Source organism: Paraglaciecola sp. L3A3, from assembly GCF_009796765.1.
Taxonomy (GTDB): domain Bacteria; phylum Pseudomonadota; class Gammaproteobacteria; order Enterobacterales; family Alteromonadaceae; genus Paraglaciecola.
In genome coordinates this window covers 634388-692058 of record NZ_CP047023.1, presented here as the reverse complement: position 1 = coordinate 692058, position 57671 = coordinate 634388, and the positions used below count along the sequence as shown (strand labels likewise).

39 protein-coding genes (1 of these 39 cut by a window edge) are annotated in these 57671 nt (G+C 37.9%); 23 read left to right on the top strand and 16 right to left on the bottom strand.

Going from position 1 to position 57671, the window contains the following annotated elements; all coding sequences use genetic code 11:
* The first annotated feature begins 456 nt into the window (after window positions 1-456).
* The 6 genes from ccoG to GQR87_RS02860 all read left to right on the top strand — a co-directional run bounded on the left by ccoG (window position 457) and on the right by GQR87_RS02860 (window position 7640).
* Complete coding sequence (ccoG, locus tag GQR87_RS02885; protein ID WP_158966376.1) at window positions 457-1896, top strand: cytochrome c oxidase accessory protein CcoG; 1440 nt, start codon at window positions 457-459, stop codon at window positions 1894-1896.
* Window positions 1893-2858, top strand: a complete 966-nt coding sequence (locus GQR87_RS02880; RefSeq protein ID WP_158966374.1) for a serine/threonine protein kinase — start codon at window positions 1893-1895, stop codon at window positions 2856-2858. The genes ccoG and GQR87_RS02880 overlap by 4 nt, the downstream gene beginning before the upstream one ends.
* Before the next feature lie 217 nt (window positions 2859-3075).
* Window positions 3076-3714: a gluconate 2-dehydrogenase subunit 3 family protein gene (locus GQR87_RS02875; RefSeq protein ID WP_158966372.1), complete on the top strand. Its 639-nt coding sequence runs from the start codon at window positions 3076-3078 to the stop codon at window positions 3712-3714.
* Window positions 3715-3763: 49 nt separating this feature from the next.
* Entirely contained in the window at window positions 3764-5467 is a 1704-nt protein-coding gene (locus GQR87_RS02870; protein ID WP_158966370.1) for a GMC oxidoreductase, read from the top strand.
* Between the two features lie 51 nt (window positions 5468-5518).
* A complete protein-coding gene (locus GQR87_RS02865; protein WP_158966368.1) occupies window positions 5519-6334 on the top strand; it encodes a DUF1080 domain-containing protein in 816 nt (271 codons plus the stop codon).
* A gap of 22 nt (window positions 6335-6356) precedes the next feature.
* The gene (locus GQR87_RS02860; RefSeq protein WP_158966366.1) at window positions 6357-7640 is read left to right on the top strand and encodes a GGDEF domain-containing protein; all 1284 of its coding nucleotides are present in this window, start codon (window positions 6357-6359) and stop codon (window positions 7638-7640) included.
* Here GQR87_RS02860 and GQR87_RS02855 read toward each other — a convergent pair.
* A complete protein-coding gene (locus GQR87_RS02855; RefSeq protein WP_158966364.1) occupies window positions 7621-8385 on the bottom strand; it encodes a phosphatase in 765 nt (254 codons plus the stop codon). The genes GQR87_RS02860 and GQR87_RS02855 overlap by 20 nt on opposite strands.
* Before the next feature lie 1054 nt (window positions 8386-9439).
* On the opposite strand from GQR87_RS02855, the gene GQR87_RS02850 reads away from it, so the two are divergent.
* A complete protein-coding gene (locus GQR87_RS02850; protein WP_158966362.1) occupies window positions 9440-9655 on the top strand; it encodes a helix-turn-helix transcriptional regulator in 216 nt (71 codons plus the stop codon).
* 293 nt (window positions 9656-9948) lie between these two features.
* On the opposite strand, the gene GQR87_RS02845 is transcribed toward GQR87_RS02850, so the two are convergent.
* Window positions 9949-11511 (bottom strand): bifunctional GNAT family N-acetyltransferase/carbon-nitrogen hydrolase family protein, encoded by a 1563-nt coding sequence (locus GQR87_RS02845; protein WP_158966360.1) that lies wholly within the window; start codon window positions 11509-11511, stop codon window positions 9949-9951.
* Between the two features lie 153 nt (window positions 11512-11664).
* Here GQR87_RS02845 and GQR87_RS02840 point away from each other — a divergent pair, with 153 nt between their 5' ends.
* Window positions 11665-13005, top strand: coding sequence for a magnesium transporter (locus tag GQR87_RS02840; RefSeq protein WP_158966358.1), 1341 nt, complete (start codon window positions 11665-11667; stop codon window positions 13003-13005).
* A gap of 114 nt (window positions 13006-13119) precedes the next feature.
* Window positions 13120-15039: a biosynthetic arginine decarboxylase gene (gene speA / locus GQR87_RS02835; protein ID WP_158966356.1), complete on the top strand. Its 1920-nt coding sequence runs from the start codon at window positions 13120-13122 to the stop codon at window positions 15037-15039.
* A gap of 106 nt (window positions 15040-15145) precedes the next feature.
* On the opposite strand, the gene GQR87_RS02830 is transcribed toward speA, so the two are convergent.
* Window positions 15146-16276 carry a serine hydrolase gene (locus GQR87_RS02830; protein WP_158966354.1) on the bottom strand — a complete coding sequence of 377 codons (1131 nt, stop codon included), beginning with the start codon at window positions 16274-16276 and terminating at the stop codon, window positions 15146-15148.
* Window positions 16277-16513: 237 nt separating this feature from the next.
* On the opposite strand from GQR87_RS02830, the gene GQR87_RS02825 reads away from it, so the two are divergent.
* The 3 genes from GQR87_RS02825 to GQR87_RS02815 are packed head-to-tail and all read left to right on the top strand — an operon-like array spanning window position 16514 to window position 19234.
* Complete coding sequence (locus GQR87_RS02825; protein ID WP_158966352.1) at window positions 16514-17860, top strand: DNA-3-methyladenine glycosylase 2 family protein; 1347 nt, start codon at window positions 16514-16516, stop codon at window positions 17858-17860.
* Entirely contained in the window at window positions 17857-18342 is a 486-nt protein-coding gene (locus tag GQR87_RS02820; protein WP_233267382.1) for a methylated-DNA--[protein]-cysteine S-methyltransferase, read from the top strand. Before GQR87_RS02825 ends, GQR87_RS02820 begins: the two co-directional genes overlap by 4 nt.
* A complete protein-coding gene (locus GQR87_RS02815; protein ID WP_158966350.1) occupies window positions 18332-19234 on the top strand; it encodes a DMT family transporter in 903 nt (300 codons plus the stop codon). The genes GQR87_RS02820 and GQR87_RS02815 overlap by 11 nt, the downstream gene beginning before the upstream one ends.
* Here the strand turns inward: GQR87_RS02815 and GQR87_RS02810 are convergent.
* Window positions 19221-20645 carry a sensor domain-containing diguanylate cyclase gene (locus GQR87_RS02810; RefSeq protein ID WP_158966348.1) on the bottom strand — a complete coding sequence of 475 codons (1425 nt, stop codon included), beginning with the start codon at window positions 20643-20645 and terminating at the stop codon, window positions 19221-19223. The two genes, GQR87_RS02815 and GQR87_RS02810, sit on opposite strands and share 14 nt — an antisense overlap.
* Before the next feature lie 271 nt (window positions 20646-20916).
* On the opposite strand from GQR87_RS02810, the gene GQR87_RS02805 reads away from it, so the two are divergent.
* Together GQR87_RS02805 and glmU are read left to right on the top strand one after the other, a co-directional pair.
* Window positions 20917-23262, top strand: a complete 2346-nt coding sequence (locus GQR87_RS02805) for an agarase (RefSeq protein WP_158966346.1) — start codon at window positions 20917-20919, stop codon at window positions 23260-23262.
* 171 nt (window positions 23263-23433) lie between these two features.
* The gene (glmU, locus tag GQR87_RS02800) at window positions 23434-24792 is read left to right on the top strand and encodes a bifunctional UDP-N-acetylglucosamine diphosphorylase/glucosamine-1-phosphate N-acetyltransferase GlmU (RefSeq protein ID WP_158966344.1); all 1359 of its coding nucleotides are present in this window, start codon (window positions 23434-23436) and stop codon (window positions 24790-24792) included.
* Between the two features lie 21 nt (window positions 24793-24813).
* On the opposite strand, the gene GQR87_RS02795 is transcribed toward glmU, so the two are convergent.
* The 7 genes from GQR87_RS02795 to GQR87_RS02765 form a co-directional block, all read right to left on the bottom strand.
* A complete protein-coding gene (locus tag GQR87_RS02795) occupies window positions 24814-26487 on the bottom strand; it encodes a sulfatase (RefSeq protein WP_158966342.1) in 1674 nt (557 codons plus the stop codon).
* Between the two features lie 24 nt (window positions 26488-26511).
* Window positions 26512-28053 (bottom strand): LamG-like jellyroll fold domain-containing protein, encoded by a 1542-nt coding sequence (locus GQR87_RS02790; protein ID WP_158966340.1) that lies wholly within the window; start codon window positions 28051-28053, stop codon window positions 26512-26514.
* Entirely contained in the window at window positions 28046-28606 is a 561-nt protein-coding gene (locus GQR87_RS02785) for an RNA polymerase sigma factor (protein WP_158966338.1), read from the bottom strand. Before GQR87_RS02785 ends, GQR87_RS02790 begins: the two co-directional genes overlap by 8 nt.
* A gap of 24 nt (window positions 28607-28630) precedes the next feature.
* Window positions 28631-28969 carry a hypothetical protein gene (locus GQR87_RS02780; RefSeq protein ID WP_158966336.1) on the bottom strand — a complete coding sequence of 113 codons (339 nt, stop codon included), beginning with the start codon at window positions 28967-28969 and terminating at the stop codon, window positions 28631-28633.
* Window positions 28918-29766 (bottom strand): hypothetical protein, encoded by an 849-nt coding sequence (locus GQR87_RS02775; RefSeq protein ID WP_158966334.1) that lies wholly within the window; start codon window positions 29764-29766, stop codon window positions 28918-28920. The genes GQR87_RS02780 and GQR87_RS02775 overlap by 52 nt, the downstream gene beginning before the upstream one ends.
* Window positions 29766-31694, bottom strand: coding sequence for an FAD-dependent oxidoreductase (locus GQR87_RS02770; RefSeq protein ID WP_158966332.1), 1929 nt, complete (start codon window positions 31692-31694; stop codon window positions 29766-29768). The genes GQR87_RS02775 and GQR87_RS02770 overlap by 1 nt, the downstream gene beginning before the upstream one ends.
* A 192-nt stretch (window positions 31695-31886) precedes the next feature.
* Window positions 31887-35606 carry a VCBS domain-containing protein gene (locus GQR87_RS02765; protein WP_158966330.1) on the bottom strand — a complete coding sequence of 1240 codons (3720 nt, stop codon included), beginning with the start codon at window positions 35604-35606 and terminating at the stop codon, window positions 31887-31889.
* Window positions 35607-36148: 542 nt separating this feature from the next.
* Here GQR87_RS02765 and GQR87_RS02760 point away from each other — a divergent pair.
* From GQR87_RS02760 to GQR87_RS02735, 6 genes are all read left to right on the top strand, one after another.
* The gene (locus GQR87_RS02760) at window positions 36149-37078 is read left to right on the top strand and encodes a polysaccharide lyase family 7 protein (RefSeq protein ID WP_158966328.1); all 930 of its coding nucleotides are present in this window, start codon (window positions 36149-36151) and stop codon (window positions 37076-37078) included.
* A 372-nt stretch (window positions 37079-37450) separates the two neighbouring features.
* The gene (locus tag GQR87_RS02755) at window positions 37451-38218 is read left to right on the top strand and encodes a DeoR/GlpR family DNA-binding transcription regulator (RefSeq protein ID WP_158966326.1); all 768 of its coding nucleotides are present in this window, start codon (window positions 37451-37453) and stop codon (window positions 38216-38218) included.
* Between the two features lie 14 nt (window positions 38219-38232).
* Complete coding sequence (glmS, locus tag GQR87_RS02750) at window positions 38233-40065, top strand: glutamine--fructose-6-phosphate transaminase (isomerizing) (RefSeq protein WP_158966324.1); 1833 nt, start codon at window positions 38233-38235, stop codon at window positions 40063-40065.
* Window positions 40066-40841: 776 nt separating this feature from the next.
* Window positions 40842-42515, top strand: coding sequence for a hypothetical protein (locus tag GQR87_RS02745; RefSeq protein WP_158966322.1), 1674 nt, complete (start codon window positions 40842-40844; stop codon window positions 42513-42515).
* An 18-nt stretch (window positions 42516-42533) separates the two neighbouring features.
* A complete protein-coding gene (locus tag GQR87_RS02740; RefSeq protein ID WP_158966320.1) occupies window positions 42534-43955 on the top strand; it encodes a UbiA family prenyltransferase in 1422 nt (473 codons plus the stop codon).
* Entirely contained in the window at window positions 43952-44323 is a 372-nt protein-coding gene (locus tag GQR87_RS02735) for a multidrug efflux SMR transporter (protein WP_158966318.1), read from the top strand. Before GQR87_RS02740 ends, GQR87_RS02735 begins: the two co-directional genes overlap by 4 nt.
* Before the next feature lie 349 nt (window positions 44324-44672).
* On the opposite strand, the gene GQR87_RS02730 is transcribed toward GQR87_RS02735, so the two are convergent.
* The 5 genes from GQR87_RS02730 to GQR87_RS02710 form a co-directional block, all read right to left on the bottom strand.
* Window positions 44673-45824 carry an acyltransferase gene (locus GQR87_RS02730; RefSeq protein ID WP_255456459.1) on the bottom strand — a complete coding sequence of 384 codons (1152 nt, stop codon included), beginning with the start codon at window positions 45822-45824 and terminating at the stop codon, window positions 44673-44675.
* A gap of 292 nt (window positions 45825-46116) precedes the next feature.
* A complete protein-coding gene (locus tag GQR87_RS02725) occupies window positions 46117-48354 on the bottom strand; it encodes a YHYH protein (RefSeq protein WP_158966314.1) in 2238 nt (745 codons plus the stop codon).
* A gap of 269 nt (window positions 48355-48623) precedes the next feature.
* Window positions 48624-50204: an L-lactate permease gene (locus GQR87_RS02720; RefSeq protein ID WP_158966312.1), complete on the bottom strand. Its 1581-nt coding sequence runs from the start codon at window positions 50202-50204 to the stop codon at window positions 48624-48626.
* A gap of 177 nt (window positions 50205-50381) precedes the next feature.
* Window positions 50382-51812, bottom strand: coding sequence for an arylsulfatase (locus GQR87_RS02715; RefSeq protein ID WP_158966310.1), 1431 nt, complete (start codon window positions 51810-51812; stop codon window positions 50382-50384).
* A gap of 426 nt (window positions 51813-52238) precedes the next feature.
* Window positions 52239-53042: a family 16 glycosylhydrolase gene (locus GQR87_RS02710; protein ID WP_158966308.1), complete on the bottom strand. Its 804-nt coding sequence runs from the start codon at window positions 53040-53042 to the stop codon at window positions 52239-52241.
* A 259-nt stretch (window positions 53043-53301) separates the two neighbouring features.
* Between GQR87_RS02710 and GQR87_RS02705 the strand changes: the two genes are divergently transcribed.
* From GQR87_RS02705 to GQR87_RS02695, 3 genes are all read left to right on the top strand, one after another.
* Window positions 53302-54285: an LLM class flavin-dependent oxidoreductase gene (locus GQR87_RS02705; RefSeq protein ID WP_158966306.1), complete on the top strand. Its 984-nt coding sequence runs from the start codon at window positions 53302-53304 to the stop codon at window positions 54283-54285.
* Between the two features lie 104 nt (window positions 54286-54389).
* Window positions 54390-54860: an FKBP-type peptidyl-prolyl cis-trans isomerase gene (locus tag GQR87_RS02700; protein WP_158966304.1), complete on the top strand. Its 471-nt coding sequence runs from the start codon at window positions 54390-54392 to the stop codon at window positions 54858-54860.
* Between the two features lie 94 nt (window positions 54861-54954).
* A protein-coding gene (locus tag GQR87_RS02695) for an ABC transporter substrate binding protein (protein WP_158966302.1) crosses the window boundary here: on the top strand, window positions 54955-57671 show its 5' portion. 37 nt of this gene lie beyond the right edge of the window; the window shows 2717 of its 2754 coding nt (coding positions 1-2717); it begins with the start codon at window positions 54955-54957; its stop codon lies beyond the right edge, outside the window.

Genomic DNA, 57671 nt, shown 5'->3' with positions numbered 1-57671 from the left:
CAAGTAAGCGAACAATAAGAAGCTAATATCATACCTTGACCCAAAGCATAAATTATACTGTTGGTAGTTATGCCTATTTATAACTAAGGATAAGTTAAACAATTTCATCTTAGCCGATGTATTCTGAAAAAATCCCTTCTACAACAAAGCATAGGTTCTAACATAATGGTATACTGGTTAATCTGAGCTCGGGATAGGCCGAGCCTCTCAATAACGCTCTTTTTGCGCCTGGCGTTTTGGGTTTTCTAGAAATAGCACGCTATTACTTACGAAAACCAACTTGCTATACACAAAAGTTTCGTCATTGAGAGAACCTTGACGTGAACGAAAATAAATTACTATTTGTAACGTTTTGAGTTATCGATAAAAATTAAATTTGCACGATACTTCTTAACCCAAGTTCAGGTTAGCTAGGTTTGTAGAACATTATTATTACTACTTTTCCAAGGATCCAGAATGAGTGAACGCATTCCCGTCAAAAATATCTCTCCTGTCAAAGTTCATCAACCCGACAAAAACAAACATGATAATGGCTATAATCCACGAAGTAGGATTTATGTCAGAGCAGTAACCGGTGTATTAGAGAATGTACGACGATTTATGGGTTTGTGGTTCCTTGGTGCATTTGCGGTTTTACCTTGGATTACATATGAAGGTAGTCAAGCGATATTATTAGATATTGGGGCTCAGCGATTTAATATCTTTGGCTTAACTTTATGGCCACAAGATTTAACGTTACTGGCATGGATCTTAATGGTTTCAGCTTTTGCTCTATTTTTTGTCACTACTTTTGCGGGCCGAGTTTGGTGCGGTTTTATGTGTCCACAAACCACATGGACTTTTATCTTCATTTGGTTTGAAGAGCTGTTCGAAGGTAGCCGCCACAAACGCATGAAACTAGATCAACGGAAAATGGACTTTGATAAATTTTGGCGAAAAACCCTTAAACATATAGCTTGGGTTGTAATCGCGTTATTAACTTCTATTACCTTCGTGGGGTATTTCACACCAATCGATTCTTTATTTATAGATTTCTTTAGTTTTTCTTCTGGTTTCTGGGCTACTTTCAGTATTCTATTTTTTACTGTTTGTACTTATGCAAACGCGGGTTGGATGCGTGAAATAATGTGTACTCACATATGCCCATATGCAAGATTTCAATCAGCCATGTTTGATAAAGATACCTTCACTGTTGCTTATAATAAAAACAGAGGCGAGCACAGAGGACCAAGAAGTAGAAAAACCACCTCAGAAGAAAATAAACAAAAAGGTTTGGGAGACTGCATAGATTGTAATTTATGTGTACAGGTCTGCCCCACTGGTATTGATATACGTAATGGCTTGCAGTACGAATGTATAAACTGTGGAGCTTGTGTTGATGCGTGTAATGGGGTGATGGATAAAATGAACTACCCCAAAGGTTTAATCAGTTTTACTTCTGAACATGAATTAGCAGGTGGCAAAACTAAAATATTCCGTCCCAAATTAATTGGCTATGCTGTTGTATTGTTAATAATGACAGCTTTATTGGTGTTTGAAATAATGTCCCGTAAGCCTTTAGAAATAGATATTATTCGTGACCGTAACTCTCTATATCGTGAAACCAATAATGGTCTAATCGAAAATGTATACACTTTAAAAATATTAAATAAGTCACAAAAATTACAGAGCTATAATATTTCTGTGACGGGTTTAGATGGACATATATTTAAAGGTAAAACTGAAATATCTGTGGCGGGTGGAGAAATTTTGAACCTTCCAATAAGCATTGCAATCAATCCAAATTCGTTGTCAGAAACAGTCACCGAATTTAGCTTTACCTTACAAACTACTGGCGACAATAACGAACCTGTAGAAGTATCGGGAAAAAGCAAATTTTTGTATCCTGACCTATGACAACTTTTGATTTTTCAGGTCTCAACCCAGACCTTATTTTAGATGCGATTGAATCAGTAGATATTCGGGTCGAATCCGGCTTATTGGCATTAAATAGTTATGAAAATCGTGTTTATCAATTTATAGCTGAAGATAAAAAACGTTATGTGGTGAAGTTTTATCGACCACAACGCTGGACACAATTGCAAATTCAAGAAGAGCATGATTTTTCCATTGAGTTAGCTAATCATGAGATACCTGTTGTTCCGCCTATTCAATACGCAGGACAATCTTTACATGAATATAAAGGCTACTATTTTGCGATTTTTAATTCAGTTGGAGGTCGGCAATTTGAAGTTGATAATCTAGATCAATTAGAATGGATGGGAAGGTTTGTTGGACGAATGCACGCTGTAGCCAAAAGTGCTAAATTCAAATATCGACCAGAAATAAGCATCAATGAACATCTAGTACTTCCCCTGCAAGAATTACAAAATAGTACGCTTATCCCCCAAGGTTTGCACAGCCCTTTCTTCACTATTTTACAACAAGTGACCACGCTTGCATCTGAACAATTTTTTAATAGCCAACCGATTCGATTACATGGAGATTGTCATCCAGGCAACATTCTGTGGCGAGATGGACCTACATTTGTCGATTTAGATGATTGTCGCTCAGGTCCAGCGATACAAGATTTATGGATGATGTTATCGGGTGATCGCCATCAACAATTTGTTCAACTTGATACCTTAATTGCAGCCTATGAAGAGTTTCATCACTTCGACTCTAGCCAACTAGCTTTAATAGAGCCTCTGCGGGCTATGCGTATGGTCCACTACATGGCGTGGTTGTCAAAACGCTGGCAAGATCCGGCTTTCCCTCAAGCCTTCCCTTGGTTTGCAGATGGAAAATATTGGGAACAACAAATTCTGGCCCTCAAAGAACAATTTTCTGCACTCCATGAGCAGCCAATTAAACTGTAAATCCGGCAACCAAATAACGGCCGGATTCTAATCATATTAGTTTCAACAGCTAGCAGTTTAGTTTTAGATTTAAAATAAACACTATTATTGTCATACAAATTTACTAAAAATATAAATGTTATCTTGCTTTTTAATAACAGATAATTAATGTTAACGACTTGTACGAATAATGCTTTGATAGCGTTAATATTTTTACCAGTCATTTTAAAGGTAACTTATGCATAAATCTGCAGCCCAAGAAACACAAAACCAATCACCCAATGCCCCAGCAAACCAAGGCATGACTAGACGAAATTTACTAATTGGTATCATGGCATCTGTCGGTGTAGCGACAACCGTTGGTTGTGTTGAAAACTTCGATAAGTCGTTAGCAAGCCTAGAACTTGAAAAAAATTCACATCCAGATAATTTGCGCTTTTACACGGCTAATGAATATGAATTACTAAGTATATTAACCAGCTTGATCATTCCTGATACAGATACCCCAGGAGCATTAGCCATTGGTGCGCCTAAAATGATGGATACTCTACATGCAGATTGGGCATCTACTGAATCCAAAGAAAAACAGAAAATAGCAATATCTGAAATAAAACAAAGTTTAGATAAATTAGCCGGACAAAACTTTTTAACTGCTCCATCAAAAATACAATTATCGTCATTAACCGAATTAGATAGCCAAGCCTTCTCTGGTAAAAAAAATAAAGCTTGGGGCTATCGCTCGGTTAAATCACTTATTGCACGGTTTTATTATTCATCTGAAGTAGGTGCAACCCAAGAGTTACGATATGAATTAGTTCCAGGTCGTTGGGAAGCTTGTATTCCATTCGAAAAAGTCGGCCGGACTTGGGCAGCTTAATTAGCTTAAAAACAAATATATAGTAGTAGAATTTATAAGGTCTTATAGAATGACAGAGTATGATGCGATTGTAGTAGGTTCAGGAATGAGTGGTGGTTGGAGCGCCAAAGAATTAGCTGAACAAGGGCTAAAAGTTTTAGTGTTAGAAAGAGGTGGGCCAATTGAACCCAGTAAAGATTATGCTGATTTTGTCACACCTTGGGAACGACCTAACTTAGATCAAATTCCTGAAGACGAAGTTAAAAATGACTATCCAATTCAATATCGAGCAGTACGCTATGCCATGCGCGACAGTACAAAACATTTTTGGGTTAAAGACAGTGAACACCCATATGTCACACCAAAAGATAAGCCTTATGACTGGATACGTGGCTACCACACAGGCGGACGTTCATTATTGTGGGGGCGTCAATCATATCGTTTAGGCCCACAAGATTTTGAAGCCAATATAAAAGATGGACATGGAACTGATTGGCCCATCCGTTATGACGACCTAAAACCCTGGTACGAATATGTTGAAAAATTTGCAGGTATAGCAGGCAGTAATGAAGGGCTTGAACAACTACCTGATAGTATTTTTCAGCCCCCTTTTGAAATGACTTGTGTTGAAAAAGAATTTAAGAAAAATTTAGAAGAGAGTTTTCCAACTAGAAAAGTAATACATGCACGGGTAGCCCATTTAACCAAACCCACTGAAGAACAAATGTCTTTAGGTCGTGGACCTTGCCAAGTTAGAAACCATTGTAATCGAGGTTGTAGTTTTGGGGCTTACTTTTCTTCTAATTCTGCAACCTTACCAGCAGCATTGAAAACTGGTAACTGTACAATAGTGAATAACGCGATTGTTCATTCGTTAGAATACGACGAGGTAAAAAAACGAGTATCTGGTGTTAAAGTTATCGATGCACAAAGCAAAGAAGTAAAAACTTATACAGCACGTTTTGTCTTTCTTAATGCATCAAGTATCGCTACCGCAATGATCTTATTACAGTCTAAATCAGCTAGTTTCCCCAATGGTTTAGCTAATAGCTCAGATCAAGTGGGCAGAAATCTTATGGATCATGTAAGCGCTGCAGCAGCAAGTGGTGAATTTGAAGGCTTTGATGATCAATATTATTACGGTCGTCGACCAGGCGGAGTCTATATTCCAAGATATGCCAACATCACAGAACAAGACAAACCCTACTTAAGAGGCTTTGGTTATCAAGGCGGCGGCAAACGAATAGGCTGGACCGGTAACCGCCCTGGAATTGGTGAAGACTTCAAACAAGCCAATCGCAAACCGGGTAATTGGCAAGTGGGCTTATACGCATTTGGTGAAGTACTACCTAATCCAGAAAACCGCGTCACTTTAGATAAAACTAAAAAAGACAAATGGGGACTACCATTAGCTAATATAAATTGTGTAATGGGTGAAAACGAAAAAATAATGATGCGTGAAGCACAAAAAGACGCATATGAAATGTTAAAAGCTGCTGGGGCAGTTAACATAAACCGAGGCCCTGATACAGAGTTAACTCTTTCTTTACCAGGTAACCGTATTCACGAAATGGGGACGGCACGAATGGGGCGTGATCCTAAAACGTCTGTATTAAATGAATGGTGCCAAGCCCATGATGTACCCAACCTGTTTATTACAGACGGTGCATGTATGCCTTCAGGGGGATGTCAAAACCCTTCTTTAACTTATATGGCCTTGTCAGCAAGAGCTGCACATCATGCGGTAAAACTATTTAAAAAGGGCGAGATTTAATATCTCGCCATGAATAACAATTATAATTTTAAATATTAGGAAACTATTTACATGAAAAAACACTTATGCGGAATATTACTAGCTTCAGCATCTCTTCTCACACTCGGTGCCTGCAGCTCAGATAGTAGCTCTGCAAAAAATGAATCTGCAAAAACAGAATGGGTTAGCCTTTTTAATGGTAAAAACCTAGACGGTTGGACTGCAAAATTTAACGGTATTCCTGTAGGCGAAAACTATAAAGACACCTTTAGAGTTGAAGATGGATTATTAACAGTTTCTTATGACAACTGGGATGGCTTTGAAGATGATAGATTTGGCCATTTATTCACCAACAAGTCCTATTCTAATTATAGGATTAGAGTTGAATACCGTTTTATTGGAGAGCAAGTAACCAATGATCCTAAATATAGCTGGGCTTATCGTAATAACGGTGTCATGTTAAATTCACCACCAGCTGAATCAATGGGGCTTGACCAACCTTTCCCTATTTCTGCTGAAGCACAATTATTGGGAGGAAATGGAGTAGATGAACGTACAACGGGTAACTTTTGTTCACCTAGCACACATATTATTCAAAATGGTAAATTGATCAAAAAACATTGCCTCACTTCTTCGTCAAAAACTTTTCATGGAGATCAATGGGTTTGGTTTGAAGCAGAAGTAAAAGCCGATGGCAGCGTAAAACACTTTATAAATGATGAATTAGTGTTTGAATATTCAGAAATGCAAATTGACCCAAGTGATCCATGGGGCAAAAAATGGTTAGACCAAGGTAATCCGTTAAAGGTTACTAAAGGTCATATTTCTGTTCAGGCTGAAACTCATCCAACTCAATTTAGAACCATAGAAATTAAACAATTAGATTAATTCTTAAGTTCAACGGAATAGAATGACCAAAATTGCTACAGATAATTTTACTAAATTAAAAATTTTTGCCTTTATGGTAACTGTAGCATTGGTCTTATTTTATGACTATATCCCTAAACGCACACTTACTATCCACCCCGATTTAAACAGCATCACTATTATATATGCAGATGGTGTTGAAGGCGGAAGTACAGAATTTACATGGATAGATAAAAACAAATCTGAATGGATTTGCAACTATAAAGGCGGGACTCCTTACCCTTATTGCAATATCGCAATTTCTTGGTCACAAAAACCATATAAACAGATAGACCTCTCTACTTATACGCATCTAAATATTGATTTAGAATATGAAGGAAATGCCGAATATATCAGGATATTCCTACGTAATTATTATGAATACCCAGGTGACATTGATGAAATAAAGGCTGGTAAATTTAACACCCTAACTAAACCGGCTGATTTTTTCAGCGAAGTGTCGCCTATATATCTTGATCAACTAAGGGTTTCTGATTGGTGGATAGATGAATTTAACGTCCCTCCCCATTTAGTCGGACCCGATATCAGAAAAGTCATTTCTTTAGGTTTAGGCATTCCTAATCCAGCGCCATTGGGCCAACATAAATTTCATCTAAAATCGATTCAAGCTGAGGGCGTTTATTTTAAAAAAGAGTTGCTGTATTTCTCGATTATTATTTTTTGGAGCGTACTATTAATAGGTGAAATATTATTTAGATATGTGCGGCTCAATAGGAAATCTCAAAAATACATCAATTTATTATCGAAAGTGACTGAGCAAAGTGCTATTTACAAACAAAAGTCTGAGACAGATAAATTAACTAAAATATTAAACAGAGAAGGTCTAACTCAAATTATCAAACAGTTGGACGCTACAGGGTTATTACACGAATATGCTGTAATGATGTTAGACCTAGATCACTTCAAAAAAATTAATGATAATCATGGCCACGCTGTTGGCGACAGTGTTTTGAAAGATGTGGCGGATAACATTAATACTTGTATGCGCTCCTATGACTTGGTTGCTCGCTGGGGAGGCGAAGAGTTTATAGTCTTATTTCATTGTTTAAATGCTGCAGACCAATACCCTTTTGCTGAAAGGGTCAGGAAAAAGATAGAGGCATCCAATTACGTAATTGCCGATCAAGAAAGAGTAACCGTCAGTATTGGCATAGCTAAAATGAGCAAAACAGAAAGTTTTGAAGAGACCTTTCAAAAAGCGGATAAAGCACTATATCAAGCCAAAGAAATGGGCAGAAATAAATCTGTTATTTACAGTCACGAATAGACGCCAACCAAGGGGCTAATTCATTGGCTACCGGTTTATTATGTTCAGCTAAAAATGCCAAGAAACTAAACGCATCCCTGTTTACGATCCGCTCTACAGGGAAACCAATTTCTTCAGCTAATTTTACCGACTCCGAACAATTTCCCACGTCATACGCTACATGAGCGTCACTAGCAAAACAGACTTTCCAATCCAACTTATCAACTAATTCTAAAATACCTCTACAGAACGGCGCACTGCCCTCTCTAGAGTGGGTAAATGAGCTATTATTGATTTCCATAAGTACGTTATTATCTTTTGCCGCTCTGATAACTTCAGCATAATCTAAAGGATAATTAGGGTTGCCTGGGTGACCTAATATTTGACACTTACCTGACCGAATAGTATTTAGCACTGCCTTTGTGTGCGTTTTAATATCACATGGTTTAAATACGGGCTCATGAAAACTGGCAATAACAAAATCCAAATAAGCATACATGTGTTCGGAAATATCTAATCCCCCTTTATTAGGTAAAATATTTCCTTCTATTCCTTTTAACATCACCACACCATTTTTCTGCCTAGGTAATATTTTTCTATTACCAAAATGCCATGGATGAGGTGAATCTGGCATCTCAGGACCATGCTCAGTCAAAGAGAATATTTGTAAGCCTTTTTCTTTTGCCTCAATAAAATATTCATTTACCGTACTATAAGCATGGGTACTTGCAATCGAATGAGCATGAGTATCAACCAGTATCTTCATTAAATTTCTCCTTTAAACAATTTTGATGGTACTGAGTATATATTGCATTTTGTTGATAGAACGTAAATAAAGAAATGCCATTTAGATCCCCCCCCAGATAGCTGCATCAAACCTTATCGCTAGGCGCATAATTTTAGGTTACCAAGTCAAGTTAAACGGAAAATCACTTAAAATATCGGTTAAAACTAAAATTTAAGTTTGCAAGTACTTACATTGATGTTATTTTTGTAGATGAAGATATTTTTAGTCCCTAGTTGAAGGGGCAAAAAGCAAACTTGTACTTTAGTTAGCGCTCTTTGTTTTTATATTAATTTGCAAGTGTAAGATTTTTTGGGGTAATCATTTATCTCATCTGAGAAGTGTATTATTTCTAAAAGTTAATAAAATTTTGCAGCTGAATTCAGCGCCTAAAATTACTTGCGACAATACAAAGATATCTCTTTTAAATATGTGTTTATGTTGCTCTGTTGTCTTAGTTTAACTAATAATTATTTAGCTGTTCTTAACAGTAATGACTGTTTTAACCTATTAACAAAAACATATTCGTCCTGATCAACCAACATTAGGATCGAGAAATAAGCCAACAAAAAAGAGTTAATTAGCTTATTCCTAATGAACTGATTGGGCTAATTTAAATTCATAATCCCTGCCAATAAAATCTATTTATACAGACTTAAAGTAAAATAAACTTTACATTGAGTTGTATTTTTTATGCCTCAAGTTTGCTATAACTAACTCAGCTTCAATATTCAAAATATTAACTTATGGCTAAATGATAATTGTCACTGCTTACAATTAAGGTGACTCAATAAGGGTAGGCAACATAATACTGAATGGCTAATTTACGATAGCTTGCAGAACAACAAACATAGTAGTGGCTCTGAGAACAGCCAAAGTAATATTCTAAATATTAATTGATACAACTAAAGGTACTAATCATAAACACCTCAGTATTAAGCCGAATGTATTCAGAAATTTCATATTCATCTAACTTAAACTAAGTAAATTTGAATATATAAAACGAACCTATACAAAGCTAAATTGAATAAAACAAATGAACAAATTACCTATAAAGAACAAAATTAGAGAGTTAAGATTTTTTGCTGATGAGATGACACAACATGAATTAGCTGAGCTGATTGGTATATCTCGACAGACAATTATTGCCATTGAAAAATGTAAGCACTCACCAACTTTAGAAGTTGCATTTAAAATAGCCACTGTGTTTGGTCAAACAATCGAAGAAGTTTTTGAGTACGAAATGAGTTGAGATGATTATCAATCTAAAATGGTTATGCTAACGAAATGCACTATAAAATAAGACAATTAACGATAGTGAATACATACATACAAATTGAATTGAAGCTAATAAATTAACTGAATGACAAAAAAATATATCATTCAGTTAAAAATAAGCCCGCAGTTATATTTGGATTAAGGTTTATTCGATGACGAAATTTTTCGTGTATAGCAAGGCGGTTTTTCGCACGTTATAGCGGGCTATTACTAGAAAACCCCACGCATCTAGAGGTTCGGTTTATCCCGAGCTCTGGTTAACTAGTATTATTTACCCGTCCAGTCTACCTTGTACAAATCACGGCGCCTGTCGAGATAATTTCTCACCGAACCTTCATTTCTAAGCTGAGTTAATCTATCTAGATCTAAGTCAACAATTAACGTCATTTCTGTATTAGGTGTCGTTTCCGAAACGATTGCGTCATGTGGGAAAGCAAAGTCAGAAGGTGAAAAAACCGCTGATTGTCCATACTGAATATCAACATTATCGACCTGTGGAAGATTACCTACACTTCCGGCAATAGCCACATAACATTCGTTTTCGATGGCCCTAGCCTGTGCGCATATTCGAACTCTAAGATAGCCATTTTTTGTATCAGTCCAAAAAGGAACGAACAATACCTGAATTTCTTGCTCAGCTAAAATTCTGCCTAACTCAGGAAATTCCACATCGTAACAAATCAGAATGCCTATTTTTCCGAAGTCAGTATCAAATGCTTGCAACTTATTGCCGCCTTGCATGATCCAGTCTTTCTTTTCATGAGGAGTTGGATGTAGCTTATATTGACTGTCAATTTGCCCATCTCTATGACACAAATAACTAATGTTATATAACTCGTCATCTTCCACTACCGGCATAGAGCCAACTATGACATTAATGTTATACGACACTGCCAAACGTGAAATTTCAGTTAAAATTTCTTCACTGTAAGTAGCCAAATTCCAAATTGCATCGATTGAGGTTTCTGCTGGTTTAATGCCCATCAAGGGTGCATTAAAAAATTCAGGGAATACTGCAATATCACACTTATAATCAGACAGTGCATCAATAAAATACTCTGCTTGCTGTAGCAGTGCTTTAACGTCATTAAAATAACGCATTTGCCACTGAACACAACCTATCCTTGCTGTATTTCTATGCCCACCAAATAACTTAGGGGAATCTGCGTTGTAATACATATTGTGCCATTGCAACAAAGTGGCATAACCCTGAGATGCTTCATCCTCAGGTAAATATGCTTGCATAATTTGTTTAACTTCAAAACCATTAGAGATTTGAAAAGTCAGAATAGGATCGTATAAATCTTTTGATTTAACCGCTTCTATATATTCATATGGAGACATTTCCGCTGCATGTTTAGAATAATTTGGGATCCTACCTCCTGCCATTATTGACTTCAGGTTTAAGTTTTTACACAACTCTCTACGGGCTTCATATAATCTTCGACCAACTCGCAGACCTCTATAATCAGGTGAAACAAAGACATCAACACCATACAAAACATCGCCATTTGGATCATGAGTGGTTAAGTATGCATCACCGGTAATTTCATCGTAGGTATGTTTATCACCAAATTTGTCATAATCCACAATCACAGAAAATGCAGCACCTATTACTTTGCCTTTATCTTCGATACAAAGTTGCCCTTCAGGGAAAGTACTTAGCTGTGCTTTATAATTCTTTAAAGGCCAAGCACCTCCCACCTTTGCATAAATATCATCCATCAACTCTTTAACATCAGCATAATCATCGAGAGTTAAATACCTCAACTCAAAAATATGTTCGGGATCATCAATGCTAGGTGTATTTGTCGTCTCTCTATCTTGCATAAAATTAGCTCTTTCAAGGTTAATAAATATCTAGTTGTGGGTTATTTGACCATAACCCAAGTATTGCAGAAAAATATACAACGAAATCAGATACAAGTAGTACAGAATTAACTTACAATTGTATATAAATTATTTACCCCTAAGGATGACTAAATGGTAACTAACGAACAAAGAGAGTCTGCCTTTTTATGGGTTTTAGATAGACTACAAGAAGGCCAAATAGCGGTTCCTATTATCGCTAAAGAATTCTCAGCAGAAGACTGGGCATTTATATTCGAAGGCTTACCTAAACATCTACGTTTAGAACTTTGGCAAACACTTAACGAAGATAAAAAGTCACCTATTCTAGCTGCGATGCGAGATGACTCTCGTGAACAATTAATGTCTTTGTTAAGTGCAGAAAACATCGAAGATGTGGCACTTAGCAGTAGCGCCGAACATTTAGTCGAAATTCTCGATGCTTTACCCAACAAAGTCGCAAAAGGGCTAATTCAAAAATTAAATCCTGAAGACACTGAATTAGTTGAAGAGGCGTTAAATTATAATGATGAGCAATTAGGACGATATGTAAACCACGATGTTTATACGGTAAGTAAGGGCATACTCATTAAAGATTTATTAAATGAGCTAAAGTTTGAAAAACTGCCCCCTTATACAGACAGTATTTTAGTGGTTGACGATTCTGGGCACTACCTTGGGCAAATCGATATCAACCAATTATTTGACTATGATGAAACACAAGAGGTCATTCAAATTGCGGAGTTTTCAGACCGAGTATTAGCAGCCGATTTGGATTTATTTGAAGCATCAGAAGCCGTTAAAAGCAGTGGTCGTTCAATGTTACCTGTGATTAATGGCCAAGGCAGATTACTAGGTCGATTTTCTATTAAAGATGCCATAGACGTGTATCAGGAATATTACGAATCACAAATGTCGCATATGGGCCGAGTGAGTGACGAAGATTTATTTGCGCCTGTGTTCACCAGCTCGAGACGACGAGCTGTTTGGTTAGGCATTAATTTAATCACAGCTTTTGCGGCATCCATTGTAATTGGCTTATTTGATCAGGTACTCGCAGAGGTTGTTACCCTAGCGGTTCTTATGCCTATAGTGGCGAGTATGGGCGGCATAACGGGCAGCCAAACTCTGACTTTAACAATACGTGGTTTAGCCACAGGCCAATTAGCCAAGTCCAACTTACATGCTTTAGGTAATAAAGAGGTATTAGTAGCATTTTTTAATGGCTTATTATGGGCAGGGGTTATTTCTTTTATTACCTCGATATGGTTCGACAATAACGCACTTTCAGCGATTATTGCCTTTGCCGTTATTATTAATATGGTGATAGCAGCCGTAGCCGGTATAGCGATCCCAGTAATCTTAGATAAGATGGGTATTGACCCAGCTTTAGCGGGTTCCGTAATCCTCACTACAGTAACTGACGTGGTTGGATTTTTTGTGTTTTTAGGCTCAGCATCATTATTGTTACTTTAATTACCCACAAAGCAGAAAAAATAATCAAAAAATGGATGAATAGTTGCTAGCTAGTCGTATAGATGTCAAATATAATCCACCGGTTTTTTAACTCCCAAATACAGTGAATTTAGCATGGCAACAACAAACAATTGGTCCGTAAACGATTCTGAAAACCTATACCGTGTTAAGCGCTGGGGAGAAGGTTATTTTGAAATTGGCGAAAATGGTAACTTATTCGTTACTCCCGATCCTACCAATACCGATATGCGTATTGATTTTAAAGCCGTAGTCGATGAAATAAAAGAAGAAGGCATCCAGTTTCCAGTGGTAGTAAGGTTTCATGACATACTCAGATCTCAAGTGGCTAAGTTAAACCAAACTTTTCGCGCCACGATTGAAGAAGCTGAATACCAAGGCCAGTATATGGGTGTTTACCCAATTAAGGTCAACCAAATGCGCGAAGTAGTCGAAGAGATCGTCGATGCCGGTGCGCCTTTTAATTACGGCTTAGAAGCAGGCTCTAAAGCTGAGTTATTAACTGTCATGGCTTTGAATACCAATACTGAATCTCTAACGGTATTGAATGGTTATAAAGATCAGGAGTTCATGCGCCTTGCGTTACTAAGTTTAAAACTTGGTCGTAAAACATTAGTAGTAATAGAGAAATTCTCTGAACTTGTTTTACTCGTCAAAATTGCTGAAGAATTAGGTATTAAACCTCTAGTAGGGGTACGTTCTAAAATGACAGTAAAAGGCCGTGGGAAATGGGCAAGTTCTGGCGGAGAACGAGCTAAATTTGGCCTAACAATTAGTGAGATCATCAACGCGGCTCGTTACCTTGAAGAACGCGGCATGGCCGATAGTTTAAAACTTTTACATTTTCATATCGGCAGTCAATTAACCGATATTCGTTCGGTAAAAGAGTCTATAAACGAAGGTGCCATGATTTATTCTGAGCTGCATAAGATGGGCTTTAAATTAGAATACGTCGATGTAGGTGGTGGCTTAGGTATCGATTATGACGGTAGTCAGTCAACCAATGATTCGTCACGTAACTACAATATGAGCGAATATGTGGCTGATATTGTATTTGGCATGAAACAAGTTTGTGACTTAGAAAAAGTACCACACCCTACCTTAGTAAGTGAAAGTGGCCGTGCCATTACCGCACATCATAGTTGCGTGATTACCCAAGTTGTAGGCGAAATTAAAGCCCATGGTAAGGGGATTCAAACAGAGGCTGTAGCTGACGAACATGTATTAGTTAGCAACATAAGAGAATTAACAGAGATTATTGATTCTCATAATAATCTACAGGAAATATTTAACGATGCTTCCCAATTTAAAGAGCAAGCATTAGGCGCGTTTAAATTACGAGTTATTTCTTTAGAAGAGTTAGCCAAAATAGAAACTCTATATTGGCAAATAATGGAAAAGGTTCAGCTCAAAATACAAACTGCTGAGTTTGTTCCTGAAGAAATGCAAGAATTAGCATACAACCTTTCGTCACAATATTTGTGTAACTTCTCTGTTTTCCAATCAGCGGCAGATACTTGGGCTATTGATCAATTATTACCCGTTGTGCCACTTACCAGAATGAACGAGCGACCTACAGTCAACTGTTCTTTAGTGGATATTACCTGTGATAGTGACGGCAAGTTGGATCAATTTATTGGTGAGAACGGAATTTCAGACGTATTGTCTATGCACCCGCTAAAAGCTAACGAAGATTATTTCATAGGCTTATTCTTAACAGGCGCATATCAAGACGTTATGGGCGACATGCACAACTTATTTGGTCGTCTGAATGAAGTACATATATTTGGTCATGATGACGATCCAGCTGACTTTTACATTGAAGAAGTAGTTAACGGTTCATCTGTAGAAGACGTGTTATCAATCATGCAGTACCATCCAAAATCTATGGCACAAACAGTGAAAAAAGCGATAGATGCGCATATCGCTAAAGGTGAAATGAAACCTAGAGAAGGGGTTAAATGGACAGACTTCTACGAAAACTGCTTAAAAGGTTACACCTACTTAAAAGTCTAAAATTAAGATCAATTTATAATAAATATGCTAGATAATATGGGTTGGTAAATGCCAACCCATATTAATAAACGGCCCTCGGTATTATAGCGCTAAGATAATGGATTTATTAATGTGTATTAGCTTGTAATGGCTTAGCGTATTTGAAGTATCTTTGCCAAAAGTCAGGGGTAAATTCGTTTATCAAATTAGATTCGGCATTCATCAACATCACATAACCTACGCCAAAATCTGGCGCAAAAGCCACATCGGCTCGGTAGCCTTTCACCCAACCACCATGATAATTTAATATTTCACCGTCGAATTCGTAAACTCTCCAACCCAAGCCATAATGTGCATCAGAAAGATGTTTGCGCCACTGACGTCGATATAACTCTTTTTTACTTTTGGTTAATGGTGTAGTGACTTGTTTTACCAGTGCAGGGCCAATCACATTCGGACTTTCTCCTAATAATGCTCGCATCCAAATCACCATGTCTCGCATACTAGCGTTAACACCAGCAGCAGGCGAATAACGATAATAATCATCTCGCACTGAAGATGAACGCCAACCGTTTTTAGAAATTGCCACGTGAGGTTTAGCCCACTTTTCAGAATTTTGTAATGCCGTTTTACCCACACTGGCATGGGGCATTTTTAAAGGGGTAATCAGGGCGTTTTGCAACGCCTCTCCATAGCTAGAATGATGTTGTAAAAAATATTCATCTACCACAGCAAATAAGGTATTTTGATAAGTGTAACAATCTCCAGGGTTGCATAGTGGTTTAAGGCCAGCGAGCATAGTAAGTACTCGCTTAACAGGATAATTTGCCTCTATTAAGTTATCATAAGCATTAGGAGTATAGCCGCTAGATTGGCCAATAATATGTTGCAAAGATAATGGCGTAACACCTTTATTTACCAATTGAAATTGTGGCACAAGATCAGCTACAGGCACTGACCAATCAAGTTCTTTATGCTCTACGTATTTAGCCATCAACATAGAAGTAAAGGTTTTAGAAACTGAGGCTAATCTGAATACAGTATCGACATCGATGGGCGCACCTGTTTTACTTTCTTTACCGTATACTACAACAGCTGCAGGTTTACCTTTTTCAATAAATGCAAAGGTGTAACCCGGAATATTTTTATGTACCGCCTTTCTTTGAATATGTTGAGCAAATTCATTAAACCAAGCATCCGCAGCTGTAGCACTAAAACAAAAAGCACTAGTCAGGCACAACAACAAAGATCTAATCATGTGTTACTCGCAGCGGAAAATAAAAAACAATAAAATTGACACAACAAAAAAATAATCGAACACCTATAAATTGATTAAAGAAAAATATAATGAACCCATTATCTACGTTGATAGCCCAGCGGATCAATGACTTTATAGTAACTAAGGTTAAATTCATCATACAGTACCGCTTTTATCGTATGCCACCATTAAAAACTAGGTAATATACAAGTTTCAAAATACAAAAAAGTTAAATGAATGAGTAATTACTATCAGCAAGCTCGACTCACTAGAGACCATAGGTTTGATGGTAAGTTCTTTATTGCGGTAAAAACTACCCATATTTTTTGTCGTCCAATTTGCCCAGCTAATCCTCCATTAGAAAAAAATGTCGAATATTTCCAGCTGGCAGAACAGGCCATTTTAGCCGGTTACCGTCCCTGTCTTCGTTGCAGACCCGACAGCGCACCTCATTCATATGCTTGGCAAGGCATAGATACAACAGTCAACAGAGCAGCCAAATTGTTGCGAGAACAGTCCGATATAAATATAGACAAGACCGCGATAAGGTTAGGCATTTCTACTCGATATTTAAGACAATTGTTTCAACAAAAAATTGGAATGAGCCCCAAACAATACCAATTATTTAATAAGATCTTATTTGCCAAACAACTATTACATCAAAGTGACTTAAGTATAGAAGAAATAGCCCAATCTTGTGGCTTTTCTTGTGCCCGTCTGTTACAACAAAATTTAAAAAAATTCACCCGTTTTACTCCAAGCCAACTTCGTCAAAATAAAAGTATTAAAATGAGTAAAACCATCAAACTAAACTTAGCTTTTCGCCCTCCTTATAATTGGTCTCAGGTTAGAGAATTCTTATTAACTCGAGCCATCAATAATATTGAATCGGTTAGCAAAAACAGTTATTCACGTAACTTTATTTCACACGGAAGTGCTGGAAATTTCACTGTATCTTATCAAAACGAAGACAACTATTTAGCTTTAGAAATTAATCTTGAAGACTTATCGCAGTTAAAGCCGATTGTTTCAAATATCACAAGAATTTTTGATCTTCATGCTGACAGCCAAGTTATTCAACAACAATTATCAGCTGCCGGCATTAAACCAGAATATATCCAAGATGGTTTGCGGTTAGCAGGCGTTTGGGATACCTTCGAAGCTGGGTGCAGAGCAATATTAGGCCAACAAATATCGGTAAAAGCTGCCATTAATTTACTCACAGTTTTATGTGAAAAATTAGGGACAAAACAGCAGTCTTGTTTATATTTTCCTTGCGCAGACTCAGTAGCAAATAGCTCGTTAGATTTCCTTAACATTCCGCAAAGTCGAAAACAGACATTAATTACGTTCGCTCAATATATGACACAAAATTCAAATCAAATTATTGATAACTGGATAGACATAAAAGGAATAGGCCCATGGACCATTGCTTATGCCAAAATGCGTGGTGAATCTTTGCCCGATATCTGGTTGGACAGCGACCTAGTGATTAAAAAACAACTAGCCCAACATAAAATCAATCCTGACTTAGCTAAACCTTGGCGTAGTTACCTCACTCTGCAACTTTGGAACATGGCATGAATACAATGATATTTACAGAATACCTAGAGACCAAGGTAGGTCTAGTCGAAGTACAAGCCAGTCTGCAAGGAATCACTAAGATTTGTTTTAGGCATAGCAAGGAAATGACAGAATTAGGCAATCAACATAGTCAAAATGCGTTAACCCAACTTGCAGAATATTTTGCCGGACAAAGAGCCAAATTTGATTTATCACTTGATACAAATGGCACTCTATTCCAACAGAAAGTCTGGCAGCAGTTGTTAACTATTCCAATTGGTGAAACCTGCAGTTATGCTGACATAGCCAACAAGATTAACAATCCCAAGGCGGTACGTGCAGTTGGCGCAGCTAATGGTAAAAATCCCATTGCCATAATAGTTCCTTGTCACCGAGTGATAGGCAGTAACGGCAGCCTAACTGGTTATGCCTGGGGCACACAGATCAAAGCAGATCTTTTAACACTAGAACAATCCTTTAGGCAACAACACAATGCAGTTTAAATACTTTTTAGAATTACTTTTGTTATCTGCAATTTGGGGGCTGTCTTTCTTATTTATGCGCACCACAACAGGTGAGTTCGGCCCTGTGATGTTAGTTACCGTAAGAACAGGTATTGCAGCATTAGCTTTGTTGCCGTTTTTTTTATACAAAAGATTACACCTTCAATTCAAATCTCAATGGCGGGCTATTTTCTTCGTTGGTTTAACCAACACTGCCATACCTTTTTGTTTATTCAGTTACAGCACTTATCATCTGGGCGCAGGTTATGCCTCAATTTTAAATGCCACAGCCCCAATGTTTGGGGCATTAGTCGGTTTTTTCTGGCTTAAAGATAACTTGGCTAAGATTGCCATATTCGGATTAGTGTTAGGATTTTGCGGAGTATTATTATTAAGTTTAAGCAAAACCTCCGAACAAGTAGGAAATGTATTTTTCCCAACTCTTGCCGCCCTAGGCGCTACGTTTTTTTATGGCCTGGCCGCCTGTTATTCAAAACGATACCTCAGAGGCGTCAGCTCACTTACCATAGCTGCAGGCAGTCAATACTGCGCATTATTGGTGTTATTTCCTATTAGTTTATTCTATTTACCAGCAGTCAATCCAAGCACTGAGAGTTGGCTACAGGTATTAGCTTTAGGTCTTTTTTGCACTGCACTAGCATACATAATGTATTTCAGGCTAATAGCCAATGTAGGGGCTGAAAGAGCTATTACTGTGGCTTACTTAGTCCCAGTATTTGGGGTCATTTGGGGAGTGGTTTTTCTCAACGAAACCGTAACACTTAGTATGTCAGTGGGGACTTCATTGGTTTTATTTGGCGTAGCCTTAACCACTGGGGTATTGCGTTTTACTAAACGAAATACCCATAAAACTGGCTCTAGTCAGACTTGATTAATTGCATTTTCACTAGGTTTCGTCCTTCGCGCTTAGCGACAAATAAAGCGTCATCAGCAGCAGAGATCACTTCCGACATAGGCCGTTGAATAGCAGTGAAAGACACACCAAAACTTGCTGTCATTTGAATAGAAGTAGAACCGGTAGTAATAGTCATAGCAGCCAATTTATGACATAAGCCTTGGCATATTTCTACTGCCTCATGAGGTCCAGTATTTGGCATCAATAAAATGAACTCTTCCCCCCCCCAGCGTCCAAGGAAATCAGATTCTCTTACTTCGCTTTGCAACATTTGAGCGATTTGACGTAACACTATGTCTCCCGCCTTTCTGCCATGCGTGTCGTTTATCGGTTTAAAGTTATCTAAATCAATCAACACTAAACTAACAGACTGCTGTTCGTACATCAGTTCTTCAAACTTCAATGTCATGTTACTTCGGTTCGACAACTCAGTTAAAATATCTATCTGTTTAATTTTTTGCATATCTTTTTTGAAATAATAAAGCAGATTATATATCAGCAAAAACAAACCAAAAATAATCGCCAATAAGGTCACTACACTGATAATAAAGCCACGGCTGATTTCAGTTTGTCGTGATTCTAAAGGCGTAATAAGATAAAGCGTCCAATCAAAAGGTTGAATATTTAATTCGGCAATTAAAGATTCTTTACCATCTACATCCAACAACAAATTGTTAAGAGAAGACGCTTGTTGAGTTTCATTTAAAGCTTGAAACCAAGGAAGATCGGTCAAGTTTTTAAAGGTAATACCTTGTACTAATAATTCAGGATCTGAAGTTAAAGTAATATCTTTATTTTGATCAACAAAAATAAAGTCATAGCCATATGCCTTTTTGTACTCGCTGAATATTTCAGTGAAACCATTCAGGCTTTTGCCCACACCAAAGACGCCTAGAAACTCATCATTTTCATTATATATTTTTAAATCGATATAAAATTGAGGATTCTGCCATTGACCTATATCTGCCATGGCTTTTTCTGGTTGTTCTTTATAGCGAAAATACCAATTTACTTTTTCTTCGTTTAATTCAATTCTTCTACCGGTTGAGTTGTATTGAATTCGACTGATTTCACTGGCAATAAAAAAGTTCAAATCAAACTCTTTATTTAACCGAGCTAACATAGCAAAAATTTCATCTTCTTTGCCTTGAGGATGATTCATTAACTCTTTAAGTTCACGAGCTTTAGCCAATGTTTGAGAAATATGCAAAGGTTGCATTAGTTGTTCGACTATCAACTTTACTGCTGGAGAGTGAGATTGTTGTTGAGCTCTGCTTTGCTCGGCAACTATATTAGATACGCTGATATGCACCAGAGTAACGATAGATACAACTACTACGGCAAACAGCATCAATATGCTTCGATGTAATGTACGGAATATATTCACAGGCAGCCTTGCTTTTTACTTGTCCACAATCAATTTGACAACTGGTCTAAAGAAAATCCAGACCAATATCCCATATACTAACTGAGAAATCATTTTTAGGGTAATCACTGTGAACATATTTCGTTATTTTAGCAATTCAACTTTAGTTGAATTTTAATGACTATAAACAATAAAACTGGTGTAAAAAAGAACATTGTTAACAGTTTACAAATATTTACAACAAGTTTAACATGCACCATATCATCTATAATTAACCAAGGAATTACTTCATATGAAGATCTCTTTTGGAAATTTATCAAGCGTGAAGTGCCTAACTTTATGTGCCATTTCTGTATTAATGAGTTGCAATAAAACAGACAATACGCACCCAGTCACGGCACAAAATGTTGATCCATTTAGCAACGAAAAGGTCATTTATTCATTAGTCGATTTTGATAGCAAACACCAGCAAGATTGGCTGCAATCAAATACTGCAAATTTTTCGTTAGCAAATAACAAAAATGGCAAAAGCCTAGCTGTCGAATTTTCCTCAAATGAAAATATTTCTTCATTAACTATTCAACCCGAAACCCCTTGGGATTTAAAAAGCTACCAAGATTACAACCTAGCTTTCGACGTCAACAACACTGGCGATGTCGCAGTACATTTATATTTATCTTTAGTAAACCCTGAAGGCGAACTACAAAAACGCTCTATTAGTTTACCAACCCATTATTCAGGTACTGTTTATTTTCCATTAAAAGGTGTTGAAGCAGAAACTGAAACTGGTTTATGGGGTGACGCGCCACCTTGGAAAACCAAAGATGATTTGATGGTATGGCGCTCTTGGCGAGCAGCACAAGTTAATTTAGAGACTATACAGTCTTTAACGTTTTCAGTTATAGGTGTGTTAGAAAATAAAAAAGTAGATATCGACAATATTCGACTTCGCCAAAATCCAGCAACTGAAAACGACTGGTCAGTAGGGTTAATTGATAAATTTGGTCAAAATGCCAAACTCGATACAGATCTAAAAATTAAAACAGAACAACAGCTCAAAGAAGCAGCAACAAAAGAATTAGCCGAGCTGGCCAAATCAACTGGTATGCCTAATCGCTCTAAGTTTGGTGGCTATACTGCAGGTCCTAAACTAGAGGCCACTGGATATTTTCGCACCGAAAAAGTAGATGGCAAATGGTGGATGGTTGATCCTGATGGCTACCTATACTTTTCTCATGGCCCTGCTAACGTGCGTATGGCTAATTTAACAACTATTACTGGTATCGATTATAAAGATCCTGCGATTCGAGTGTTCAGAGATGATGAAACTACCCCTGAAGATTCTATGGGTATCATCAAAATTGCCGATAGCATCAAACAAACAGCTTTTGTCACCTCTAGCGTTCGTAATAATATGTTTGAATGGTTGCCTAGCTACGATGATCCTTTAGCCGATCACTATAGTTACAGACGTTCAACACATAAAGGACCTGTTGCCCATGGTGAAACTTATAGTTTTTACCGCGCTAACCTAGAGCGTCGATATGGTGAAACAGAGCCTGAGTCTTATGTAAAACAATGGCATCAAGTCACTTTAGACCGTATGCGAGACTGGGGCTTCACCTCTTTTGGTAACTGGGTTGATCCTGCTTTTTATGAACATGAAGATAAAATCCCTTATTTTGCCAATGGTTGGATCATAGGTAATTTCAAAACCTTATCTGGTAAAACTAACCACTGGGGATTAATGCCTGATCCCTACGACCCTGTATTCAGTGAACGAGCCCAAGCGACTATTAGCGAAATAGCCGAAAATGTAAAAAGTTCACCTTGGTGCGTAGGCATATTTATTGATAATGAAAAAAGTTGGGGTGAACGAGAAGGCTCAGTAGAAGCACGATATGGCGTTATTCTTGACGCTTTATCTCAGTCTATTACTGACAGCCCAGCCAAAGCGGCCTTCACCAAACATTTAAGAAACAAGTATTCTTCTATAGAACAGATTAATCAAAGCTGGCAATTAGACCTTACAAATTGGTCAGAATTAGAAGATGGCATCACTTTTACTCAACACTCGGATGTTCTAGTCCAAGACTTATCAAAAATGTTAGAAATGTTAGGTGAACAATATTTCACAGTTGTGCACAACACCTTAGAACAAGTTTTACCTCATCATTTATATATGGGGGCTCGTATGGCTAACTGGGGCATGCCTGACGAAATTATTAAAGCTTCGCTAAAATATTCAGACGTACTAAGTTTTAATATTTATGAAGAAGGCGTACAAGAGGATTTCTGGAAGTTCTTAGAAAAAGTAGACTTGCCTGTCGCTATTGGCGAATTCCATATAGGCACAGCCACCGACTCTGGCATGTTTAATCCGGGGATCGTGCACGCTGCCAATCAAACTGAGCGAGCCACTATGTATAAAAAATACATGGAAAGTGTTTTAAACAAATCTTATATGGTGGGTGCTCATTGGTTTCAATACGTAGATGAACCTATTAGTGGTCGCTCTTTCGATGGTGAAAATGCCAACATAGGTTTTGTTACGGTAGCTGACATCCCCTATCCTGAACTTACTCAGGCAGTAAAAGACGTCACTTCAACTATGTACCAAAAACGCTACGGTAAATAAAAGCTCTCCCAACCCAGAGTTATACATTATGCAAGTGTATGACGCTGGGTTTCTTTTCATCTGAATAAATAACTGATAATCATAATTTAATTCCCCTCTATTATTATTCAACCATGACTTATCTATTGAGATTGGTATAAAATACCGCCAGCATTTTTCTCAAGGATATTTATGGCATTTTCAGTAGTGGTTTTAGCGGCAGGAAAAGGAACGAGAATGAAATCATCTCTTCCTAAGGTATTACATCCAATTGGTGGCAAACCTATGGTGCAACGCATCATAGACACAGTAAATACAATAGGCGCACGCTCGATAAACCTTATTTATGGCCATGGCGCAGAGCAATTACAAAGTGCCCTGCAACACAATACATTAAATTGGTGTTTACAGGCTGAACAACTCGGCACAGGCCACGCGGTACAACAAGCCGTACCACATATCTCTGATGACGAAGATGTGCTTATTTTGGTAGGTGATGCACCACTGATTAAACCCACTACGCTAGAGCAATTGATTGCTATTAAACAAAATGCAGATTTAGCATTATTAACGGTACATCTAGATGATCCCACAGGCATGGGTCGAATTATCCGTGAAGGCGATCAAGTCACAGCTATAATAGAACACAAAGACGCCACAGCTGAGCAAAGACAAATCACTGAAATCAATACTGGCATGATGATCATGGCCGGTTCTGATCTAAAACGTTGGTTGGCTAATTTAAACAGCAATAATGCTCAAGGGGAGTTTTATTTAACCGATGTTATCGCAATGGCTGCTGCCGAAGGTAAAGTGATTAAAGCTTCACATCCTAGTTCAGCTATCGAAGTTGAAGGTATCAATAATCGTATGCAACTGGCCAATATTGAGCGTGCATTTCAATTCGAACAAGCTCAGGCCATTATGGCTCAAGGTGTGAGTTTTAGTGATCCCCACAGATTTGACTTACGCGGTGAATTAACTGTTGGCCAAGATATCAATATTGATATCAATGTAGTGATCAAAGGTAAAGTCAACATAGGCTCAAACGTGAATATTGGCCCGAATTGTATATTGATTGATTGTGATATTGCCCAAGGAGCCAATATAGAAGCGAACTCAATTATAGAACAAGCACAAGTAGGTGAAAATTGTAATGTAGGCCCATTTGCTCGTTTACGTCCAGGGGCGGTGATGCATCAAAATGCGAAAGTGGGTAACTTTGTAGAAATGAAAAAAACCATTTTAGGCAAAGGCTCTAAAGCCAACCATTTTACTTACCTAGGCGATACAACTGTGGGCGAAGGAGTCAACATAGGTGCGGGAACTATCACCTGTAACTATGATGGTGTGAATAAATTCAAAACCACTATAGGTGACGGCGCATTTATTGGCTCAAATAGCTCATTAGTTGCACCGACCACAATAGGTAAAAATGCCACTGTGGGAGCAGGCTCAATCATCACAAAATCCATTGAAGACGGTGAATTAGCCATAGCACGGGCCAAACAACGTAATATTGGTGGTTGGGAACGTCCCACGAAAAAATAATTGTCAAAAACAATGTCGCAACTAAATAGCTGCGGCATTATTTTGTAACTTTAAACTCACCTTAAGTTCAGCTAACAATTTTTCAATTAATTCAGGTTTGTGATCTGCAATATTGTTAGTTTCTAGCGAATCGTTTTGATGATCATATAATTCCATATATAGGGGCTTCTTAGCGATATCTCGAGAATCCAACCAAGCAATAAATCGATACTGGTCAGTGCGCATCGAGTAACCCATTAAGTGGTGCTCAAATAACTCTCGATCCCATAGCTCTGAAAATTGAGTTTTAATTTTATCTTCAACTTGCACAATCAGTTCACCAAAATATGTTTCACGCATCCCAGATCTTAGTGGATAAGCCCCCCACTCTCTTAAGGCTGGTGAAGGAAATTGGCTAAAGGCCGCAGTTTTCCAAGGAAAATTAGGCTGCGAAAGCAATTTAACCATACTTTTACCTTCTAATGTTTGAGGGGTGGGTAACCCAGCCAGCTCAACTAAAGTGGGATATATATCCACCAATTCCACTAAGGCATTTGACTGACCTTCTTGAGCTTTTTTACGCGTGTCTGGGGTTGAAAAAATTAGCGGGACACGGGTGGCTATTTCATAATTGCTAGCTTTCCCCCAAATACCCATTTCCCCTAGGTGGTAACCGTGATCACTCCACAAAACAAAAATGGTGTTGTCTAACATTTGTTGTTTCTCTAGTGACTCAATTAACTTACCTATCTGTGCATCCACATAGCTAATGCAAGCCAAATAAGCATGCTTAAGGTTATCGGCTAAATCAGCAGAAATAGGTCCTGTATTTGGTACATCAGAAAAAGTCCGCAATTCGAAAGATGCGTGAATGCCCATGCTGGCACCTGCCACTGGCGGTATTTTATTTTGTGCTTGTTGAATGTCACTTGACTGGTACATATCCCAATATTTTTTAGGGGCAATCCAAGGCAAATGGGGTTTATTCAAACCAAAACCAAAAAAGATCGGCTTATCCGAGCTGGTACGCATATTGGTGATGGTTTCAATAGCTAATTCAGCATTGAACCCATCGATATATTGATTATCTGCCACATTTGCTCCTTCAGAGGCAGGCCCTCGACCTAAACCGTATTTAGCTTGCTCTCCATACTTGGCGACCATTTTTTTACGGTTACTTAGTTGTAGCTGTCTGTTTTTTGCTATCGCATATGTGTCTGGACGTTGAGTGCCATCAGCTAACTGTTTATTATTCACCTGCCAATTCCATGACTTATCATCGTCTTTATCACCGTGATGAAATATTTTTCCTACATAAGCGGCGTTGTAACCTTGTTGGGCAAAATATTGTGGCAATGTAACTAAGTTACTAAACTTGTCTCTAAACTTAATATAATTATGAGTCACGCCAACAGTATTAGGCCGTAATCCTGTCATGACACTAGCTCTAGATGGCCCACAAATTGGAAATTGGGCATAGGCTCTATTGAAGGTTACGCCTTGTGCTGCCAACTTATCGATATTGGGGGTTTTCGCTAAGTTATCGCCGTAAACGCCGTAAACGCCGTAAACGCCTAACATAGGTCGTAAGTCATCAATGGCAATAAAAATCACATTAGGTGGCTGATTTTTGGTGGATAATTCTTGTGCTGAAACAAGGCTAAACAAACACGCTATCCAACCTATCACCAAGGTGTGAATACAGATTCTTAACATACTATTTCTCACTATTTTTATTATTTAATTAAATTTATTGCTAGTCATCAGCTTCAAAACTTGTTGACGCTGTAAGGCCGAGTCAAAAATATACACTTCGTCAACAGCTCCTTTAAAAAATCGGTGTTTTTGCTCAGAATTATTTAAGTTTTTATAAGCGATGTTACGACCCATTCTCAGGGGTTGTGATTCTTGATGCTTTAATTCAGTAAACACTTTAGCAATAGATTTTCTTGAGGTTTTTTCTAATACACCATCCACGTAAATCAGTACATGAGTAGCGAGGTTGGCATGTTCTCCACCAAACAAAACCACAGCTATGTGGTGCCACTCATCATCTCGTAAATCTGTAGTACCAATAATTTCACCATGGTTGGTACCAATCCTAATCCGCCCCAACGGGCCTAATTCTTCTGATGGATTAGGTGAAATTTGCCACGCAGACAACACTTCTGGTAAACCCCAACTTACGATGCCATAGCCATTATTTACCGAAAAGGTTTTCGGTACTTTCACCCACATAGCAACCGTTCTTGGTTTATTGCCTTCAATACCCTTAAACTCAGTTTCTAACCAATTATTGATACCGTCAAAAGACATACCTTGACCATATTTACCTTCAATCAAACGTTGATTTATATCCCGTTTATCTAAGGTTTTATATTCAGCATAATAACAACGCCCTTGAATACCTGGGCCTTGGCAAACAAATTTGTTGCCTTGTTTATTATCAAACGACCAATGTAAATAGGCGGGATTGTCAATCGAATGTCCAGGTAATACCCGCATAAAAAGATGTGGCTGGCTTTTTATGATACGCACTTGTTGATCACCACTAAATATTCGCCCCTGATTTTCAATCAGATGCTCATAAGACAAACTTTTGTTAGCACGAACTTTTATTTCACCTTCTAAAACATGAACTTGTGAATCACCTGACTTATCAACAGCTACGCCAAATTCAGTGCCTAAATCGACAATTTCTGAACTAGGCGTTAATACCTCAAAACCAATGGCTTGTTGGGGCACTTTAGCCACTAAACGACCTTCCAATAATTCAACTTGATCGACAGTGTTTATATTTAGCTCTAGTGGTGCTTCTAACACTAAAATCACCCCGTTTTTTAGTTCTAATTCGGCATAACCTTTAGATAAACTAAAGCGACCTTTATTAATAAACTCTCCGTCGTTCAGTTCGTTTTGTTGATAACTCGCCCCAGCGGTATTAACTATTATTCCGAGGTTTTCGGTGGAATTTAAATAGAAAATAAAAATCAAACACATTGCAGCAAAAGACGCACACAATGAGAAGAATTTTCGATTGAAACTCGAATACACCACCTTAGCTGTTACGGGTTTATTGGTCATAAAATTGCTTTCGAAATCATCTATAAACTGCTCATCAGACTTAGCCAACAAGACATGTTTTAGAATACGTTCAAAAGCGACATCTTCAGCCAATTGTTGCCTAAGTTGAGGCGAAGTTTTACATGCTTCAATCAATTCATTTTCTAACTTTTCACCAGCCAAATAGGCTGCGATCAAAGCCTGATGTTGTTTATTCATTATTGGCTCCTAACCGTTGGGTAACACACTTTTTAAGAGCGTCGCGAATACGGTATAAACGCATAGTGATAGTGGAGTGTTTATCTCCAGTCAGTTTGCTTAGTTGTTGAATGGATTGATTTTTAAAGTAATACAAATCCAATACTTGTTGCCATTTTTTATCTAGTTCTGCTTGGCAAACTTTAAGGGCCGAAATCGAATCGACTGACGAATCAAACAGAGTAAGTTCTTCAATACCTGCAGTGATTAATTCATCTAACTGGTTGTCACAACCTTGCTTGCAAGGATCAAATTTTCGTTCGTGATTACGTAATAAATTTAGGGCAATACCACATAACCAAGAATTAAAGAGATCGGTGTTTTGCAGTTGATTTATTTTAGTAAAAGCTAAGATAAAAGCCTCTTGAGCAATATCATCAACATCTGGTTGATAACGACTACGAGAGGCAATAAAAGCACGCACCCTAGATTGATTAATACGCACTAACTTACAATAAGCCTGTTTGTCTCCCTGCTGGGCTAACAATATCAATTCAAGCTGTGAGCTATTCACTCATTGAATCCTTGTAGAACACATTTAAAGTCGCTCCCAATTGGTTTGATAAAATCTCTTCAGTTCATCCTGTTCATTGTTTGGTAATGGATAATCACTTAACAACCAATATACTCCTCGTGCTTTGAGAAAACTTTGGTCTTTTAGAATTGAAGTGAGTGTTATTAAGACTTCCTCAGGTAACAGCGAATAATTGGCGAGCATGGTCAAAATAGAACTTGATAGTTGAAAATCATCAGCATGAGCAAGAGAATTAGCTAACGCTAGGCTCAACTCAGCAGATGGTTCTAGTTTAGATTTGTCTATTGATTCTAAGGTAGCAAGTGCCAATGCGGTATTCTCTTGATGCAAAAAACTAAGCACAGACTCTCCTGATACTGATGTTTAGGTAAGGCTTCAATATAATTCATAATGTTAGGATACAAAGCCACTTGATGCAGCAACTCACCACCGGTAATCACAGCACGGGTTTGATCGTCAACAAAGCCTATTCTGGTTAATTGCTCTAAAGCGAATATCTGGTAAGTTAAGTCAGTATGGGTTAACAAAGCAGCGGTTAGCTCTGTTAAGGAATGTTGCTTGCCCGATATATCACGGATAACTTGGCTTAGCTCACCATTAGCATAATGCCATAAAGTGTAACAAGTCCAAATAGCCCCTTTGACTGTATCCTCATTATGAATGCTCACAGTAGCGCCCGACAAGGCATCGACTACATTGCCCCCTCGATTCTGATTCACCAATTCTGCGGGATAAAGTTCGGCTAATCCAGAAGAGGGATTACGTAAAATACCATCAAGCTTTATATAATCTTGCTGTTCAAAGTCTTCTGCGTTGCCTTTTTCTAAACGGATATTATCTGCTAATTCAAATTTTTGATAAACGCCCAACTCATCCCAAAAAATGCGAACCTTGTCTAACTTACAGACATTTTCACCACAAAAGACAGAATTTACATCCATATAGAATTCTGTTTCTCCTTGGCTATTTTTGCCTTCATATAAACTAGCTTGTATTGGTTTTTTACTTTTATTACCTTTGTGATTAAAGCTAACCGAATGTTTTACCGTATCAGAATCTGCATTCTGGCATGCCACTAAAAAAAGCAGGCAATTCATCATAAAGGCACAAACAATAACAATAACAAGCAAGCTCTTCATTAGGCATAAGCCCTAATTTCAAATAATTTTGCTGTAGGTTTGCCGTAAGTTTCTACCACCTTAATTTTAATTGCACTGGTAGTGACACTGGCAAATTTAAACTTGATCAAGCGAGTACGATTATCGGTAATTTGCCCTACTTTCACCCAGCGGCCATTTATTCGCGCTTCCAAACTTAATGATTTAAGCATTTCTGCTGGCACGCTGTTAGCGTAATGCTCGTCATCTTTTGAGTCTTTTCTCATCATAATATTGCGCTTCACATTGGTGTCGCACTTAATTTCTAATTGTGAAAGACTCACTGGCTCTAACCATTCAAGTTGCACATCAGCAGGTAACCCTTTGGATTGCCAATGGTGGACTTTTCCGTCTATATCTCTTGACCAACCATTAGTCAGTAAATTCACATCTCCTGACTGAGTCGATGAAGCCACTAAAGCGGCTGCTTTTTTGGCTAAATCAGCGGGATCTTTTGCAGCACGCTTAGGAATAAATACATCGTCTCGCATTAGCTGTTCTTGCAACTCATTAATATGAGACTGATATATTTTTCTTGGCAGAACATTTTTTTGCACACATAAATGCCCGGCAGTCCCCACTGCTTGTCCCATTAAGGCACATGTCGCCATGATCCTTGAAGACGCTAAAGCAATATGGGTTTGACTGACATTTCGCCCAGCAAATAATAGATTAGGGATATTCTTAGAATATAAAGAGCGAAAAGGCACTTGATACACTTCATCAAAATGAGCATGAAATATAGTCGGCGCCAAATGAATGTTTTCCATACCACCCGGGTTATGTTCATCAATGCCCCAACCACCAAATGCTACTGCGTCTGCAAAATGTTTTAGCCCTGTTAAATCTTTTTCTGAGTGAATGTAGTCACCAATAAATCTTCGTGACTCGCGCCTAGATGGTAACGAACCAACCCAATCTAAAGCTAAGTTTGCTGATTCTGGAAATTTACCGGAGTTTTTAATGTAATCCCAAACACCATGTAAATAGCCCATTAATTTATGCCGATTTATTTCTTGGTCGGCAATAATGTCATCATCACTGCCTACTTCAATCCACCATATACCTTCATGGTAAGCATTGAACTTACGTCTTTTATGGGCATTTTCAGCATCAAATTTAATCGCCCATGATGGCGCAGTATAAGGAATAGGTTTACCCATATCTTTAGCCGACATAAGTAAAGATGCCCCCATTTGCCAGCCGTCAGGCTGATCTGGTGCAAAGGTTTCATTAAACTCACTTTTACCTTCTCGCCCTGTGCGATACTCAGCTCCTGCTTTAGCGGCAACTAATCCATCACCCGAGCAATCAATAAATAACTTAGCTTTTAAAACTAGCTCTTTTTCTGTGGTTAATTGCCAACACTTTACCGATGCAATTTGATCTCCCCGCATTTGGACATCTATGCCTTGGGTATTCAGCATTAATTCTATATTAGGTTCACGCATCACAAAGTCATACAACACATGATCCCAAACAGGAAAAGACTCTTGAGGGTTTTCAAATCGATTGTGTAATAACATTTCTTCAATAATGCCAGTTTCACGTTCTGCTAAGCCGGTTTTTAAACGATTTACCCCATTCAAATGTACGCGCATTTCACTTGAGGCATTCCCTCCTAATACAGGTCTGTCTTGCACAAGTGCCACTTTCGAACCGAGTCTAGCAGCCGAAACAGCAGCACAGATGCCTGCCGCTCCACCACCTAATACTACTAAGTCATATTCATGTTCTTCGTAACGCTTAGGTACGCCTTTTTTGCCTGTACCTAAATGATACCAATCATCTAACTCTCGCTCGCCTAAGCCAGTTGTTGACTGGCAATTATTCGCAGACAAAGCCGTTGGAGAAAAGCCTGCTGTAACTAAACCTGCGGTACCTAACTTAAAGAATTGGCGTCTTTTCATTGTTGAACTCTTATTGGTCTTTTTGACTGTATAAGAGTAAGTGTGCAGATCGACTTCAATGACACAAAATAAATTTAATTTATTTTTTAAAGGAATAAAAAAAGCCCTTAAAACATTACACCTTAAGGGCTTTCGCACACATTTTCACTAATGTGTCACTCAACTAATGCGTGACCTATCTATCTGTCAATACTAGTCTTCAACTGCCACAACTGCTTCAGAAGTAGCTGAAGCATAAGGGTCTTGATCCAAATCGTGACCATCTGCGTAGCTTTCAAAATCATCTTCAAACACTAAAGTAGTACCTGCAGTGTCTGAATAGATAGCTATATCATCTACTTTAAATGTGCTCTCTGGAGCTAAAGCGGCATCATTATCAGACAGTCTAAATGCTATTGCAGTAACACCACCAATTGCCGCGTCTCCAGATGTAATCGTTTCAGTTGTAACTGCTACACCGTCAATACTAACCGTTATTTTTGGCGGCGTATCAGCATCGACAGCTTCCCACGTTATTTCAACATCTTGCCATGTGTCAGGAGTAAATGCGTTAGAAATTACAAGGTCATCTTGATCACGTAACTGAAAATTACTTGTTCTAATACGTAAGTCAGCAATAGCACGACCACTGGATGTACTATTCTGACTGTTGAACAAAGTAATGTAGGCATCTTTGTTATCAGTGTCGGTATCTTGCGGGTTAATGTTAGTAGTATTTGCTGCTTTGTTAAAAGCTGCTGTAAGCTTACCGGTTAGTTGAGCTTCAGGTAAGGTATATCTAAGTTCACCGGTATCACCATCATTTGATTCGCCTTGAACTGTTTCTCCTAAAGTATCAGTTATTTTTGCCATTTTATTACCACTCACACCAGGTCCTGACGCTTGATTACCTGCAATGGTTTCAACTACCGCTTCAGAAGTAGCTGAAGCATAAGGGTCTTGATCCAAATCGTGACCATCTGCGTAGCTTTCAAAATCATCTTCAAACACTAAAGCAGTACCTGCAGTGTCTGAATAGATAGCTATATCATCTACTTTAAATGTGCTCTCTGGAGCTAAAGCGGCATCATTATCAGACAGTCTAAATGCTATTGCAGTAACACCACCAATTGCCGCGTCTCCAGATGTAATCGTTTCAGTTGTAACTGCTACACCGTCAATACTAACCGTTATTGTTGGCGGCGTATCAGCATCGACAGCTTCCCACGTTATTTCAACATCTTGCCATGTGTCAGGAGTAAATGCGTTAGAAATTACAAGGTCATCTTGATCACGTAACTGAAAATTACTTGTTCTAATACGTAAGTCAGCAATAGCACGGCCACTGGATGTACTATTCTGGCTGTTGAACAAAGTAATGTAGGCATCTTTGTTATCAGTGTCGGTATCTTGCGGGTTAATATTAGTAGTATTTGCTGCTTTATTAAAAGATGCAGTAAGCTTACCGGTTAGTTGAGCTTCAGGTAAGGTATATCTAAGTTCACCGGTATCACCATCATTTGACTCGCCTTGAACTGTTTCTCCTAAAGTATCTCGAATAACGGCAACATTATTTGCACCTGTATTTACAACGACAGTACCTGAAATTGTAATCACCAATTCTGCAGTCGTGCCATCAAAGGACTCTATGGTAAATGTATCAATTTCACTCTCACCCACGACTAATGCCGCAATAGTTTGGTTGTTAGCATCTAACGTGTATGTCCAAGACCCATCTTCAAAAATATCTAAAGCACCGTACATACCCATTAGAGCTGACTCAACAATAAAGGCTTCACCATCATCAGGATCAAATACACTTACGGCACCAGTTGACGTAGCTTCATCACCGCTAATTCTTCCGGTTAGATCAAGGATAGAAGCTGGAGTCGGCTCCGTGCCATCCCCCACATCATACACAACTACCTCAGAATACACGGATTCTTTGTAAAGGCTGGTACTTCCGTCCAAGGTTTCACCTTCAGTATAACTTTCAAAATCATCTTCAAATACCATTACCGTGCCAGCAGTATCTGAATACACTGCAATGTTATCTACAAAGAAAGAACCAAAAGGAATCGTTCTATCGTTATCACCAAATCTGAATTGAATCGATTGAATACCGTCAACAAACCACTGGTCTAAGTTTACGAAATCAGAATCAACTACTGCAGCAGTAGAGAAAGCTCCACCACCAATCACTTCACCATCAATACTAACGGTTATTTGTTCAGTAGCATCTAAGTCCCAAGTAATTTCAACATCATAGAATTGCCCTTCGACGAAAGGTGCAGTGATCATGTCACCTGAGTAAGTGCTACTATCAGTATTTCGAACAAAGAATCTTGGCGCAATGGGATTGTCATTACCATCAGTTTGATTTCCTTGAATACGTAAATCAATCAATGACTCAGATGAGCTACCTGATGAACCGTAAAGGGTAATATAAGCATCTTTGATGTTGCCATCACTACCAAGTGCAACTTCTTTCGAGAAAGATGCAGTTAACTTACCTTGACGTAAGTCTGCTACGTCAAATTTAATTTCACCAGTATCGCCACCTAAATCAGAAATTTTAACCACTTGGGTAAGCGCTGCAACACGAATTGCAATTTCAGCTATAGTGCCGTCGATCGATGTAATAGTGACTAAATCGTTGACCGAATTACCTAACTCAAGGTTAGCTACAGTATCGTTTGTTACGTCTACCGTATATGACCAACTACCGTCAGCTGTAATGCTGAAAGAACCATAATCAAGGGCCACATCAGTTTGAATAATGATCGCGTCTTCTTCAAAGTTTGGATCGGTAACCGTCACCATACCTGTTAATGGATCGGTGGCGGTATTGTTCACTGTACCGGTCAACATGCCTTCTATAATGGCAGTGACTGGCTCATTGTTATAGCCAGCGGCCGCACCAATTGTGTCAAGTAAAGACTCTTTAACATCATTAGCTACATTAGAAGTTGTTTGCAGGTTCGTTTGCGCCAACTCCAAAGCATCTAATGTAATATCTGAAAATGTACCATCCGCCAAGTCTTCGCGGATACCCGCGATAACTGTCGCTATATCTTTAGTGGTATCGTCATTATCTAGCTGCGAAATAAGAGCAAGCACAGAACCATATCGATCTGCATTTTCAGCACCATCCGCCCCAAGCGCATCAACACCTACTACAGTAGGCGCCACTTCGGTTATATCAAAGCGTATACCAAATCTTAGGTTGATTGCTGCTGCTTCGGTTGCAAAATTATTTAAATTTGTACCAGCGGCTTGCACAGCCATTTCAGTTAATGGCGAGACTACATAAGATGGAGCGGGTGTTTCAGAATCACCTTTTACTAAATTCAAAACAGCTCGTAATTCAGGAGCATCTAATGTTTCACCAGTTGACTCATCGCTATAGGTTCCGCCGTTACAAGCCACTAAACCCGTGCCCTTAAAATGCACATCACTAAATACCACTGCGCCTGCTGCGCCTGACGTTGCACTAGCATGAGCAGGAGTAACTGCAGCCCCGTTATCATCCACCGCAAAAAGTTCACAATTTGCTCCGCTAACTGGCCCTTTCATTATATTGGCAGTTACGTTTAGTGTGGGGAGTATAACCGTTGTAGAGGCATTAACCCCTTGCATGAAACCAGCTTGGTCAGTATATAAAGCAGAAGCCGTTATGACTGAATCTTCGTCAGCTTCGGTAATAGTGTAAGAATTGCCGGTTGCACCTGTTGACCATAAATAACTAACCGTTTCATCTACAATACCGTCTGGATCACTTAATTTTGTAGTTAGTGTGGCCCCAGCTATAAAATCGTTACCCACAATTTCGATGGCACCGTTACTATTACCTTCCAACTTAGAAGTGTCGTCGGATCCACACCCGGTTAAGGCTGCCACAACGGCTATGGGTATTAATGAGTTCTTAAACATGCATTCTACTCCTGAAAACTTTTACTTATAAAATGGCGCCGATATAGGAAGCCAACGGTAAATGTATTTATAATGTAAACCAAATTGGTATGTCATGAAAGCAGTTTGTTAAGCTTTTTGGTAATACCAATATGTAATTTAAAAGCGAATTAAACGTTTAAATAAGCTGATTACGAATATCAAAAGGAACCCAAACAAGGTCTAAAATAAAATTAAAACCTCGTAATCAGTGGGATAGAGGTACTTTAAGCCTTACCTTTCATTGGCAGAAAAGACTAAATATTAACAACGTCCACTACACCTAAACGTACTCATTAAGACAAAATCAATTTAATAATTTAACTAGTTTTAATTACTTATTATAGAAAAGACTTCATCTACCTTATATGGTTACCACCAAACCATTTACTTTACCAATTAATCAAAATAAACATAACCAATTAAAAACACCCATTATCAACTCGAGCTTACCAGTTGGTTTTTATGCAATACTGATAAGATAAAATTAACTATTCAGTAACAATTTTTTAAAAGGTTTAAATATGTCTTATTCAAAGCAGGCTATCTGCACGACACTTCTTTATTTCATGGTAAGCGGTGTTATCAGTGCAAACGAAACAAGAGCACTTGATCCCAAAGCTCCACCAGGACATAACTTTGATCTGTTAGATTGGAATATCAGTTTACCAATAGACACCAATAAAGATGGAAAGGTAGATACCATCCCTGAAGCATATTTAGAGAAAGGTTTTCAAATTGCCCCCTACTTTTACACCAGAGAAGATGGCGGCATGGTATTTACCGCTTTTGTTGATGGGGTGAAAACCTCAAAGAACACTAAATACACCCGTACAGAACTCCGTGAGATGTTAAGACGGGGAGATAATCGCGTAAAAGTACAAGGAGTGACTAAAAACAATTGGATATTTAGCTCAGTACGAGGTCAAGAACATCGTAAAGCGGGTGGTATTGACGGCAGATTAGAAGCCACAGTCGCAGTAAATAATGTCACTATTACCGGTAAACCTTCGCAAGTAGGTCGGGTGATTATTGGTCAGATTCATGCAAAAGACGATGAACCAGCAAGATTGTATTATCGAAAATTACCCAACAACACTAAAGGTGTCGTTTATCTGGCTCACGAACCAAGAAAAGGCGATGAGCAATATTATGAGTTTAACGGTTCACGATCGAGTAATGCTAAAGATCCAGTAGACGGCATAGCGCTAGGTGAAAAATTTAGCTACATAATTGATGTGCTAGACAACACATTAACCGTCACTCTTAGCCGCGAAGGTAAAGCAGATATTACTCACGTAGTCGATATGAAAGACAGCGGTTACCACAAACGTGATCAGTACATGTACTTTAAAGCAGGTGTGTACAATCAAAATAACTCTGGCGATCCCAAAGACTATGTTCAAGCAACCTTTTATCGTCTAAAAAACAGTCATAAAGGTTATGAGCACTAATAATAAAAGCAGTCGCTAGGGAATAGGAGGTAGTTGGACTGGCATTGAAATTGCCATTCCGGCATGTTTTAAAATTTGTCATTCCTGCATTTAGTTAGCAGGGATCCAGCCTTTTATTACCTAATAAGCCAAAAATAACTGTCACAGCGAAACACCAGCGATTATTTAACTTTGAGAACTTACTACTCTTTACTTCTGCGCCCTGTGGTAAAACGCTTTTGCTTTTGATTTTTTACTTCCTATTTCCTAACTCCTACCTACTGATTCTACCTTTAAGTACTCATTCTCATACTTACAAATCGTAACTTATACTTGAAGTTCGTAAGTTAATACGTAAAATACATTTCGATTCGTAAGCTAAGAGAGCTTTTGGTGCAAAAACGTAACACTCAGCAGCGTAGAAGAGCCATTATTGACCGCCTTAACCAAGTAGGCGAAGTGTCTGTTGACGCCTTATCTAAAGAACTGTCTACCTCTGAAGTGACTATTCGTAAAGATCTGTCCGAACTTGAAAATAATGGTTTATTGCTGAGAAAATATGGAGGCGCAGTGTTATTAACCACTGAATCATCAGAACTTTCTTGTGAGAAAGTTTCGGTTCGAAAGATAGCGATTGCGACTTTAGCTGCCACCCTAATAAAAGACCACAACCGAATTATCATAGACAGCGGCAGTACTACATCAGCATTAATACCTCAGGTAAAAAGTAAAATTGGCTTAGTCGTGATGACTAATTCACTGCATGTTGCCAATACCTTATTAGAACAAGAAAACGAGCCCAAGGTATTAATGACTGGCGGCTCGTGGGATGCTCAATCTCATTCATTCCAAGGTCAAATGGCCGAGCAAATGTTACGGGCTTACAATTTTGACCAAGCCTTTTTAGGTGCAGCGGGTTTAGACATTGAAAAAGGCTCAACCACTTTTAACGAGCTAACACATTTAAGCCGAGTAATGGCAGAAGTATCAAATCAAGTTATAGTGATGGCCGAATCAGAAAAATTACAACGAAAAATTCCCAATGTGGAATTACCTTGGCAATCTATCTCGGTATTAGTCACCGATGATCAAATAGATTTAGCCTCTAAACAAGTAATCGAAAATCATGGCGTAAAAGTACTATGCGCCTCAACCCAGTAAATTTGGAGCAGAATATGTGCGGAATTGTTGGCGCCATAGCCGAACGAAACGTAGTAGAAATTTTACTTGAAGGATTAAGACGACTCGAATATCGAGGATATGATTCTGCAGGCGTCGCCTTATTAGATGACCAAGGTAACTTAAACAGAACACGTCGCATAGGTAAAGTAAAAGAACTAGCCGACGCTCTGCATGAATCTCCAGTTAAAGGTACAACAGGTATTGCTCATACACGCTGGGCCACTCATGGCGGCGTAACCGAAGCCAATGCTCACCCACATTTTTCTACTGAGCGTATTGCCGTAGTACACAATGGTATTATCGAAAACTATCAAGCTTTACGTAGCGACCTAACCGAAAAAGGTTATGGCTTTACCTCTGACACAGACACAGAAACCATCGCTCACCAAGTGCATTTTGAATTAGATCAATGTGATGATTTATTACAAGCCGTACAACAGTCTGTGAAAAAATTCCACGGAGCATATGGCACAGTAATCATGGATAAACAAGATCCTGAACGCATTATCGTTGCCCGTTCTGGTAGCCCATTAGTAATTGGTTTAGGCATAGGCGAAAACTTTATCGCCTCTGACCAAATGGCATTATTACCAGTTACCCGCCGTTTTATGTTTTTAGAAGAAGGCGACGTAGCCGAGATTACCCGTACTAGCATTAAAGTTTATGATGCCAATGGTCAAACTGTAGAGCGTGAAGTTAACGAAACTGACGTTGAACACGATGCGGGCGATAAAGGTGGTTACCGCCACTACATGTTAAAAGAAATCCACGAACAACCAGCCGTTGTGCGTAACACCCTAAGCGGCCGTTTAAGCGAAACGGGCATTAGTGCCAACATATTTGGCCACGGCGCCGACGAACTACTCGCCGGTATCAAACACGTACAAATTATCGCCTGCGGCACCAGCTACCACTCAGGCATGACCGCTCGTTATTGGTTAGAGCAATACGCTAATGTGTCGTGTAACGTCGAAATAGCCTCTGAATTCCGTTACAGAAAATCATTCGTACACCCTAATAGTTTAATTGTGACTATTTCACAATCAGGTGAAACCGCCGACACTTTAGCTGCTCTAAGACTGGCCAAAGAACAAGGTTATGCAGCAAGCTTAACTATTTGTAACGTACCTGGTTCGTCATTAGTACGTGAATCTGACTTAGCCTTTATGACCTTAGCTGGCGCTGAAATTGGTGTGGCGTCGACTAAAGCGTTCACTACTCAGTTAACCGGCTTTTTAATGCTGACTTTAGCCTTAGGCCAACATAACAATATGGCTAAAACAGACCATGACGACATAGTTAAAGCCTTACATACATTACCAGCCAAGTTAGAAGAAACCCTACTGTTAACCGAAAGCATTAAAGATCTAGCCGAAGAATTTGCCGACAAACATCACAGCTTATTCTTAGGTCGTGGCGACCAATACCCTATCGCCATGGAAGGTGCGTTAAAGTTAAAAGAAATTTCGTATATTCACGCAGAAGCTTATGCATCAGGCGAACTAAAACACGGCCCATTAGCCTTAATTGATGACGAAATGCCAGTGATAGTGGTAGCCCCTAATAATGAGTTATTAGAAAAGCTAAAATCTAACGTCGAAGAAGTCCGTGCCCGTGGCGGCATCATGTATGTGTTTGCCGATAAAGAAGCCCACTTCCAAAGCGACGACACCATGCGCGTAATCAACGTACCCCACTGCGAAGCGGCCATAGCCCCTATTATCTATACTTTACCTTTACAGCTATTGTCATATTACGTAGCAATTATTAAGGGGACGGATGTGGATCAGCCAAGGAATTTGGCCAAATCTGTGACTGTGGAGTAATGGTTTTTGGGTTTTGATTTAAAAAAAGGACGCAAAAGCGTCTTTTTTTATGGCTACGCCGTGAGGTAATCGCTGCGCGACAGGGCATGTGCTTCGCACACTAAGATTATTCACTACGTTCACCGCAATCCATTGCGGGGTATCACCCAGCATCCCTGCTGGGCGACTGACTTTTTTATGAAATACATCCATGTATTTCACCCTTCGGGCCAGCTAAAGCTGTTCTATTTTTATCCGTTAAAAATTTGGTCAACAGCTAAGAAAAGTAAGCAAAAGAAGCCGGTCTCCAACAAAGCTCTTATTCTATTTTTTATAAACTCAAAAGGCCGTGCTGATTTGTTCCCGACAAAACACCACTCAATTGGCTATCCATGCCAATTGTCCTTTAGAGTTTGTTATAAAAAATAGCGAGCTTTGAGTCGCAGAAAATCAAAAGCATCGACTGCGCCGATAAATACTGTAATAACGGGTTAAAGACTTGGAAACAAAGCACCTAAATAACCAATTGCAATGATGACTGTCCTGATAGTAGTAAGGCAGGATGCCTGGAGTAAACCAGCGCCGCGATTAAAAAGCGTTTAGTTAGAACAAAATTTATACTGAAAAGGCTAACAGCCACAAAGAAAAAACAACTATTTCAATCCCAATAAGTATATTAAAAAGTAAAAAAACTGACTCTGCCGTTATTTTCAAAGACATTCAGGTCAGTTAATACGATTGGTCAATTGGCCTTAGTATGTTTTAATAAATGAATAAAAAACTATTTAAGGATAAAGATGTTTAATAAGACGATTGATAAACATTTATTAAGTAATTTACTCCAAATTTTAGGCATCTCACTTTTAGCCTATGTATTTTTTACTTATTCTTTTTCGATAATTGGATTTTGGTTTAAGCTTCCATTAATAGAATATTCAATATTTGCATCATTACTATTAATCGCATTTTTTGTATTCAAAACTTCTAAAGTAATATATTTTCCCCCAAATTATATCGTAATTATTTTAGGGATATTTTTTGGCATTATATTTCTCAGTGTTTTTTTATCTCAGTCTGTGTATGGCACAGCTTATGATGGATTAACTTATCATAGGGAAGCAATAATACAAATAAAAGAGGGATGGAATCCGGTATATAATGATGTTGCACAAGAGGTTCCTACATCTTTATGGGTTAACCATTATCCTAAATGGACATGGATCTATAGCGCAGCCCATTATCATGTATTTAATTCAGTTGAGGCAGGTAAGTCATACCAGTTAATTCTTTGTATGGCTTTATTTCTTCTTTCTCTAAGTACCTTATTATCCATCAAGAATACTACATTAATAATTTCACTAATAACTTCACTTTTAATCTGCTTAAACCCTATTTTTATCAATCAAATATTTACTTATTATGTTGATGGGATCATCTATGTATTAATGTTAATTATTGTATTTTCTTGTTTTCAAATAAATGTAAATAACAACAATTACTGGTGGACTGTTTTATTCTTTTCTACGGTACTGTTAATCAACACTAAATTTACAGGTATCCCATATTATTGCGTTATAATTTTAGGATGGCTTACGTACATTCTAGCTAGAAAAGGGATTAAGCAGTCTTTCATTTTCGGCATTCGTTCATTTATAGTCTTGGTTTTAGCTATATGTTTGTTTGGATACGACACTTATATAAAAAACTTATTAGATTTTGGCCATCCATTTTACCCTTTGTACGGTGCCCAACCAGTAGATATAATGACCCACAACACACCTAGTATTTTGGCCTCCTTCAATTCTTTTGAGCGTTACTTTATCTCGTTATTTCATTCAGTTTCAAACTCGTTAAATGGGGGCATGAATTTAAAATTCCCGTTTATAATTGATAGTCTTGACGAAGTATCAAACTCTATAAAACATGATGCTAGGTTATCTGGATTTGGGGTGCTATTTAGTGGAATATTTATTATTTCAGTTATTTCATTAATCTATATAGCGATGCAAAAGAAACTTGTTTATTCAAAATTCATATTTACATTAATAATTTTCTTTTTAATGTTTTCCGTTTTTATTCATCCAGAATCATGGTGGGCGCGATACACCCCACAAATGTGGCTTTTCCCAATAATTATGATATTTATATTAAGTAAATTAAATAATAAGTTTAGTCAAGGTATCTACTTTTCGCTGATTATGACAATGCTACTCAACTCGCTAGTGATTTTTTCGGGAATGGCACTAAAAACAACTTTGACAACTATCGACATCAATAAAGAACTCAGAGAATTGAAAACTAATGATTCTTTACTCTATATAAATTTCTCTCCTTTTTATTCTATTCGAGCAAGACTTCAAGATGAAAATATTATTTTTCAAGAACGTACCGCAGAACAACTTAAAAAATGTAATAACCTTAAAGTATTAAAAGGCTCGTATAATAAAGTAACATATTGCTACACACTTTAATCTTAAATAGGGAATGTAATGAATAGGCGAGCAGACACACTGTATGTTGATTTAGATGGGACATTTATTAAATCAGATATTCTTTTTGAAAGCTTTATCTCAGCCTTTAAGAAGAGGCCAATAATAATTTTTTTATGCTTTTTATGGTTACTAAAAGGTAGGGCATATTTAAAAGATAGGCTAGCAATATACTCAGATATTAATGTGAACTTACTATCAAAAAACTCAGAGTTCTACGCATACTTACTAGAGCAAAAGAAATTAGATCGCCATATAGTATTAGCGACCGCGAGCAATCAAAAATATGCAGAACAAATCTGTAATAATAGCGAAGTGTTAGACGATTATATTAGTAGCGATGATAAAAATAATTTAAAGGGTAAAAACAAGCTTGATAAAATTCAATCTATTGCGAGTGAGTTTTCTTACGCTGGCAATTCAACAGAAGATTTTATTTTATTTAAACATGCACAAGAAAGTATCTTAGTTAATCCATCGACTAAAGCAAAAAAGCTATCGATAAAATCGCCTACAGATTTAACTTTTGACGTCACTCAAAAATCAATGAAGATATGGTTTAAACAGTTACGTATTCATCAATGGCTTAAAAACTTATTAATATTTGTTCCTTTGTTAGTGTCTGGCTTATTTTTTGATGTGCCAAAACTAATTGACGTATTGTTAGGCTTTATTAGTTTTAGTTGCTTGGCATCGGCAACATACATAATTAACGATTTGCTCGACCTAGAATCAGACCGATCACATCCGAGAAAATGTAAACGCCCCTTAGCCGCTAGCTCGATCTCTATTAATAAAGCTATTCATTGCTCACTTTTTCTATTGTTTATTTCATTCGGATTAACTTTTTTCATTGTCAGTTCTTTTTTGTTCGTTTTGTGCCTTTATTTGATAACCACATTACTCTACTCTTTTTGCATTAAGAAGTATGTTGGGATAGATGTGATAACTCTGGCCTCTTTGTATACCATACGTATCATTGCAGGCTCTGTGATATTACAAGTAACGACTTCGTTTTGGTTGTTGTCATTTTCGATGTTTGTATTCTTAAGCTTAGCGCTCATTAAACGCTGCTCTGAGCTGAAATCGTTTGAAATGAATAATCAAACTCATGCCAATGGCAGAGATTATAATACGGCAGATTTACCCATACTTATGTCTTTTGGCACGGCATCTGCAATGCTTGCCGTATTAATGTTTTGTTTTTATGTTAATTCCAATATTTTAGCGAATCAATATCAAGAACCTAATATCCTATGGTTAATATTACCTGCCCTTTGCTACTGGTTACTGAGAATGTGGGTGAAAACAAATAGAGGAGAAATGGATGACGACCCTATTGTTTTTGCGATAAAAGATACGGGTAGTATGCTCACAATAGCCTTTATTGGTGTCATTGCATTATTGGCTCAAATATTATGAACATCATTATTCTAAGCGCTATCCTCATCAGTATAAGCCTTTCTGTAGCTGCACAGCTATTTTTAAAAAATGGCATGAGTAATGAACATGTACAAAAAGCCCTTGCGGAAAACCTGCCCTCGGCATTAATTGCTATTTCTACGAATATATTTATTATTTTAGGTTTAGCCTCCTATGTGGCAAGTATGGGGGCTTGGTTATACGTCTTATCAAAAATGGAAGTAAGCAAGGCATACCCTTTCGTTGGACTTGGCTTTATAGGCACCATGATATGCGCGTACTGGTTACTTAACGAACCTCTTAATCCTTATAAAATAATAGGCACTGTATTTATTTCAGTCGGTGTTTATTTAGTGTCTAAAAGTTAAATACATTTAATAGTAAAGGAGGACGTAGCCGTTTTAAATTAATTATTCATTTAAATAGAACAAAATTCATCTGACACAGGCAATAGCTAGCAGTTATCTTTTAGTAGTAGCTAGTATCAAAAGTGTGATGCTGATTCCGTCGCTAGACGACTCATATTTAAATTATGGATTCCTGCTAACAACATGCAGGAATGACAAATTTTAACAGTCCAACTATTTTTGATCGTGGTTCATTTAGGTATTCCATGCCAATGCTGAACTCCGAGCACACAATAAAGGGGATCGATTAAACTGCTTTAGGTTTTACGTGGCTGAGACATAACAAACCATCCATGGTTGTTTAAGTACCTTAAAGCTTAGAACAAGTTGTTTTTTTGCTATTTTTTAAAATGGGAGCCTTCGTAAGTATCTTCTTTAGATTTGTTTCTTTAGATTTATTTCGAAATTTATCTTCTATAAACTTAAAGGTAAATATCGAAACTAATATTGTCATTACCAAGATTGAAAAATTTATTATAACAGTAATGTAACCTGATAAATTATTATAACCAATAGGAAACAGAATATCTGCAATAACTTTGTGTACTGATATCACCAAGGAATGAACCATGTAGATAGAAAAAGACCATTTCCCAATAAGTTTGAGATACTTAGTTTCCAAAACCTTACCTACACTACCGCTATTTTTGTCTGAAAAAACGTAGATTATTATGCCCATAGATAAAATGGATATAAATTCAAATATAATATTTCCTGATAAGGTAATTGAAGTGCATAGTAAAGAAATAGAGAAAATTTCTAATACATATACGTTTAATTTTTTTTCGTTTTTAGTTTTTAGTTTTTGTTCTTTTAACTGCTTAAGTCTATGAATGTATATTCCTAGGGAAAAGCCAGCTAAACATCTTACAATTTCTGTTCCAATACTTATTTCGAGAAAACCTGTTTTCAGTAGAAATAATGCCATATAAAACAAAATTGAGAATATTAAAGGTATCATCAGGCTTTTTTTAGGAGTAGATATAACAAATAGATAGAAAATAATGTAAGTAAAAAACTCAACACTTATGCTCCAACTAGGCCCATTCCATGACAATGGAGTACTAGGAAAAATGCCATTAAGTAAAAATAAATGCTTAAAAAATGATACTAAATTGTTATTGGTTTCAGGAGAAAATTGAGGGGAACCTATAGCAAATTGTTGAAAGAAAAGTTCCTTTGTTAAAAGATATATTAACCAAGATAAGAGCATAAATAAATGCAGAGGATATAGCCTAGCTAATCTAAGAAAAGAAAACTCTAAAAAGCTTAGCCCCCCTTCTCTTATTTTTGCTGTATAAACAAAAGACATTACAAATCCAGACAAAATAAAAAATAGATCAACAAATAGGTATGAGTTGTTTATAAAACTAATTTTATCGTTATAATAATTAAATGGAGAATGAAAAAGCACAACTGCAATAGCAGCCATTCCCCTCCAGCTTTCAAGCTTATAAAGCATTGAATTTTCCCTTTATAGTATTTGAGTCCGCTATCAGCATAATTGAAAAGATAAAGATAAAGCAAGCAAAACAACTGCGAGCATAAACTCTCTGTATGCCCAATACATCCAGCGAAATTACCTATTTTTATCTTCTGAACACGCCCGTTGGTGTAGCGTTTGAGTTTTTAGTCTGTAAAAAATGGCCTCTGCTTTATTTTGCCCCACTCTGCTTTTTTATTTCTCTATGAACCTCTGTGACAATCTTTGGCTTAGCTTTTATATTTTTCTATCTACTACTCTTAAACTACTTTTACCCACCTTTATTAAAACTAAGGTCAGGTGTTCCCGAAAAACATGCCAGTACATAAGGGTAGTTATCGGTAATGTAATAGGCGTAAACGCCGTTTATAGTCATTCCGTTGCATGCATCTAAATCCCCTAAGCCTTCAACATATTCATAGTCGTCTCGAAAAGCACCGTCATAGTTACCACCTGGGTCACCCGCTGCAGAAGATCGTGCCCCTGACTTTAAACGGTAACTGGATTGGGCTTTACGTATACTTGTTTGGTCTGCAAAGTACGAACCATAAATGGGAAAACCGTCTGCAGCAAACCCTATAACTGGTGAGGCTTGGGTATCGTTATCAGCAAATAGCGCAAATGGTGAGCCATGATAATGGTAAGTGCCATCTGGTTGGGCATGGGCGTTATGGCTATCGACATTAAAACCATTAGCCGGGTGCATAGGGTCGTACCGCCATGGAGTCGATATATCGTTACAACCAATTTTGCCATTACCTACACCAAAACAGCCTGCAGCAAGCAGATCTACTTTTACACCATTCAATAAAATCGCGTTATCTACATCTAAACTGAGGGATGTTGTACTGGCAGCAATTTGCGGCGCATTGCTTATTTCAAAGCGCGCATTTTGTGCAGATACAGTATTAGGAAAAGCAGTACCACCATCATTAAAGTCGTGGTTGGGAATGGCATTACTGCTGAACACACATTTGTTGTCGCTGACAGTGATTTGTAAATCACCAATAAAAGCTCGGTCATTGGCCACGTCTGTCGCATTTGCTGTGTATTCAGCAACATAATCAGCACAGTTTCCGCTGCCATTGGCGAGTGTTGCATTAGTGATATTGATTGGTTGAGTAACAGTACTATCGACAATACTATCGGCAAATTGGCTAAGCGCAGTTAGGGTATTGGCCACACTAGCATCGTTTATGATGTTATTTGTCTCGTCTACATTTTGACTGAGCTGATACAGTTCACGGTCACCACCAGCAAATTGAATTAATTTGTATGTGTCATTTCTAACCGTTACACCTGTGGTAGCAGCCGATTCAAATTGAGTAAATATCATGTTATTGGTGCTGGCCGTGGCATCATCTAATAAAGCTGCAAAACTAGTACTATCATGGACTGAGCTTTGCTCAATGCCGGCAATCTGGCCTATAGTTGCATATAAGTCAGTCACGGTAACCAAGGCATTTTCACGTTCATTCTGTCGTGTTACGCCCGCCCCAGAAATAATTAAAGGCACCGCCACGCCACCTTGATACAAAGTGTTCTTTCCGTGGTTTTGATTAAACACCGCAGTATCAATAACACGACTAGGAGTACCATTATCGCCGACAAATATGATGACGGTATTGTTGCGAACATCATCATCTAGGCCATCAATTAATCTTGCAATTTCTGCGTCCATAGCTTCAATAGCCGCTAAGTAGTATTGTCGAGGATGACCATTTATATCCTCGCTAGTACCTGACAATGCTCGGTTGTGCAAACTAGCTGGGGGTAAATGAAATGGCGCGTGGGGGGCTGAATAGGCTAGCCAAACAAACCAAGGGTGGCTTTGTTGTCTTATCCAGTCTGCAGCTAAATCAGTAATTTTCGTTGTATGATACACATCACTTGTCTCATTCACTCCATTGGTGGTGAGCTGCCAATTGTAATAGTCGTCAACATTGCCTAAGTTTCCAGCATAATAGTCTAAGCCTACTTCATTGGGATGATTGGCTTGTTTGCTGGCGCCTGCCAAATGCCATTTACCAAACACAGCAGAAACATAGTTTTGTGTAGCGACATGCGTTGCTAGGTATTGTTGCAAAACCTGATGATCAGTATTTAACTCTGCTGGAACATAAGTTACCCCAGAATTTACGCCAAATTTTCCGGTAATAAGATTAGCTCGTGATGTAGTACATGCCGGCGTCGCCCAAGCATTATCAAACACGATCCCGGCACTAGCCAATTGGTCGAGTTTAGGTGTTGAGGGTATGTCATTGCTATAAGCGTATTGTGCGGAGGCATCTAAACCTTGGTCATCAGAAATGATCAGTAATATATTTTTTGCATCAGGAACAGTGGGGGTTGGTGTAGGATCTGGAGTCGGCTCAACGGGCACATCAATCGCAGGATCTGCTGCAGTACTGCCACCACCACAAGCTGACAAACCTAGACAGAGTAACAACAAAACTAGCAACCCCTTGTTAACAAAAAAATTTTGCGGCACTACTTTTATTCTATTCATGATAAATTCCTGCAAAAACACCAGCATTGAGGCTCAATAGCTTAAATATACATAAATTAGCCTCTTCATTTTTCACTTTACTCAATATTTACCAACAACCCACAGAAACAGTGCACCTCTATGAAAATCTTTTAGCTTTAGCTTTAGCTTTGGCTTTTACTATTCACTATTTTCAATGGATTCCTGCTAACGACATGCAAGAATGACGGGATTTGAGGTCGGTCGATAACCTTACTCTTATTTTTAAACTATCTACTGCTCTTAAACTGCTAATACAATAACAATCCCATTAAACCAGCAATTATTCCGTAGAGTACCACTACCAACATACTACGTTTTAATATATAACCTTCGCTGTTATGTAACGCCAAAATTGAGGTTACTGCCACAATATTATTGATACATATCATGTTGCCCATAGCAGCACCTACCGACTGTAAAGCCAATATTGTAGTGACATTTAAATTAAGATCTGTGGCGATAGATTGTTGAATACCCGCAAAAGTTAAATTAGATATAGTTGCTGAGCCAGAAAAAAACGAACCTAATGCCCCTAAAAACGGCGCAAAAAAGCCCCAGTATTCGCCACTTAAACTCGCTAAATTTTGGCCGATTAGGTTTACCGCAGAATGTTCACCGCCAAGCATCATCATGTTGACAAAGACCAATGCCCCCATTAGGGCAATAACCGGCTTTTGCATACTACTTTTAGTGTAATTAAAGACAGATGCTAGTGAGCTATTTTTAAACCATAACAGAGTTAAGCTACCCATAAAAACAAAGGGGATAATTGATGGCACATATAACAAGTTATGCTGCCAAGTAATATTGGTCTGTAATATATGCTCTAGTTTTAACACCAGAGCAGCGCTGATGCTAAAGTCACCTAGCGTTCCAAGGCTTAGCTGCCAAGCAGGTGCGGTAAGTTGTAACAGACTTTTAATGCCTAAATCAGGGATCCTAGTCACCACTAAAAGCAATACAGTTCCCCATAACGGAAAGCTTGCTTTTAACAATATAAATAGGGGCACATCAACTGCAGCATGTGGAGCCAAATTATTACTACTTAGGCCAATATTAAATTTAGCCAATAGCAAAGTTAAAATTAATCCAATCAAACCACCCACTAACGATGGAAACTCCACAGAGATAGCGCTGAGTAATAGATAAGGTAAAGTACAGGCAAAAGTCGACAGAATAATAAATAGCAAGTTTTGTCTAAGTTGGCGTTTATCCTCTACCACAAATGCCAGCGCGGCAATGACAACAAAGGGGGCAGCAACTGTATTAATTAGCGCAGATTTCCATGCTACATCTTGTAATAACAAGGGAGTGAGGTCTGTCATCGCTAAGCCAAACCAAATAGGGGTGCCAACTGCGCCAAATGTCACGGGGATAGTATTTAAAATAAGACAACATATAGCAACCCTAAGAGCTGGGAACCCTAAGCCAACTAAGATTGGCGCGGCAATGGCTGCGGGTGTACCAAAACCACTAGCGCCTTCTATTAGAAAAGCAAAAGCCCAAGCAACAATCATCAGTTGCGCCACAGCATTATGACTGATGTTGTTTAACCAATTACGAATAATCTCAAGTGCGCCGGTAACTTCCATACAACGAAATAAAAAAATAGCACCAGCTATAATCATAATCGGCGTTAAGGCCAATAATATACCACTCACTAAAGAAGCATTAACCACATCAGCTGTAAAATTGAAGACAAATAACATCAACAAATAAGAAAACAAAGCGCAAAGAGGTAAAGCTTTATTGGCGGCCCAATTGTTCTTTTTTGTCATTAAATAAATCAATAAGATGATCGGAAAATAAGCACTTACAAGCAAAAACATTAATCACCTTAATAACAGTTGTGGCGTGTAGCTCTATAAATAAGGTGCAATTGAATTGATGTCAAAGGTAATTTAGACGATTAGCACAAATGACGTTTTATCTAACAAAAACATCAATGCTTTAGCTATTAAAATAATAACAAAGGCGTAAAAATAATTGTTTGCTGTGGCGAATATTTAAGGAGTAAGTTGTTGTAAAGTAAACTCTGGATGAGGAGTTCTTGCGCCTTCGAGTTTTGTCAGCAGTTTGACTGCCAATGCGGGTTGCGCATGTATTAGGTTATTAGACTCTGCTTTATCTTGCGACAAATCATAGAGTTCCAGCCCTTTGCTATTTTTGATTAATTTCCAATTATCCTGAACAACAGCCTGAATTGGGCCTTTTCTTTCATTAAATTCCCAGTATAAAAAGTCGTGCTTGACTTGCTTATCTTGGCTTAACAAAGTGGGAAGATAAGAAATACCGTCTGAACTAGGGCACTCATCGACCTTTGTGATATCACATGCCGTGGCCATAAAATCCCAAAATGCTGAGACGTGATTAGTTTCAGTATTCTGTTGAATCTTGTTAGGCCAACGTGCAATAAAAGGCATACGAATTCCTCCTTCGTATAAATCACGTTTCATGCCTCTGAAAGGCCCGTTACTATTAAAAAAAGGCTGCTTTAATCGATCATATTCATGGCCGTTATCACTAGTAAAAATAACCAGTGTGTTGTCGTCTATGCCCAAAGATTTAAGTTTATCCATCAACACACCAATATCCCTGTCCATTCTTGATACCATACCAGCGTAAGCAGTATGACCTTCTTCATCATTTTTATAATGGCCTTTAGTATTCATTTTTCGTTTTGGCCAATCGAGAATTTGATATGGTTTTTTTGAATCTTCAGGCACTGTGAGTTCTAAGTGTGGGATGGTAAAAGCTAGGTATAAAAAGAAAGGATCATCTTTATTTTTATCGACAAAATTTAGCGCTTGATCGGTAAATAAATCATGGGTGTATTTACCTTTTTTCTGGGCAAAATCATTTTCAGTTAAAATATAAGGTTCGTTGTTTTTAAATAACCTATGCCAATAATAATGATGAGCTTCTTTATGTGTCTTAAAGCCAAAAAAGTAGTCAAAACCTTTACTACTAGGCATGGCTTCAATATTTGTTTCTTTGGCATCGGCCATAGCCCACTTGCCAATAATAGCAGTGTTATAGCCCGCTGATTTGAACACATCTCCAACCGTAATATCTGACTCACCTAATTCAACTGGTTTGCCTGAATTTGTCCATCTAGGATTACCCCTCACCTTACTATGTCCGGTATGCATCCCCGTTAATAATGAAGCACGAGAAGGCCCACAAACAGGAGAGCCAGCATAATGTTGGTTAAACTTGATGCCCTCTAAAGCTAATTTATCAATATTAGGCGTTTTAATTTTTTGTTGTCCGTAAGCACCAATATCTCCATACCCCAAATCATCAGCCAAAATAAATATAACATTGGGCTTTTGCTGAGATTGCTTCGATTGAGAAGTTTTAGTGTCTTTTACGCTGCAACCAAGTACCACAAAAAGTATTAATAATAACCAGTATGGTTTAGCCAAAATCATCATATTCCTTAACCTAAATTTAGTGACACGTTATGCCAATACTTCGCTTTTTAGTTGTTCATTAGAGAGACATTGTTTTTGCCAAAAACCATTAAATTATATTTTTTACTTATAATTCACCTTACCATATATGAACCAATATTGTGCAGTGATAAATAATAGCGATGGATTTAATAAAAATGCTGAAAGGAATATAAGAATGTTTGATTAGATCAATCAGAAAGAGCAGCAAAGCTTATACCAATCTAGTTAAATAATTAGTCGCTCAGCAAGAACTTAAAAGCACTGGACGCATTCTGAGTAACGACTAATTTAGCTAGAATGGTATTAAATGTATACTTCACGAAAAGCGAAAATAGCCTGACTCTGTGTTGCTATTAGCCAAAAAACACTCAATTTTCTGGCTAATTGCAACACAGAATGACTAAATTATTTAGTAACGTTTTTAAGCTGCCAAGCTCGAACCCAATCAACTAATACTGTATTTTTATTAGGGTCTAGCAAAGATTCTTTAGTGGGCCAACCATGCCAAGCAAACACTTCAGTGTCGAAATATAGATACATTTTTTCATTGAACGGTCCACCATGTTTAGCTTCAGCGACTTTTACTCCGTTAAAATAATACCAGCTGGTATTATCCTCACGCCACCACACGCCAAAGTTGTGAAATCCTTCACGAGTTTTCAGCCCCAGCTCTACATCAATAGGCGAATCTATATCTTTATCCCAACCATCAGGGTAATAGTGGGTATTGATTTTCATAGTGCTTTCAATGCCACGGCTTTCTTCATTACTAGGGCGGCCAATATTTTCAATTACATCGATTTCAGAATATTTACCTTGAAACCAAAATGCAGTGGTCATAGATAAATCAGAAGACTTAATACGTGCTTCATAATAACCTGGACCATATGTAGGGTTATTGGAAGCGATAATTGCAGAACTTATATTTTCTTTTTTAACTTCACCGTTACTGTTCATCAAGGTCGATTTTAATCGTAAAAAACCGTCAGCAACTGATACATTGCTAGGTGTAAAGTAACTATCTCGGCCTTCCCAAAATGGGTGTTTCGCTTGCCACTTTGTTTTATCAAGCTGGCTAGCATTAAACTCATCTGAATGTTCACGAATAGCTACCCATTCTTTACCCTTTGGAGGGGTAGGATACTGTTGTTCAGCTGGGGCCTCGGCTTTGTCAGCTAGCATCTGATTATTGGTAACGCATGAAGACATAATACTTATCCCGAACAAAGATATTGCCACAAACAAGTAATTTATATTTAACTTCATCAATTTACTCTTAAATAAAAATTGGTAATTGCAAGTTAACACAAAAATATCTTAGATAGAAATACGCCAATACAAATTTATCTTCGCTGTATGAAACTCATTTTATCAGTCCCTCGTTAACCTAAACACTTAAAGCTTATTGTCTTGTAATATTGTGATGCACCCCCAAATCTATTACTCATTGCTTACAAATTAAGACCTTATGATCCCATTATCTTTGCTTGATCTCGCCCCTGTATGTCAGGGCAGCACTATCACCACAGCATTAAACAACAGTCGTGAAATGGCCGTAGCGGCTGAGCAGTTAGGTTATAGCCGTATTTGGTTGGCTGAACATCATGGCATGTTGGGCGTTGCAAGTTCGGCTACAGCATTAGCTATTAGCCATATAGCTGCGGCCACTAAACATATTCGTATTGGTGCCGGTGGGATCATGTTACCCAATCATTCGCCTCTCATTATTGCCGAACAATTTGGCACGCTTGAAGCCTTATATCCTGGGCGGATTGATTTAGGTTTAGGCCGAGCGCCGGGCACAGACATGGCAACAGCCAGAGCATTAAGGCGAAACTTACAAGGCAGTGTTGATCAATATCCACAAGACATTGAGGAGTTACAACAATTACTCGGTCCACAACAGCCCGAGCAAACCATCATTGCTGTGCCAGGCAATAACAGTAATATTCCGATTTGGTTACTGGGTTCTAGTTTGTACAGTGCACAATTAGCGGCCAGCAAGGGTTTACCTTATTCATTTGCGTCACACTTTGCACCTGATCAGTTATTCGACGCCCTCAATCTTTATCGACAAGGCTTTAAGCCGTCAGCTCAACAGGCTAGCCCTTATGTTTCGGCGGGTATGATGGCGGTAGTCGCCGATACTGATGAGCAGGCAAACTATCTGTTTAGTTCTTTACAGCAACAATTTGTCAATTTGCGCCGAGGTAATAACCAAACATTTCAACCACCTACCGACAACATGCAAAGTCGCTGGACAGAAATAGAAGAAATGATGGTTAAACAAACATTGCGTTATGCCTTGGTGGGCAGCCAAAACACAGTAAAACAAAAACTAGAAAAATTTATAGACGCCACCCAAGTGGACGAAGTCATAGTGTCTATGCCGATATATGATCTTGAGGATCGCCTACACAGCTTGGCATTATTAGCTGATTTAAAAGTTTAAAGTATTCCACTTATATATCTAATACTAGGGGCTAGTGTATTATCCCAGCATAACTACTGGAGCGATAATTAACTGCCTCTGGATTTACATTAATAGGACAGACCATGAAATATATTGTTTTAGTTGTTGTTATTGCATTGGTGATATTTTATTTCACAAACAGCGCCAAGAATAAAAAGTTAGCCCTTGAAAATATCACCATTGGTGAAGAGTTTTTAGCTAACAACAAAACTAGCCAAGGTGTTCAAGAAACCTCTTCGGGCTTGCAATATTTAGTATTAAATAAAGGCGAAGGCCAGGTTCACCCTACCCCTAGCTCAACAGTAAAAGTGCATTACCATGGTACTTTATTAGACGGTACTGTGTTTGATAGCTCAGTGGAACGTGGTCAACCAATTAGCTTTCCTTTAAATCAGGTCATTCAAGGTTGGACCGAAGGTCTGCAATTGATGGTTGTAGGTGAAAAATTTAAATTTTTCATCCCTGCAAATTTAGCCTACGGCAATAGAGCAACCGGCAAAATCAGCGCAGGCTCTTTACTTATTTTTGAAGTAGAACTTTTAGCAATTCAATAAAAAAAGTTGATACAACACAAAAGATAAATAGTTATATATTGATCGAGGTAATTAATTTATGCTTCAGGCATAGCTATAATTATAGAGGCATAGAATGAAAAAAGAGTTTCTGCGGACCATTAACTATTTTATTTTATGCCTTAGTTTTTTTTGTAGTTCATCATTATTCGCCAACCAAGCAGTGTTAGTCATCCATTCTTACCACCAAGAACACCTTTGGACTGGTTTTATGAAGCTTGGTATCGACCAAGTCCTAACTAGCGAAGATAATGTCATGGTTTACCATGAATATTTAGACGCAAAACGTTACCCACATACAACTTACCAAAAAACTTTTTTTAACTATTTACAAAAAAAATATAGTAATACGCCATTAGATGCACTCATGGTGTCAGATGATTATGCGCTAACACTTTTAAGCCAACAACAAGCACTATTTATAGCAGAAGTTCCTGTTGTATATCTGGGAATTAATAAAATTAGCAATGAATTATTAAATAAAAAAAATTACACAGGTGTTTTTGAAAATAGAGATTTAGCGACCACTGTTTTTGATATAAAAGCTCTGACAAAAAATGATGCGTTAATTGTCATTAGTGATAGCAGTATGCCAGGCAAGGCCAACTTAGCTAAAGTTATGGCAGTTAAAAATGATCCCCGAGCGCCAAAACAGCTGTATATAATAAACGATATAGTCAGTACTAACATTACTAATCGTATGGAAGATTTTGCTAAAAATATTCCAATTTTAAAAATAGGACAATTGATTAGCCCAGAAAGTAGTCATTCACTAGCAAGCTGGAATAACGGCACCAAGATCCTAACAAGTGCGCTGCCGAATCCGGTATTTACCATCGCAAGCACCACACTCAAATATGGATCCGTCGGTTCTCATGAATTAAATGGGAAACAACACGGTATACAAGCCGCCCATTTAGTCAAAAGAATTTTGCAAGGTGAAGAAGTTAATAACATTAAGGCTATTACTAATGCTAATTCCACCTGGACCTTCAATTGGCAAGCTTTAAAAAAGCATGGTATGCAAGAAGCTAATCCTCCTGACGGGAGCGTGATCTTGCACCGAGATGTGAGTTTTTATCAACAAAATAAAATTTTAGTTTGGGTTATCGCCGCTACTTTTTTGATCGCTTTATTAATCATTACTTTATTAACTGTGATTATTATAAATGGCCGAGATAAACGTAAATTACTAGCCGAAAATGAACTGCGTTATAAAGACCTTGCTCATTCTGGGGCAAGTATATTTTGGGAAACCGACTCACTCTTTGTGATAAGTTATATTTCAGGTAATACCGCTGTATTATGGAATAAAGCACCTGAGCAATTAATCGGTATGCCATTTACAGAATTAATGCAAAATAACAATATTGAATTCCCCTTACTAGAATTAAAGCAGGCCTTTTCATCACAACAGCCATTAGAGCATATTTTATTTAAATGCAAAGTGGCCGAAAACAAAGCTAAAGTGTTTATGTTGAATGGTAAGAGTATTGCTGATGCACATGGCTTTAAAGGTTATCGTGGAATTTGTAATGATGTATCCAAAGAACAAGATTTATCGGAAAAATTAACCTACCAAGCAACCTATGATTCTTTAACCGGATTAATCAATCGCGAAACTTTCAACTTGCAGCTGGTTAACTATATAGCACAAAGTAACCATCTAGAATCTTCCTCATATTTATGCTTTTTAGATTTAGATCGTTTTAAGTTAGTCAATGATACAGCAGGTCATTTAGTTGGTGACGCCATGTTAGAGCAAGTTGCGCAAAAACTAAAAAGTTGCCTAGATAAGGATGATATTTTAGGCCGCGTTGGTGGTGATGAATTTGGTTTATTAATGGTAGATAAAAGTCATGAAGACGCTTTAGCCATTTGTGAAAAAATAATAACGGTCGTTAACCAATTCAAATTTAACTGGCATAAACGCTATTTTAGCGTAGGTGTTTCTATTGGTATGGTGTCTATTATTGAACATTTTTCTGCCACCGATTTACTCAGTAAGGCTGATATTGCTTGTTATAAAGCAAAAGAACTGGGTAAAAATCGTGTTTTTTCAACTAAAGCCGATAGTGATGAGTTACATCAAGATGAGCAACAAATGGCCTATATTGCTAATGTTTCTCAAGCCATAGAACAAGAACAATTTTACCTAGTTAAACAATTAATTTGTGCTACAGACGCTGACAAAAAACACCAGCATTATGAGGTGCTTATCCGCTACAAAGATGAGCTAGGCAATATTATCTCTCCGGCTTCTTTTATTCCAGCCGCAGAGAAATTTGGTGTGATCACTTTGATCGATAAATGGGTAGTGACCAAGGTATTTAACTGTTTCGAGCAATATTTTTCTAAGGTGAATTGTATTTCGATTAACTTATCTGGTTTAAGCTTAAGTGATGAGTCTTTTATTGAATACATTACCTTGTTATTGGCACAAGGTAATGTCGATCCTGAACGTATATGTTTTGAAATAACCGAAACCGCGGCAATTAGTAATATCGACGGTGCAATTTCATTTATGCTAAAAATGAAAACACTAGGCATTCGTTTTGCCTTAGATGATTTTGGTAGCGGCACTTCTTCATTTGGCTACCTTAAAAGCCTGCCCGTAGATTATTTAAAAATTGATGGCAGTTTAGTTAAAAATATACTGACAGAGCCTGTTGATAAGGCAATTATTGCCTCAATTCATGATATTGCACAAATGTTAGGTATGCAGACAATTGCCGAGTTTGTGGAAAATAACGAAATCAGGCAAGCTTTGGACGAGATTGGCATTGATTATGT

What these genes read in the sequence shown, in the direction of transcription:
- ccoG (WP_158966376.1), top strand. Translation starts at nt 457, where the DNA reads ATGAGTGAACGCATTCCCGTCAAAAATATCTCTCCTGTCAAAGTTCAT.
- GQR87_RS02880 (WP_158966374.1), top strand. Translation starts at nt 1,893, where the DNA reads ATGACAACTTTTGATTTTTCAGGTCTCAACCCAGACCTTATTTTAGAT.
- GQR87_RS02875 (WP_158966372.1), top strand. Translation starts at nt 3,076, where the DNA reads ATGCATAAATCTGCAGCCCAAGAAACACAAAACCAATCACCCAATGCC.
- GQR87_RS02870 (WP_158966370.1), top strand. Translation starts at nt 3,764, where the DNA reads ATGACAGAGTATGATGCGATTGTAGTAGGTTCAGGAATGAGTGGTGGT.
- GQR87_RS02865 (WP_158966368.1), top strand. Translation starts at nt 5,519, where the DNA reads ATGAAAAAACACTTATGCGGAATATTACTAGCTTCAGCATCTCTTCTC.
- GQR87_RS02860 (WP_158966366.1), top strand. Translation starts at nt 6,357, where the DNA reads ATGACCAAAATTGCTACAGATAATTTTACTAAATTAAAAATTTTTGCC.
- GQR87_RS02855 (WP_158966364.1), bottom strand. Translation starts at nt 8,385, where the DNA reads ATGAAGATACTGGTTGATACTCATGCTCATTCGATTGCAAGTACCCAT.
- GQR87_RS02850 (WP_158966362.1), top strand. Translation starts at nt 9,440, where the DNA reads ATGAACAAATTACCTATAAAGAACAAAATTAGAGAGTTAAGATTTTTT.
- GQR87_RS02845 (WP_158966360.1), bottom strand. Translation starts at nt 11,511, where the DNA reads ATGCAAGATAGAGAGACGACAAATACACCTAGCATTGATGATCCCGAA.
- GQR87_RS02840 (WP_158966358.1), top strand. Translation starts at nt 11,665, where the DNA reads ATGGTAACTAACGAACAAAGAGAGTCTGCCTTTTTATGGGTTTTAGAT.
- speA (WP_158966356.1), top strand. Translation starts at nt 13,120, where the DNA reads ATGGCAACAACAAACAATTGGTCCGTAAACGATTCTGAAAACCTATAC.
- GQR87_RS02830 (WP_158966354.1), bottom strand. Translation starts at nt 16,276, where the DNA reads ATGATTAGATCTTTGTTGTTGTGCCTGACTAGTGCTTTTTGTTTTAGT.
- GQR87_RS02825 (WP_158966352.1), top strand. Translation starts at nt 16,514, where the DNA reads ATGAGTAATTACTATCAGCAAGCTCGACTCACTAGAGACCATAGGTTT.
- GQR87_RS02820 (WP_233267382.1), top strand. Translation starts at nt 17,857, where the DNA reads ATGAATACAATGATATTTACAGAATACCTAGAGACCAAGGTAGGTCTA.
- GQR87_RS02815 (WP_158966350.1), top strand. Translation starts at nt 18,332, where the DNA reads ATGCAGTTTAAATACTTTTTAGAATTACTTTTGTTATCTGCAATTTGG.
- GQR87_RS02805 (WP_158966346.1), top strand. Translation starts at nt 20,917, where the DNA reads ATGAAGATCTCTTTTGGAAATTTATCAAGCGTGAAGTGCCTAACTTTA.
- glmU (WP_158966344.1), top strand. Translation starts at nt 23,434, where the DNA reads ATGGCATTTTCAGTAGTGGTTTTAGCGGCAGGAAAAGGAACGAGAATG.
- GQR87_RS02795 (WP_158966342.1), bottom strand. Translation starts at nt 26,487, where the DNA reads ATGTTAAGAATCTGTATTCACACCTTGGTGATAGGTTGGATAGCGTGT.
- GQR87_RS02790 (WP_158966340.1), bottom strand. Translation starts at nt 28,053, where the DNA reads ATGAATAAACAACATCAGGCTTTGATCGCAGCCTATTTGGCTGGTGAA.
- GQR87_RS02775 (WP_158966334.1), bottom strand. Translation starts at nt 29,766, where the DNA reads ATGAAGAGCTTGCTTGTTATTGTTATTGTTTGTGCCTTTATGATGAAT.
- GQR87_RS02770 (WP_158966332.1), bottom strand. Translation starts at nt 31,694, where the DNA reads ATGAAAAGACGCCAATTCTTTAAGTTAGGTACCGCAGGTTTAGTTACA.
- GQR87_RS02765 (WP_158966330.1), bottom strand. Translation starts at nt 35,606, where the DNA reads ATGTTTAAGAACTCATTAATACCCATAGCCGTTGTGGCAGCCTTAACC.
- GQR87_RS02760 (WP_158966328.1), top strand. Translation starts at nt 36,149, where the DNA reads ATGTCTTATTCAAAGCAGGCTATCTGCACGACACTTCTTTATTTCATG.
- glmS (WP_158966324.1), top strand. Translation starts at nt 38,233, where the DNA reads ATGTGCGGAATTGTTGGCGCCATAGCCGAACGAAACGTAGTAGAAATT.
- GQR87_RS02745 (WP_158966322.1), top strand. Translation starts at nt 40,842, where the DNA reads ATGTTTAATAAGACGATTGATAAACATTTATTAAGTAATTTACTCCAA.
- GQR87_RS02740 (WP_158966320.1), top strand. Translation starts at nt 42,534, where the DNA reads ATGAATAGGCGAGCAGACACACTGTATGTTGATTTAGATGGGACATTT.
- GQR87_RS02735 (WP_158966318.1), top strand. Translation starts at nt 43,952, where the DNA reads ATGAACATCATTATTCTAAGCGCTATCCTCATCAGTATAAGCCTTTCT.
- GQR87_RS02730 (WP_255456459.1), bottom strand. Translation starts at nt 45,824, where the DNA reads ATGCTTTATAAGCTTGAAAGCTGGAGGGGAATGGCTGCTATTGCAGTT.
- GQR87_RS02725 (WP_158966314.1), bottom strand. Translation starts at nt 48,354, where the DNA reads ATGAATAGAATAAAAGTAGTGCCGCAAAATTTTTTTGTTAACAAGGGG.
- GQR87_RS02720 (WP_158966312.1), bottom strand. Translation starts at nt 50,204, where the DNA reads ATGTTTTTGCTTGTAAGTGCTTATTTTCCGATCATCTTATTGATTTAT.
- GQR87_RS02715 (WP_158966310.1), bottom strand. Translation starts at nt 51,812, where the DNA reads ATGATGATTTTGGCTAAACCATACTGGTTATTATTAATACTTTTTGTG.
- GQR87_RS02710 (WP_158966308.1), bottom strand. Translation starts at nt 53,042, where the DNA reads ATGTCTTCATGCGTTACCAATAATCAGATGCTAGCTGACAAAGCCGAG.
- GQR87_RS02705 (WP_158966306.1), top strand. Translation starts at nt 53,302, where the DNA reads ATGATCCCATTATCTTTGCTTGATCTCGCCCCTGTATGTCAGGGCAGC.
- GQR87_RS02700 (WP_158966304.1), top strand. Translation starts at nt 54,390, where the DNA reads ATGAAATATATTGTTTTAGTTGTTGTTATTGCATTGGTGATATTTTAT.